This is a genomic window from Sphingopyxis sp. NFH-91 (genome assembly GCF_021401285.1).
Taxonomy (GTDB): Bacteria; Pseudomonadota; Alphaproteobacteria; order Sphingomonadales; family Sphingomonadaceae; genus Sphingopyxis; species Sphingopyxis terrae_A.
The window spans coordinates 1-55,662 of sequence record NZ_JACBGA010000004.1 but is presented as its reverse complement, the minus strand read 5'-3'; the positions used below and the strand labels follow the sequence as shown (position 1 = coordinate 55,662).

Here is a 55,662-nt window from a genome sequence, read left to right as displayed (position 1 = left end):
CGTGCCCGTCATATAGGTAACGCCGACCACAGTGCCGTCGCTGCCCTCGATCGCCGCATTGACCACGCCCATCGCAAAAGCGAGGCCGAGAATGGCGACCCAGCCGGTATCGGCGACACGCAGCAGCGCCGCGACGATCAGCAATAACGTCACGCACAGCAGCACCACCGGCGTACGCCGCCGTCCCGCGCGCGCGCCGATCAACGATCCGGCGACGACGCCGGTGACGAAAATCGCGATGATGCTGCCCGCAAGCAGGGCGGCGCGATGCCCCTCCGCCACCCCGACCGCGAGGCGGGTCGAATTGCCCGTCATGAACGACACGAAAAAGCCCGCCGATTCGACGAAGCCGATCGCATCGACGAAGCCCGCCAGAATCGCGATCCCGACGGCGAGCGTGCGATAAGCCTGATCGAAGCGGATCATCGGCGGATCAGAGCAAGGCTTCGATCGCTTCCGCCAGGCGCGCGTCGCGCTCGGACAGCCCGTCGGCGTCGTGCGTGGTCAACAGGATATCGACGCGATTATAGACGTTCGACCATTCGGGATGGTGATCCATCTTTTCGGCGATGATCGCGACGCTCGCCATGAAGCCGAAAGCCTGCGCGAAATCGTCGAACCGGAACCGGCGCGTAATCGCGTCGCGCTGCGGCTCGTGCGTCCATTCGGGAAAGCGCGCGAGCAGCGCCGCACGCGCCGCATCGTCGAGTTTCTGAACCATCCGCTTTCTCCCGCTGGTAAAGACCGTGTCCCCGCCATAAGGAAGGGCGCGATGAGCGACAAGGCCGCCCTTTCCCGATTGCCCGACGGCTGGACCGGCGGCGCCCCCGATGCCGATGCCTTTCACGCGATGGCCGACGCGGCGCTGGCCGCGCTGCCCGATATTTTCAAGCCGCACATCCGCGGCGTGGTCGTCGCGATCGAGGAATTTGCCGACGACGAAACGCTCGCGTCGCTCGGTATCGAACATCCCTATGATCTGACCGGCCTCTACGAAGGCCGGCCGCTGACCGAGCGCAGCATCGACATGAGCGGCGGCATGCCCGACCGGGTGACGCTCTATCGCATCCCGATCCTGGTCGAATGGATCGAAGGCGGCGAACGGCTCGACTGGCTGGTGCGCCACGTCCTGATCCACGAAATCGGACATCATTTCGGCTTTTCGGACGACGATATGCACGCGCTGGAAAACATGGCGTGACGCTGTTGCTTAAGCTCGACCGCATTGCCTGCATCCGCGGCGACCGGCTGCTCTTCGAAGGCCTGTCGCTGGCGCTTGCGCGCGGCGAGGCGCTGTGGCTGCGTGGCCCCAACGGTGCCGGAAAATCGAGCCTGATCCGCGTTGCCGCGGGCCTGCTCCGCGCCGCCGCGGGCACGGTGACGCGGCACGAACGCTGCGCGCTGATCGACGAAGCCGCGGCGCTCGATGCCGAACTGCCGCTGCGCCGCGCGCTCGACTTATGGGCGCGCATCGACGGCATCGACGGCCCCATGACGCAGCGCGCGATGGAGGCGATGGCGCTCGGCGCCCTTGCCGAAGTACCGGTTTCGATGCTATCGACGGGCCAGCGCAAGCGCGCCGCGATGGCACGCGTCATCGGCAGCGCGGCGCCGATCTGGATGCTCGACGAACCTGCCAATGGCATGGACGACGCCGCCCGGACGCGGCTCGTCGCAGCGATCGCGGCGCATCGCGCGAACGGCGGCGCGGTATTGCTCGCCTCGCACTTCGCGCTCGACATCCCGAATCTCGCCGAGCTGGACATGGGGGCGCGCGCATGACCGCATTGCTCGCGCTCTTCTGGCGCGACCTGCGCCGCGCCTGGGGCAGCGGCGCGCTTTGGCTGCCCGTCGTTTTCTTCCTGCTCGTCGCGACCGCCTTTCCCTTCGCGGTGGGCCCCGACGCGCCGCTGCTCGCGCGCACGGGGGGCGGCATGCTGTGGGTCGCGGCGCTGCTCGCGGCGCTACTGCCGATCGACCGGCTGATCCGCCCCGATAAGGATGCGGGCGTGCTCGATCAGCTTGCGGTGCGCGGCGTCGCTGACGAGGTCGTCGCGGCGGTCAAAATCGCCGCCCATGCGATCGGCTTCGGGTTGCCGTTGCTGATTGCACTGTTACCCGCCGCGGCGCTGCTCGCGCAGGACGCGGCGCGCGTCGCGACGATCGCCACCGGCCTCGCCATCGCCATCCCCGCCCTCGCCTCGCTCGCGGTACTCAGCGCCGCGCTCACGGCGAACCTCAAGGGCGGCAATGCGATCGGCGGGCTGCTCGTCCTGCCGCTCGCGGTGCCGCTGCTGATCTTCGGCGCCGGAATGCTCGATCCATCGGGCCGCGGCGCGACGAAACTGCTCGCTGCTGCCAGCCTGCTGCTGACGGTGATCGGCCCCTTCGCGGCGGGGGCGGCATTGCGAGGCTTGCGGGAATAGCGGGTTTCGAGCGGAAGGGCGCATCTGAACAGATAGTAGTCCAGCGTCGATATTGCGTTCCCTGGCGAAGGCCGGGGTCCGGAGTGTCGAACGCTGATGTTGGTGCTGTAAAGCCCTGGACCCCGGCCTTCGCGGGGGAACATCAAGCGGTTAACGGCAACGTCTGCTTCCCACCGCCCAAAAGAAAAGGGCCGGAGTTTCCCCCGGCCCTTTCCTTGAATTGCTTTGCCTGAAAATCAGGCGCCGGCGACGTCCGCGGTGTCGATCTTGACGCCCGGGCCCATCGACGACGACAGCGCGATCTTGCGGACATATTTGCCCTTCGCACCGGCCGGCTTGGCCTTGACGATCGCGTCGACGAACGCGTCGAAATTCTGGCGGAGCTTTTCTTCGCCGAACGACAGCTTGCCGAGGCCCGCGTGGATGATCCCGGCCTTTTCGACGCGGAATTCGATCTGGCCGCCCTTGGCTGCCTTGACCGCTTCGGCGACGTTCGGGGTGACGGTGCCCAGCTTCGGGTTCGGCATCAGGCCCTTCGGACCCAGCGTCTTGCCGAGGCGGCCGACGATGCCCATCATGTCCGGCGTCGCGATGACGCGGCCATAGTCGAGGTTACCCGCGAGCATGTCTTCCATCAGGTCTTCGGCACCGACCTTGTCGGCACCGGCGGCCAGCGCCTTTTCGGCATTGTCGCCGCGCGCGAAGACCGCGACCTTGACGTCCTTGCCGGTACCGGCGGGCAGCGTGACGACGCCGCGGACCATCTGGTCGGCGTGACGCGGATCGACGCCCAGGTTCATCGCGATTTCGAGCGTTTCGTCGAACTTCGCCGAAGCGAGTTCACGGACGGTCTTCAGCGCGTCTTCGATGCTGTGCAGCTTCGTCGCGTCGACCTTGCCCTCGAGGGCCTTCTGCTTCTTGGTCAGCTTTGCCATCGGTTCAGCCCTCCGTCACTTCGAGGCCCATCGAGCGGGCGCTGCCTTCGATGATCTTGGTCGCCTGTTCGATGTCGTTGGCGTTCAGATCCTTCATCTTGATCTCGGCGATCTCGGCGAGCTTCGAGCGCGCGATCTTGCCGCCGCTGATCTTGCCGGGCTCCTTCGAACCCGACTTCAGGTTCGCGGCCTTCTTGATGAGGTAGGTCGCCGGGGGCGTCTTGGTGACGAACGAGAAGCTCTTGTCCGCAAAGACGGTGATGATGGTCGGGGTCGGGGTGCCCTTGTCCATGCCGTCGGTCGCGGCGTTGAACGCCTTGCAGAATTCCATGATGTTGACGCCGCGCTGACCCAGCGCCGGCCCGAGCGGCGGCGAGGGGTTGGCGGTGCCGGCGGGCACCTGCAGCTTGATATAGCCGCTGATCTTCTTGGCCATGATGGCCTCCTTTCTTTCTGTCGCCCCGGACAGATCCGGGGCTCAAAATAAGCGGTCAAGCAGAGGGTTATCAGCCCTCCTCCCGCGCGGAATCACGCCGCCGTTCCAAAGGAGGGCGATCGCGAAGCGCGGCCGTTAGCGGGCTTTCGCCCGAAATGCAAGGAAAGACGCGCCGCGCGGCGCGATCAGACGGCGGCGGCCGCCTGCTGGCCGCGCCGGCTCTTCCAGCGATCGCGGATCATCCGCTGGCCAGGACGTTCGATGTAGCGATGGGTGAATTCGGACAGCAGCATGACGATCGCGACGAAGAGGATATGCGCCGAAAGCAGGCCGTAGTCCCAATCACGGAACTTGCCAGCGACGCGCAACAGCACGTCCGCGACGGGAATATTGACGAGATAGATCGAATAGCTGCGGTCGCCGAGCCACACGAGCGGCGCTGTTCCCATGAAGCGGGTCCGCAGCGCCAAGATTAACGCCGCCGGCCAGGTCAGCGCGGTGAGCGGCAGCACCGGATTGGCTGTCCCGGTCGGGATCAGGAGTCCCGCCACGGCGATCGCCACGAGCACCAGCGCCGGAACGCGCGCAAAACGGTCGCGGTAGCGCCACAGCAGCACACCGATGAAAAAGCCGAAGCCGCCACGCGCGATGCTGTTGGCGGAGGTGAGCGGCTGGCCCGCGTGCCCGTCGAAAAGAAGCACTATACCGCTCGCCAGAATCGCGGTGCAAGCGACCGTAAGGACCGCCCGTCGCCCCGCGAAAGCCGCCGCCGCGAAAAGAATATAGCAAAAAACCTCGACCGAGATCGACCAGGATGGACCATCGAAGGTGCGCGCGACCGGCTCCGTAAACACCTGCAGCATGAACAGATGCGCAATGAAGGTACCGACGTTGTTATACGGCATCCACCAGAAGGTTGCAGCGCAGCAGACGAGCATGAACAGGTGAAGCGGGTAGAGGCGCGCGATACGCGCCACGGTGAAATCGGCAAGTGCGCGCGTCGACTGCAGCGACTCGCCGAAGCGGTAAACATGCGCGAAGACGAAACCCGATAGCAGGAAGAACAGGTCTACTGCGGTCCAGCCATTGTCACGCAGCCACGCTGCTACCGGACCGCCCCAGCCGTCTTCGAAAACAGCGCGTTCGAACAATATCTTGGAATGATATCCGAAGGCGACGGCGCAGGCGGCAAGCCCGCGCACACCGTCAAGCTGCTTCAATCGTCCGATGGCCGTGCCGTCTGTTCCCATCCGAAAAGCAGCCCCCTCTGCGGTCCGCGCAATCGCTATCGCGCGGCATCCGGGCGATAGCGTACCAGGCCTTCCTGCACCACGGTTGCGATCAGCGTGCCGTCCTGGCGATAGATCGATCCGCGGCACAGCCCGCGGTCACCGCCCGTCCACGGGCTGTCCATCACGAACACGAACCAGTCGTCGACGCGAATATCGTCGTGGAACCACATCGCATGATCGAGGCTGGTCGACACCATGCCCGGCGTCCAGAAGTTGACGCCGTGCGGCAGCATCGCCGACGACAAAAGCCCCATGTCGGATGCGAAAGCGAGGAAACCGCGATGGAGCAGCGGATCGTCGCCGATCGGCGCGGCGACGCGGAACCACTGGTAATGCTGCGTCGCCTTGGCCGAAGCCGGCGGGCGATAGCTGCGCACCTCGAACGGCCGCCGCCGCGCCATATGGGCAAGATGGCGGTCCGAAATATTGGGATCGGCAGCGATGAAATCGGTGAAGTCCCAGCACTGCTCGGGCGGCAGCAGGTCGGGCATCGGCACCTGATGCGACAGCCCTTTCGCCGGAATCTGGAACGATGCGGTCAGGTTGAAGATCACCTTGCCGTCCTGGCGCACGACGACACGGCGGTTCGAAAAGCTGCGCCCGTCGAAATCGCGGTGGATACGGAAATGCAGCGGTTTGGTTTCGTCGCCGCCACGCAGGAAATATGCGTGGAGCGAATGCACCTGCTTTCCGGTCTCGACCGTGCGCGACGCCGCGAACATCGCCTGCGCGATGACCTGCCCGCCGAAAATCCGGTCGCGCGCGGTGGTCGCAAGGGCGGGATAGGTAAATTCATCCTCGACGCCGGGCACGGGGTCGAGATCGAACAGCCGCGCGACCGCCGCGACGACCTTCTCGGCCGCAACACCCGCGTTGATTTCGCGGGCGCGCGCAACACGGGCCTGAATCTCGTCCTGACTCAGACTCATGCAATTATTCCGTGCTGCGAAAAGCGACGGCCCACGGCCATCACTTCATCCGTTCGACCTGCTCGAAATCGAGCTCGACCGGCGTCGCACGGCCGAAGATCGATACGCTGACCTTGACGCGCGCCTTGTCGAAATCGAGTTCTTCGACCACGCCGTTGAAGCTCGCGAACGGGCCTTCGAGTACCTTGACCTGATCGCCGATTTCGTAATCGACGCGAATCTCGGTCTTCGGGCGCGCAGCGGCTTCTTCCTTGCTGTTCAGGATACGCGCGGCTTCGGCTTCGCTGATCGGCTGGGGCTTCCCCGACGACCCCAGGAAGCCCGTAACCTTCGGCGTATTCTTGACGAGGTGATAGACATCGTCGGTCATCGTCAGCTTGGCGAGCACATAGCCGGGGAAGAATTTGCGTTCGGACTGAACCTTCTTGCCGCGCTTGACCTCGGTCACCGTTTCGACGGGCACTTCGACCGCCTCGACGAAATCGCTGAGGCCAAGGCGCTCGGCTTCGGTGACGACCGAATCGCGAACCTTGTTCTCGAAACCCGAATAGGCGTGAATGATGTACCAGCGCGCCATCTGTGCGTGTCCTGTCCTGAAATTGGGTGTGAAGCGCGGATCAGCCCGCGAGCGACGTCAGCCAGCCGACGATCAGCTTGAATACCGTGTCAACGCCGAAGAAGAACAGCGACAGCAGGATCGTCATGATCAGAACCATGATCGTCGTCTGCATCGTCTCGCGGCCCGTCGGCCACACGATCTTGCCGGCTTCCGCCTTTACCTGGTTGACGAATTCGCCAATTTTGGGCCTCGCCATATCGATCGTCCCGTCCTTCATGCGTCTCAGTTCACGGCCAGATGGGTTGCCGCCCCCGCCGCGTCAAGCACGGCTTCAGGCAATAGTCCGCCCACCCTCCCCGAGCATGTCGGCGAAAGGCGGAAGGAAAACGGCGCATCTGTCCGAATGGGCGGCCTTTAGCCGCGCGCCAGAGCCTTGGCAAGCGATTGCCGCATGGCACCCCCGCCCCGGCCCGGGATATCGCGCCATGCACGCGCCCACAGAAAGCTGGCCGGGAATTTTCGGATCGGAACCGAGCGGCATGACGCGCCACGCCGCGCCGACGAGCCACGCGAGCCATCGCAGGAATATTATCTCGGTTTCAAGATGTTCCGGATCGGTCGCCAAGGGACCGTGGTGCCCGGGGGCGGGATCGAACCACCGACACTGCGATTTTCAGTCGCATGCTCTACCAACTGAGCTACCCGGGCACGGGCTCCACAAGGCCGTGCGGCCTGTTCGGGAGCGGCGGCTATAGGCAGGGGTTTCGATCCTGTCCAGAGCCTTTGTTGCGCAAATTTCTTCCTGTCATTCATCCTCGAAACGGTCGCCGTCGAGGCCCCCGTCGGGCGCCTGATCGACCGGTACGCGATAGCCTTCGTCGAACCAGCGATTGAGGTCGCGGTCGCGGCAGCCGCGGCTGCAAAAGGGCTTGTAAGCCTCGTCGCGCGGCTTGCCGCACAAGGGGCAGCGGCGCGATCTGGCGGCGGCATTACTGGGCATGGCCCGTTCCTTTCACTTGCGCATCGGCGGCAATCGCAACCGCGCGCCCGGTGCGCCGTTCGAGCAGCGCGCTCCAGTGCGGGTGCGCGCCGATCCATTGGGCAACGGCCGGTCGCGCCGTGAGTTGCAGCGGTCCGGCACCAACCGCGCGCTCTGCCTGGCGCAACAGCAGCGCTGCGTCGGTCGCCACGGGATCGAAGCGGACCTGTTCGATCAGCGACGGGCGCTCGCGGCGCCGGATGATCTGCAGAAAGCCGAACCCGTTGGTCCCGGTGCGCTCGAACGGCTGCGGGAAATACGCATCGACCCAGCCATCGACCGCCCGCCGCTCGGCGCGGCCCGGCAGCGAGGGAAAATCGATGCCGATCGAACCGCCGATATCGCAGCAGCGTACAACATGCGCCGCAGCTGCCGCGCCGGCCTGCGCCAGCGCCAGCGGATCGCCGTCGCCGTCGATGTCGATGAGCAGCATCGCCGGCGTGGCATCGACCCACAGCGCGCCGCCGGCGAAAGGCCAATGGCCGGTGCGAACATGATCGATCAGATCGGACCAGCCCGCTTCCTCAAGCCGGTCGGGACCGGTCGGCGCCAGGTCGGTCACCGGCAGGCCGCTCGCGGCGATGCGCGCGCGCAGGTCGGGACCGTCATCCGGCTCGGCGTCGCTAAGCCGACCGCGCGCGGGCTTGTCGCGGCCGCGCTCGCGCAGCGCCATGCGCGTGATCTCGACCGCCAGCCGCGTGCCGAGCGGAACGCCCCTTGCCGCCACGGTCGCGACGGGGTCGCCCGGCAGGTCGAGCCGCACCACCCCCGGTTCGATCAACCGCCCGGTGATAATAGCACCGACGCGCGGCCGCTCGCCCTCGCGTTCGATCCGCGCTTCGATAATATGACCGTCTTCGATTAGCGCGGCCCGCGCCTCGCCGATGCCGGCTTCGTATAGCCACTCAGCCAAGTGGCACTCCGGCACTCGTCAGCAGCGCGCGCGTCTCGAAGATCGGCAGGCCGACGACGTTGGAATGGCTGCCCGAAAGGAAGCGCACGAACATCTCGGCCTTGCCCTGGATGGCATAGCCGCCGGCCTTGCCCATCCCCTCGCCGCTCGCGACATACCAGTCGATCTCGGCGGGCGTCAGCCGTTTGAAGGCGACGACGGTATCGGCGACGCGAACGCGCGGGCGGCCATCCGCCGCGACGACGCAAACCCCCGAATAGACATGATGGCGCCGTCCCGACAACAGGCCGAGCATCCGGCGCAGATCGGCCTCGTCGGCTGGCTTTTCGAGGATGCGGCGCCCGACCGCGACGGTCGTGTCGCCCGCCAGCACCACCTCGTCCGCCGCGCGGTCGACGGCGCGGGCCTTGCTCTCGGCGAGGCGCGCGACATAGGCGCGCGGCAGTTCGCCCTTCAGCGGGGTTTCATCGATGTCGGGAGCCGCAATGCGCGCCGGCTCGAGACCGATGCGCGCCAGCAGTTCGAGCCGACGCGGCGACGTCGATGCGAGCACGAGCGACGGTGCGGGCAAGATCGCCGCCCCGCTCACTTGAAGCGATAGGTGATCCGACCCTTGGTCAGGTCATAGGGGGTGAGTTCGACGAGCACTTCGTCGCCCACCAGAACGCGGATGCGGTTCTTGCGCATCTTGCCGGCCGTATGGCCCAGAATTTCATGGTCGTTTTCCAGCCGGACGCGGAACATCGCGTTGGGCAGAAGTTCGACCACCTGGCCGCGCATTTCGAGAAGTTCTTCTTTCGCCATCTATCCTCTATGGGCTCGAAATTTAAGGATGCGCGCCCATAGCTCCAAATGCGCGCAATTGAAAGCCATCTGTCGCCGCGGCGTCAGGACACGAGTTTCAGCTTGCGCGCGACACGCCAGCCGACGGTCTTTGCCCGGGCATAGCTCGGCCAGCGTGGCGGCATTGCGGGGTTCAATCCCATCCGGCGCAGCGCGGCGTTGGCGGCATGGGCTTCGGATTCGCGGTAGCTCCATTCGCTGCGCCAGGTGATCGAGAGCGAGATCGAGGGCGCGTCGCCGTTGCGGACATAATGCGGCGCCATCACCGGCATCAGCACCGCATCGCCCGGCGCGAGCGGGACCGCCTGTTCGGCGCCTTCAAAGCCATCATCCCACGGCAGGTTGCGGTGACCGCCGGTGTGGTAGCGCTCGTGCTCGATCCGGTGGGCAAAGCGTTCGTCGCCCGCAGGCCAGACGTGCATCACCTTGCTGCCGCGAAGCTGGAGCAGGATGTTGTGCTCGGGATCGAAGTGATAGGGCGTGATCGATCCCGGCGACGAGATGAAGACGAACCCCTGCGGCGTCAGCATCGCGCCGGTGCGCGGCGAAACAATGGGTTCCAGCTCGCCGAGCAGGTCCATCAACAGCGCCCGATAGGCATCGACCGTTTCGATATTCTTGAGTACCGCCCAACTGCGGTTGCTGTCGATGGTGCGGATCGTTTCGGCAATCGACAGCCCGTTCGATGGCACATCCTCGGGCCGGATACCGACAGGCAGATCGCCCGGATTATATTCGACCTGCGACCCCGGCAAAGTGTCGGCGAGCGCCGCCAGCGCATCGAGCGAGAGCAACGGATGGTCGGGCAGGCGGTGGTGCAGCAGCCCCGCCTGCGCCGGATAGAGCGCGGTCATACGCTCCAGCGTTTCGGGCGGAAAGACACGAACTTGGTCGGCGGATTGCGCGGTCATGACGGATCCTGTTCGATCGGCGGTTTGGGGGCGGCGCGCTTCAGACGGCGCCAGATTTTCTCGGCACGCGCCAGCGCGCGAAAGCGCCAGCGATCCGAGGCGCCCGACAGGGGCGCGTTGATCCACACCAGCCGGCGCCGTTCGCGCCAGACGCTGTCGATCATCGGATGATCGGGCGCCGCGCAGCTGTCGACCCATGCGACGCGCACGTCGCCGAGAATGTCGAGATTCGCCTGCTGAAGCAGCACGCCGGGCGAGAAGCGGGCATATTCCTCGTCGAAGGCGGTCTTGAAGGAAAAGGCGCCTGGTGGCGTCACGAAATTGATCAGCAGCGCGATCGGCCGCTCGCCAAGATCGAGCGCGCGCATGTCGAGCCGGCCCGCCTGGGCCGCTGCGGCAAGGATCGCGCGGAACCAGGCCTCGGTTTCGCTCTGGCTCGCAAGCGCCGACCCCGCGCGCCCCTTCCAGCCGCGCGCTTCGAGGTCGAGGAAAGCATCGATCCAGCCCTCGATCGCGTCGCCGCTGCGCCACTGGCGGAACGCCAGCGGCCCCAGTTCGGCAAGGCGGTTGGCCTGGCGCCGCAATTCCTTGCGCTTCTTGCCGCGCATGGCGGCTTCCCAATAGGCGGCCGGCGACAGGTCGCTTTCGAGCAGCGCGCGCTCCTCGCGGTGGACCGCTTCGGCCTCGTCGCCGCGACCGCGCACGACTTCGGCCAGCGCGCGATGCAGCGGGCCGTCTTCGGTCAATCGCGACACCTGAACCAGCGTTTGCGCCCACGGCGCAGCATCGCACCAGCCAAGCAGGATCGACCAGAAAAGCGTCTCGTAGCCCGCGCGCACCAGCGGGGCGCCGTGAAAATGATTGGGATGCGCCCAGCCGACAACATGGCGGAGCGGCAGCGGGCCGTAGCGCGCGGCGGGCGCCAGCGGCATCACGCCGATCAGCGGCCCGTCGCTGCCCGTCATCACCATCACCAGCCGCGCCTGCCGCTCGGGATCGAGCAGGTGCAGCGCCGATTGCAGGCACCAGCGTTCGACGAAGGGATTGGGCTCGCTCGCCGCCGCGGCCAAGCCGTCCCAGGCCGCGGCAAGATCGTCCGACAACGCGAGCGGCTCGACAACACGAACGGTCAGCGGCGCGGCTTCGGCGGCATGGGTCGGAAAGGCGGGATGCACCGTCATCGGCGGCGAGCCTAGCAGCGAGTTGTTAAGAAGCGGTGGCGATTCAGCGGCTTCGCACCACGCGCGCCGCCGAGAAACTAGATACCAAAAAGCTTCGCCAGCGACTTTTCCAGCATGAAAAATTGCCAGATCAGCCGCCCATGATCGCGGCGGCCCGACTGGTGCGCGACGACAACGCGTTCGATCTCCGCCATGTCGAACCATCCCGTCCGCGCAAGTGTTCCCGAATGGGCAAGCGCGCGCGCCTGTTCGGTCAGCGCGCCGCGGAACCAGTGCGACACCGGCGTCACGAACCCCATCTTGGGCCGGTACAAAATGTCGTGCGGCAGATAGCGCTCCATCGCCTGTTTCAGGATCGCTTTCCCCGTCCCGCCCTTCACCCGCATCGCGGCGGGGAGCGAGGCTGCGAATTCGACGAGCCGGTAATCGAGCAGCGGCTCGCGGGCTTCCAGGCTGACCGCCATGCTCATCCGGTCGGTCTTGGTCAAAATGTCGCCGGGCAGCCAGATCTTGAGATCGGCATATTGCGCGCGGTCGAGCCGTTCGCGCGCCGGCGCCTCGGCCATCGCCTGCCAATAGCGCGTTTCCGCGACATGATCGCCGAGCGCGCGGATCGCGGCATCGTTGAACAATCGCGCGCGCTGGTCCGGGCCGGTGACGCCAACCGCTTCGGCGTAGCCTTCGGCGCCACTCTTCGACAGGCTGGCTAGTGTCGCACGGGCGCGCAGCGGGCGCGGCGCCCAGTCCATCTGCGGCCAGATGCGGGCGAGCGGCCCCAGAAGATTGCGCCGCAGCACGGCGGGGATCAGCGACCGCAACCGTTCCTCCTGATGATGGAAGACCAGCCGGCGATAGCCCGCAAACGCCTCATCGGCGCCGTCTCCCGACAGCGCGACCGTCACCTCTTCGCGCGCCAGTTCGCAGACGCGATAGGTCGGCAGCGCGCTCGCGTCGGCGAAGGGTTCGTCGAACATGTCGGCGATGCGGTCGACCAGCGCGAAATCGGCGGCCGCGACGGTGCGGGTGCGGTGGTCGGTTGCGAAGCGGTCCGCGATCGTCGCCGCATAGGCCGTTTCGTCGAGCGCTGCCTGATCGAAACCGATGGTGCAGGTCTTGACCGCTTTCGCGCTCGCCTCGGCCATCAGCGCCACCACCGCGCTCGAATCGACGCCGCCCGACAGAAACGCGCCGAGCGGCACGTCGGCGACCATGCGGTCGGTGACCGCGGCGCGCATCAGATGGACGAGATGCTCGGCCGCCTCGCCTTCGCTGGCGCGGATGCGGTTCGAAAAATCGGGCGACCACCAGCAGGTCGGGGCCGGAAACGGCTTGCCGCGTTCGAGCAGCAGATAATGGCCCGCGCCCAATTTGCTGACGCCTGCCATCATGCAATTGTCGTCGGGCACATAGCCGAGCGCCAGAAAGTCCTCGACCGCCGACAGATTGGCCTCGCGCCGCAGCAGCGGATGCCGCAGCAGGCCCTTGAGTTCGGACGCAAAGGCGATCGATCCGTCCGACAGCCGCGCGAAATGCAGCGGCTTCACGCCCAGCCGGTCGCGCGCCAGGAACAGGCAACCCCGCTGATGGTCGTGAATTGCAAAGGCGAACATGCCGTTGAGCCGCGACAGGCAATCCGGACCCCACTGCCGCCACGCCGCCAGAATCACCTCGGTATCGCCGCTGGTGCGAAAGCGGTGGCCACGGTCTTCGAGTTCGGCGCGCAACTGCCGGAAATTATAGATCTCGCCGTTGAAGCTGATCGTCACCGCCTCGTCGTCGCTCGCCATCGGCTGCGGGCTGCCTTCGATATCGATGATCGACAGCCGCAGATGCCCCAGCCCGACGCCCGGTGCGGTCCATTCGCCCGATCCGTCGGGACCGCGATGACTCATGGGATGCAGCATCGCGCGCAGCCGCGCGGGATCGACGGGCTTGGCCGTCTCCAGATGATAAATGCCCGCGATCCCACACATATGGGAAGCAGCCCTAGCGCAGTTTCAGCGCGCGGTCAGCCATCGCCTGCGCTCCGCCCGACGCGGAAAGGAAATCGGCGATCGCATCGCGGCCGCCCGCGCGCTCCTCCGCCGTCAGAATCAGCGCCAGCGCGCGCGGATCGCCGCCGAGCAGCCGCGCCCTGAGTTCGGCCAGTTTCGCGGCGCGCGCGCTGCCCGTCGCGCGGCCGTCGACGACATACCAGGTCGCAGCGTCGCGCAGCACCGGGCCGGGATGAAGCAGCCGCTCGGTCTTGGCGCCGTCGACCGCGGGCAGCGCCGCGCTCCACGCCCATTTGCTGTCGGGGTCGATCGCGCCCTGACCGAAACCGACGACCTCGCGGCCTTCGGCCTGCCGTTCATAGCCTCCGATCGCGACCGTGACGCGGCGTCCTGCGGCATCGACGAAATGCCGGACCAACCGGCGGTCGGCACCGTCGAAGCGCGGATGCCAGGCGGCGCCCTCGCTCGCTGCGTCGTGCCAGCCCGGCGGCGGCGCCACCGCCATCGTCGCGGGCAGCGGCGCTGCGCGGCCCCCAATCAGCGCGGCCCACCCCAAAAAGGCGAGCGGCAGCGCGAAGGCGAGCGCCAGAACCGCCGGCGTCGGACCGACAAAGCGCGGCGGCGCATTCAGCCCGGTGATGTCGACCGCCACGTCGTTCGCGGGCCGGTCGAACCAGCGCCGCGCGACCAGCATCACGATCAGGATCACGATCCCGAAGAATATCCAGCCATAGAAGACATGGTCGATGCCCCCCGCGGCCTCGATCCCCCAGATTTCGGCGGCGACCATCGTACCATAGGCGCGCAGCGCATTGGCGGCGACGGTCGTCGCGAGCGCCGCTGCAACGAAGACGATCCGACGCGTCCAGCTTTTGAAACAGAGATGCGCAGCGAACACCGAATAGGCGAGCATCGCGATCAGGAAATTGACCCCCGAACAGGCCTCCGCCACCTCGAAGAAGCCGGCGCGCGTGGTGATGAACACGCCCTCGATCGCCGCGTCGAGCCCCGACAGATGAAGCAGGACGACGCTGATCCGCGCCGTCAGCGTCTGGAGCAGCGGTACCAGTTCCTCGCCGAAGGGTACGAGCAGCAGCGCATAACCAAGCGGGAAGAGAAGCGCGCGCACGAGCTTTTCACCGAGCACCGCACCGACCGCACCCTGCAGCATCAGGACAAGCCCCAACTGCCGGAACAGGCCGACGCCCGCCGCCTCGCCCACCAGCCAGACGAAACCGCCGCCCGCCAGCCAGATCGTGCCCGGCCACCACCAGGCCGGAGCGAGCGTGCGCAGTTGTGGCCAGCGCTGCTGCACCAGCCAGCCGATCATCGGCACCATCAACAGGCAATGGGTGAATGTCGAACTATGCCACCAGATGCCCGCCATGTCGGCGGCATCGCGCGCGAACAACAGCAGGATTGCCGCCGCGAGCGCGCCAAGCGCGGCGAGATGCCGCTGCCACAGGGACCAGCCGCGCGCCGATGCGATCGGCCGGGCGGTCATTCCGGAAGCCTCAGCAAATCGCCGAGCGGTTCCAGCCGCGCGTCCCACCCGTAGCGCGCGATCATCCGATCGCGGGCGCGGGCGCCCATCTGCGCCGCGGAACCCGGATCGGCGAACAGGCGCGCGATTGCGTCCGCCATCGCAGCGGCTCCGTCGGCGACGAGCAGATGGTCACCCTCGACCGCGTCGATCCCGGTCGCGGCGGCGGCGCTCGCGACGACCGGCCGCGCCATCGCCATCGCTTCGAGCAGCTTGTTCTGCACCCCCCGCGCGAGCAGCAGCGGCGCAACGACGACATCGGCGGCGGCGAGCCACGGGCGCACGTCGGGGACTTCGCCGGTGACGGCAACGCCGGGCAGCCGGGCGAGCAGCCGCACCTCTTCGGTCGGCGCACGGCCAACGATCGCAAAGCGCGCCCGCGGTTCGCGCTGGCGCAGCAGCGGCAGCACCGCCGCCGCAAACCAGCTCACCGCGTCGATATTGGGGCGATAGTCCATCTGCCCGGTGAACACCGCCAGCGGCCCATCGCCTTCATCCACCGCCGCGAAATCCTGCGCCGGGTCGAAACGGTCGGTGTCGATGCCATTTTCGACCGCGACGGCGATGTCGCCGCCAAGGCCGCTGCGCGTCCGGAACAGCGCCGCCTCCGCCTCGCTGACGAACAGGCTGGTATCGACCGAACGTGCGACTTTCGCTTCATAGGCGCCGAGCTTTGCCGCTTCGCGCCGGTGAACCCAGTTCATCGGCTGGCGCCTGTCCTGTTCGGCATAGGTCGCGAATTTGGCCGAATCGACGTCGACAAAATCCATGATGACCGGTCCGTCGAAGCGCGCCGGAAGATATTGCGCCATCTGGCCGGAGAAGGCGACGATATGGGTAATGCGCCCGGTTGCCAGCAAGGCATCGACGTAGGAGGCGACCACGCCGCTGCGGAACAGCCGGTTCGACACCGGCTCGCCGCGCAGCACCGCCTGCGCGAGCGCGATGGGCCGCGAGGCGCGGCGCGCGTCGATGCACAGGCTTTTACAAAGCGGCGCCATTTTCGCCCGCGCCGTTTCGGCCTCGTTCGCATCGTCGGCGAGCGCCGCGACATGGACGGGCGCCAGCTTGCGCAGCGCCTCGAACATGTGCCAGCTGCGTATCCGGTCGCCGCGGTCGGGTGGCCAGGGCGCGCGGTGAACCAGGAACAGGATTTCGGCCATCGCGCCGGTCACCCCAATCCGCGCGCGATCAGCGGCCCGATGCGGTTGGCCGCCCACAGTGGCAGCTTCTTCCACAGGTCGACCTGCAACCGGTATTTGGCGCTGTTCGGGTTGGTGTCGCGCGGCGCCCGGCCTGGCGCGAGCCAGCGCGCATAGGCCAGCGGGCGGGGTTCGAACCCCCAATTCTTCTTGTAGGCGAAGGGCCCGGTGCCAAGCTTCGAACGGCCGAAATCGAAACGGGTGCAGCCGCGCGCGCGGGCATGCCCCATCAGCGCGTAATACATCAGCTCGTTGGCGCGCAGCCCGCGCGCTTCCGCCGTCCCGCCGCCCCAATAGGGCATCACCGTGCCGCGCCAATAGAGGCTGAGCACGCTCGCCACCGGTCGGCCGTCGACGCTCACGGTCAATATGTCGGCATCCTCGCCAAAGGCGTCGAGCACCGCATCGAACAGCGCCTTCGGAAAGACCGGCGTGCCGAGGTTGCGAACGCTCGTCGCGTAGATGCGGTAATGGTCGCGCCGCTCGGTGGCATCGCGCCCCGTGCTCACCGACAGATCGCCCGCCAGCGCCTTGCGCACCTCGGCGCGCTGCTTGCGCGGGACGGCGAGCAATTCGGCTTCGTCATCGGCGGCGAGGTCACGCGTGAAGCCGGCGTAGACATCGTCTTCGCAGCGCCACCCCTTGCCTTCGGGCAGCGGACCGCCGCGCAGTTCGACCGACGGAACGCCGAGCGCGCGGGCCAGGTCGGCGGCGCCCTTGGCCAGGGTGGCGGCAACCGCTGCATCGTCCGCCAGCAGCCCGCCGTCGACGGCGAAGCCGCTGCCGACCAGCGCCTGTCCGAACAGCGGCGAGCGGACATGGTGCAGCGGGACGAGCCCCGTCAGCGCGCCGTGCGCATCGCGCGCCGTGACGAGATGGCAGCGGTGCCCCGTGGCCTTCGTGATCGCTTCGCACCAGGCGCGCGTATGAAAGGGGGTCGCATCGGGGTGCGCGGCGACATAGGCGTCCCACGCCGCCGCGTCCGCAAGTGGCGCACCGGCAAAGGCGTCGCTCATCGTTTTGACGGGTGCGTTCACGCCGCGGCGCGCCACGGCCGGGCGCGCTCCTGCTGCGCCGCAAGCAACGCATCGGCGCGCGTCCATTCGAAATCGTCGAGCAGCTTCTTCAGCTTGCCCGCCATCGCGGAGAGGCCAGTATAATGCCGGACCTTCGACCGCAGCGGCGCATCGGCAACGCGCGGCTGACCGGGGTCGATCTCCCACGGGTGGAAATACAGGATCGCGGGATGCCCTTCGCGATTCATCCGCTCGATCGCCCAGCGCGTGAAACCATAAGGAAGCAGTCGCATGAAACCGCCCCCGCCCGCGGCAAGCGTCCGGCCCGCGAAGCGCGCGGTCGTCACCGGCCATTCGATCAGCGCGCTGTCGGGAAGCGGCTGCCAAGCATGGCGCGGGCTTTGCGCCCAGCCATAATGATCGTGCACCACCGGCGCGACGCTGCTCGAATAGGCATAGCCCTGTTCGGCAAGGACGGCATGCGCCCAGGGCGTGCGCGCATCGACCGAAAAGCTGGGTGCGCGATAGCCGCGCACAGGCTGGCCGCCGAGATTTTCGAGGATGGTGCGCGTCTTTTCAAGGTCGGCGGCGAATTCGCCGGCCGTCATCTGGAACACGCGCTTGTGATCATAGCCGTGGCTCGCAAGCTCGTGCCCCGCGTCGACGATCCGCCGGATCAGCGCGGGATAGCGTTCGGCGACCCAGCCGAGCGTGAAGAATGTGCCCCGAACCCCGGCCTCGGCGAACAGGTGCAAAACCGCATCGCAATTCGCCTCGACCCGGCATTCGAGCGCCGGCCAGTCGGCGCGATCGATCGTGCGCTCAAAGGCGCCAACCTGGAACCAGTCCTCGACATCGACCGACAGGCCGTTCTGCATCGTCCATCACCTCTGCCGGTCGCATAGCCGAAATCGGCGCTGCCGTCAGGCCGCCCAAACCTGCGATTTTGCGGGGTTGGGGGCGTTTTCGGGATCGCGCTCGACCCATTCGATCAGCAGATCGAGAACCCGCCGCAGCGCTTCGTCCTGTTCGGCAATCCGCGTCTCTAGCGCCGAAATCTGCGCGTGCAGCGCATCGAACTGCGCCGTATCCCGCGGAACCGCGACTGCCGGCGCAGCGGCGTCTGTCGCGGGCGCCGCGAAGGGCGCGCGCTCTGCGCTTGCCACCGGCCATTCGTGCGGCACGGCGGCGTGCGGCGCGCTCGCCGTTGCGGCTTGCGCCACCACCTCCTCGACCGGCAGCGGCGCAAGGCTCGCCTCGTCGATGCCGCGGTCCGATTCGATCTCGGCAATCACATTGCGGACATGTTGGGCGTTGATGCGGTTGAGTTCCTCGACCGCGCCGAACAGCAGCAGGCGACTGACGAGGACGTTGAGCTTGCGCGGCACACCTTCGCTATAATCATACATCAGCTCGAAACTGTCGGGGCTGAAGCTCGGGTTGCCCGTCCAGCCCACCTTGCCGAGGCGGTGGAGGATATAGGGTTCGACTTCTTCAGGCTCCATCGGGTCGAGATGGTGCGTCGCGATCACGCGCTGGCGCAATTGTTCCAGCGTCGGCGAATGAAACAGCGTCTGGCGGAACTCGGGCTGGCCGAGCAGGAAGATCTGCAAAAGCGAATGGCCGCCAAGCTGGAAGTTCGACAGCATCCGCAGCTCTTCGAGCGCCGAGATCGCGAGATTCTGCCCCTCGTCGACGATCAACAGCGTGCGGCGGCCGGCGCGCGCCTGTTCGCGCAGATATTGCTCCATCGCGCGCAGCAGTTCGGCCTTGCTCTGCCCTTCCCATTCGATGCCGAATTGTTCGGCAACAAGGCGCAGCAGATCGTCGCCCTCGACCTGTGTCGACACCAGCTTGACCGCGGTCAGCCGGTTCGGATCGATCGTGTTCATCAAATGGCCGACCAGCGTCGTCTTACCCGCGCCGACATCGCCGGTGATGACGATGAAGCCTTCGCCCTGCGCCAGCCCATAGCCAAGGTAGGACATCGCCTTGCGGTGCGTTCCGCTCTCGAAATAGAAAGCGGGATCGGGCGTCAGCTGGAACGGGCGTCCGGTGAAGCCGTAGAATTGATCGTACATCGCAATAATCCCGTTGTGCTGGATCAGAAGTTGTAACGCAGGCCGACGAGCGCCGATCCGATAAGCTGGCTGTTGAAGCCATCTTGGTCGAAGGCGTTGAGTCCCGCCGCCGCCGTTCCGGTCAGGCCGCGCCAGAAGCGCCGCGAATAGGCCGCCGAGATACCGGCCGACTGGACGTCGGACGCGCCAGGCGAACCATTGTCGAAATAGTTGAGGTAGCCCGAAATGCTGAGGTCCGACGAGGAATCGAGCTGGCGCCCGGCGGAGACGAAAAGATAATAGGCCTCGTCCACCGTGCCGTTGATCGCGCCGAGTACCGATCCGGTCGGCACCAGCAGCTTGCGGCGGTCGTATCCCGCACCGACACCATAGCTCCAGCGGCCATAGCGCGACGACAGGATCGCCTGCACGCCGCTGCTGCGGAACTGCGCGGTTGTCGTATTGGCAAGCTGCGGGGCAAGGCATCCGCCACTCTGCTGCCCGAAGACGCAGGCGTTCACATCGCCGCTGATCGGGTTGCGCGTCGGGTCGAACTGCGTCGGCAGCGCCGACAGCCCTGTGGTCAGCCCGCGCCCGAAGCTCGAAAGTCCGTCATACACGCCAAGCTGGAACAGCGTCCTGTCGTCGGGACGATAGGCGAAGCTGCCGGTATAGACCGTGTCGCCATAGCGGCGGCCGACGCGTGCGGTCAGTGAGGTGCGCGGGCTCGGGCGCCACATCACGCCTGCATCCCAGATCAGCCCGTCGGTGTCGAACGAGAGCTGTCGGGGCTGCGACGTGTCGGTGACAAAACGGCCGTTCGAATCGCGCACCGGCACCCCATTGGTGTCGAGCAGCGGATCGCGCTGGCTAATCTGGACCTTTTCATAGCCCACGCCGCCCAGCAAGGCGACGCTGGGGCTGATCGGCACCGTAACGTCCGCGCGGGCATATTTGCCCTCGAACCGCTGGTCGAGCTGATTGCTATCCTCGCGCTCATAGCCGCCCGAAACCTGCCAGCCGAAGGGCAGATCGCCCGGACGCTGGCCGAGGCTGGCCCAAGCGACATGGTTGGTCGAGCTGTCATAGGCATCGCCGACCGGAACGCCCGGTGCGAGCACCGCGGGCGTATCGATGTCGACCTTCGTATAACCGAAACGATAGCCGGCTCCGAAGTCGAGGTTGCCGATGCGCTTGGTCAGCGTCGGACCGGCATAGATGGAATAGAGATTGGCGACATTGTTCGCGCCGCCGATGAACAGGCCGCTATCGGCGCCCCGACCGTCGGCGCGCGCACGGGTCGCAAGCGCGCCGCCTTCGATATTGAAGCCCTGCATCAGTTCGAGGCGCGCCCGCGCGAGACCGCTGAGCACGTCGGCATCTCCAAGACCGCCCGATTCCCCAAAGCGATGTTCGTAGCGAATCGTGGCTGCCGCCTCGGCGCGGCGCGTCGCGATCACCGCATCGACCCCGGCCGCTACGGTCGTGTAGGTGAGCACGTCGCCGCCATTCTTGAGCTCGGCAGTGAGTACCTGGCCGATCTCGAGATAGGGGCTGACCTCGACCTGGCGGCGCTTCTTCTGCTTCTCGGCGCGCTTGCCGCCCTTGCGGTCGCTTTCGCCGGACGCCGCACCCGAAGCCGGGGCAGCATTGCTTGCGCCCGAGCCCGAGCCCGAGCCCGAACCGGAACCGCTGTCCTGCGACCATTGGGCCTGCGCGCCCGTCGCCGTGCCGGCGAGCAACAACGCCGCGATTGCGGCCACGCCGCGCAAATAAGTCCGGTCGCGCATCATGACGCGCCTCCCTGTCCGTAATAGGTGCCGAAGCGGCGGCCGCCCGGCGAGAATTTCACCCCGTTGAGGAGCAGCTGGATATGCGGGCAACCGCCCATCAGCCCGACCGCATCTCGCAGCGAGGATTCGAGCGTCTGATCGGCGCGCACCACGATGATGAGCTGGCCGACATGCCCCGCGAGCACCGCGGCCGGCGATGCGGCGAGAACCGGCGGTGAATCGAGGATGATGATCCGCCCCGGCGCACCCTGTTCGAGCTGCGCGAGCAGCGTCTCGGTTCGGGCCGATGCCAGCAGTTCGGTGTCGTGCATATGCTGCGTTCCAGCAGGCATGACCTTCAGTCCCGGAATATCGGTCTGGATCAGGCAGTCGCCGAGCGGCAAGTGCGGATCGGCGAGCGCGTCCATCAGGCCCGGCCCATCGGGCAGCCCCAGCGTTTCGAGGACGCTGGGTTTGGCAATGTCGGCATCGATGAGCAGCACGTCATGATCGGCCTCGACCGCAAGGCTGAGCGCCAGATTGACCGCGGTAAAGGTCTTACCCTCGCCCGGATTGGCCGATGCGATCAGTACGCGGTGACCGCGCGGCACGACGGGACGGTTGGCGGTGCCCGCGAAGTTGCGAATGATCTCGCGCTTCACGATACGATATTCTTCGGCGATGCCGGTGACAGGCGCGCCAGGTACCACCATCCCGCGCGCCGCGAGCCGCTCGCGATCGATCTTGCCCTGCCGGTTGGCGGCGATCGCCGGGGCGGCGCGCGCCACCTCCTTGCGCGGCGATGCCTTTGCCGCGGGCGCGGACGTGGTCTCGACCGCCGGTACCGGCGCTTCGGGCGGCAGGATTTCGGGCTGCGGCGCTTCGGCGGCAGGCTTTGCCCTCTTCCCCTTGCGCTCGGGTTCGGGCGGAAGCTGCGACACGTCGATCGTCGGGGCATGCTTCGCGGGATCGAGGCCGAACATGTCGGCCGCGCGTTCGAGCAGCGAGGGCTGGCGCTTGACGGGGCGTTGGTCGTTCATGTCCTTTTCCTCGCTCACGCGACCATGCCACGCTGGACGAATTCGGCGACCAGCAGCAGCGCATAGAGGCCGACGAGCGCCGCGCCCCCGCTGGCAAGCCAGACAAGCCGCTTGCGCCGCTCGACGTGCCGGTCGGGCGTCACGACCTCGGTGATCGATCCGATGACGGGAAGTCCGCTCGCGCGCTCGAGCTTCGCGGCGGTAGCATAGCTTGTGCGCACCTGCGCCAGGCCGAAAGCCGCGCCGATGCCGCCGCCAATCCCGGCGAGCAGGACGAGCGTCAGGAACAGCGGGCGATTGGGCGCCGCAGGGCTGGTCGGCTTCGACGGCGGATCGAGCAACTCGATCCGGATCGCGTCGGTTTCGGTCTGCACGTCGCCGCGCAGCCGCACCTGTTCGCGCTGCGCGAGCAGCTTGTCATACTGTGCCTTCTGCGCCGTATATTCGCCGTTGATCCGGTCATATTCCGCGGCAATGCCCGGGTTCTGGATCTGCTGCGAGGTGATGCGCGCGATGTCGCCAGTGAGCTGCGCCTTGCGCGCCGACAGCGCGCTGACGGTGGCCTGACGCTCGGCGCGCATCGCGGCCAGCGACGAATAGGCGGGGTTCTGCATCCCGCCGCCACCGCCATTGCCTTCGCGGTCGGCCTGCGCCTTGAGCGAGGCGATCTGGCTCTTGAGCGCGATCACATCGGGGTGCGCGTCGGTCAGCCCGCGTGCGCGCATCGATGCAAGCTCGTTCTGCGCGCCCGCAAGCTGCTGCCGCGCGACGCCGCCGCCGACACCGCCTGCGCCCGGCACCGTCGCGGGGGTCGAGGCGAGCTGGCCGTTCGCGGCCGCCAGCGCCGCCTGCGCCGCAACCAGTTGTGTTTCGATCTGGCTGAGTTCGGCGCGCGCCGCATCGACGCGCTGGGCGGGCGATCCGGCGCCGCCCGGAATCAGGCCGATATTCTGCGCCTCGAACGCGGCGCGCCGCCCCTCGATCTCGCGCAGCGATTTTTCGCGGTCAGCGATCTGCGAATCGAGGAATTTCAGCCCCTCGCGTGCATCGACGCGGCCCCCGCGCAACTGATCGTCGCGAAAGACGGTGATCAGGCTGTCAAGCACACCGCTCGCCAGCTTGGCATTGTCGGCGTCCGACAGGCTGCCGATGCCGACGCTCGACGTGATTTCGAAGATATTGTCCTGCTGCGGCACGATCTTGATATTCTTTTGCAGCATCGCGACCGCGCCCGCTTTCTCGCGCTCGCCCGCACCCGCCGGGATCAGGCCGGTGGTCGTCGCGACCTTCTCCAGATTGCGCGCGCTGGTCAGCGTTTCGCGAATCTGGTCGATCTGCTGGCGCCCGCCGAACGATCCGCCCTGCGCATCGTCGGGCAGGATCTGGTTCACATCGACGAGCAGGCGCGCGCGGCTGTCATAGCGGTTCGGGATCGACGCGATCGCCAGCCAGCCCAGGATGCAAATGCCCCAGGCGACCGCGAGCACGAGCCAGCGCCGCGTCCAGACGCTGTGCACCGCAACCCGGAATTCGTCGTAAAGGCCGTTCATCGCTTGTCGTCAGTCCTTGCTGGGCAGTGGCGGTCGGGGGCGCGCAAACGCCGTCAGAACATGCTTTCGGGGATGATGATGACGTCGCCCGGCTGAAGCTTGACGTTCGCCTTGATGTCGCCGCGCTTGATCAGGTCGTTGAGGCGAAGCCCATATTCATGCTGCTTGCCGCTGCCCTTGTCGAAGCGGACGAGTCGCGCCTTGTTGCCAGCGGCATAGTCGCCGAGACCGCCGACCGCGATCATCGCGTCGAGCACGGTCATGTTCGCGCGATACGGAATCGACGCCGGCTTTTCGGTGGCGCCGACGACGCGCACCTGCTGCGAGAAGGTGCTGTTGAAGCTGGTGACGATCACGCTGACGATGGGGTCGGTGATATATTGGCTGAGCGCGAGCTTGATGTCCTGCTGGAGCATCGTCGGCGTCTTGCCGACCGCGGGCATGTCGGTGATCAGCGGCGTGGTGATCCGGCCATCGGGACGCACCTGCACCTTGCCGCCGAGTTCGGGGTTGCGCCACACGAAGATCTGCAGCTCGTCGAGCGGCCCGATGATATATTCCTCGCCGGGCCCTTCCTGGTTCGCGACGAAATTGGCGCTGGGAAGCTGCGGCGCGGTGGTGCCGGCCCCCATGCACCCGGTCAGCGCGGTCGCGGCGATGCCGGAAATCAGCGCGGCGCGGGCGGCGCGAAGCGAGGGGAAGGACGTCATGTTCAATTCACCTTTCGAGCGGACGGGTGCCGCCGCGGCGCCAATCCCCGCAGCAACAGCCAATGCGTCAGGGTCAGCCATGCTGGAAAAGGGTGAACATACCGTTAGTATTGGGATAAGTTGTGTCCGCGCTTGTCGCACATTGTGCCGCTTCGGCACAAAATTTAACCGCGTTCGGTAAGGTTCAGACGAGCATCTCGAGCGCCGGCCCCTGTCCGAGGAATGCAGCGGGGCTCGCCGAGGCGCCATAGGCGCCCGCCTGGAACAGCGCGATCAGATCGCCGACATCGGCGCGCGGCAAGCCAACCTGATCGCCCAGCCGGTCGAGCGGGGTGCACAGACAGCCGACGACTGACACGGTTTCGACGGCCTCGCGGCCGAACCGGCCGGCAACCGCGATCGGATAGTTGCGCCGGATCACCGTCCCGAAATTGCCGCTCGCGGCGAGCTGGTGATGCAGTCCTCCGTCGGTGACGAGGAAAGTTTCGCCGTGGCTGACTTTCCGGTCGACGACGCGCATGAGATAGACCCCGGCCTCGGCGACGAGCCAGCGGCCGAGTTCCATCGCAAAGCCGCTCTCTGCCAGCGCGGCGCCTCGCGCGCCGAGCGTTTCGGCGAGCCGCGCCCCGACCGTCGCAGCGTCGACCGCGCGGTCGCCGGGGAAATAGGGAACCCCCATGCCGCCGCCCAGGTTGACGAGCGGCGGCGTGGCGCCGACCGCCTCTGCAAGCCGCGCCGCGAGCGCGACCGTCTGCGCCTGCGTATCGGCGATCGCATCGGCATCAAGTGCCTGCGATCCTGCGAAAATATGAAAGCCGCGCCAATCGGCGCCGGCATCGATCAGCGTGCGGACCAGCGCCGGCACCGCGTCGGCATCGACCCCGAACGGCTTGGCGCCGCCGCCCATTTTCATGCCCGATCCCTTGAGGTCGAAATCGGGATTGACGCGCACTGCGAGCCGGGGCCGCGTCCCGATACGGTCGGCAATGGCCAGCGCCCGTGCCCCCTCCCCCGCCGATTCGAGATTGAGCGTCGCGCCCGCTACAATCGCCGCTTCCAGTTCGCGGTCGCGCTTGCCGGGGCCAGCGAAGCTGATGTGTTCGGCCGCCATGCCGCTCGCCAGCGCCAACGCCAATTCCCCGCCGGATGCCACGTCGAACCCGTCGACGATGGTCGCCATATGCGCGAGTAGCGGCGCGAAGGGATTGGCCTTCATCGCATAATGGAGCTGCACCTCACGGGGCATTGCGGCGCGCCATTCGGCGGCGCGCGCGGTCAGCATCGCGCGGTCATAGACAAAGAGCGGCGTGTCGCCCGCCGCCTCGGCGAGGGCATCGGCACGCCGGCCCCCTATGCGCAGCATGCCGTCGGCGTCGGCAGCAAAGCCGGGCGGGATCGGGCCGTGCGGCTTCATGCCGCCACCCCTGCACCCCATTCGGCCGCGATCGCGACGCGGTCGAGCTTGCCATTGGGATTGCGCGGCAACGCCTCGCGCCACTCGACTGCCTTGGGCTGCATGAAGTTGGGGAGCGTCCGGCGCAGTTCGGCGGCGAACGCCTCGCGGTCCGCATCGGCCTTGCCGCGCACGATCAACTGGATCGCAGCGCCCAGCCGCGCGTCGGGCACGCCGAAGGCGACGGCTTCATAGACCATGCCGGTGGCAACGGCGGCATCCTCGACCTCGGTCGGGCTGACGCGGTTGCCCGCGGTCTTGATCATCGCATCGTCGCGGCCGACGAAATAGAGCAGGCCGTCACCATCGCGGCGCACCGTGTCGCCCGACCACACGGCGATGCCGCCCCACGCCGATGCGGCAGGCGCCGCGCGGAAACGCTCGGCGGTGCGTTCGGCGTCGCGCCAATAGCCCTGCGCGACAAGCGGCCCGCAATGGACGAGCTCGCCCGCTTCGCCATCGGCGGTGATGCTGCCATCGGGTCGGCAGACGAGGATTTCGGCGTGCGGAATCGCACGGCCCATCGAGGTTGGATGCGCGGCGACGAGCGCCGGGTCGAGCCAGGTCGACCGGAACGCTTCGGTCAGGCCGTACATCGGATAAATGTCGGCCTCGACAAAAGTCGCGCGCATCGCGTCGATCAGCGACGGCGTCAGTGCGCCGCCGCTGTTGGTCAGGCGGCGCAGCGATGCGGCGACATCCACCGGCCAATCGACCTCGACCAGTTGCACCCATAAGGGAGGCACCCCGGCAAGCGTCGTCGCGCCGTGCCGCGCCACCGCCTTCACCACATCGCGCGGCGCCAGATAATCGAGCGGCGCCACCGCCGCACCTGCATACCAGGCCGAAAGAAGCTGGTTCTGGCCATAATCGAAGCTGAAAGGCAGCACCGCCAGCACGCGATCATCGGCGCCAAGCGCCAGATAGGTCGCGACACTCTCGGCACCAAGCCACAGATTGGCGTGGCTGAGCATCACGCCCTTGGGCCGCCCGGTCGATCCGCTGGTATAGAGAATGGCGACCAGATCGCCGGGATCGCCCGCCGAAGGGGGCAAGCGCTCCGGATGGCCGTCGATCGCCGCCTCGACCGCAGTCAGATCGCGCAGCGCACAGCCGCCGGGAAGGCCGTCGCCCAGCATGTCGGCCCGCGCGCGATTGGTAAGCAACAGCGCTGCGCCGCTGTCGGCCAGAATATGCGCGACCTGCGGCGCCTTCAGCAGCGGATTGACCGGCACATGGATCAGCCCGGCGCGCGCCGCGGCGAGCGGCATCAGGCAGGCGGCGCGCGTCTTCGCGCTCCAGCTCGCCACCCGGTCGCCGGGCCGGGCGCCCGCGGCGCGCAGCCATGCCGCCAGCCGGCCGACACCCGCATCGAGATCGGCAAACGACATCGGCGCGTCGCCGATGAGCAGCGCAGGCGCATCGGCCGCGCCGCGCAGCGCGAGATGGTCGAGGGGGTATGAGGGCGGGTTTTCGGCTTTGGTCATCGGCTGTTAGGACAGTGGTGATAGAGCGCCGCACCATGGATGGGAACGGTGAACATCACGCTAATGATGCCAAGCTGCCCGCCGCAGCACGCGGCATGGGCCATGCTTCGCCGTTCGACCGTCCCCAATGGTTCGACCTGCTCGCCGCGCACGGATTTGCCGGAGAAGGCCGAATCGATGCGGTGGGCTCCGCAGGCGAAACCGCGGCGTGGCTACCGCTTCGGCGTGAAAAATCGGGCGCGGTTTCCGGGCTTGCCAACTGGTACAGCTTTGCGATCCGCCCGCTTTATACCGGCCAGGGCGACCATATGGCGGCGCTGCGCGACCTGTTCGCACGCGCCCGCGCCGAGGCCGCACGCCTGACGCTCTATCCCGTGCCCGATGCCGAAAAGGACAGCATCGCAACCGCGATGCGCGCCGCCGGCTGGTGGGTGCGCGCGGTGCCGGCGGGCGATCGCCACTGGCTCGACCTGACGGGGCTCGATCATGACGGCTGGTGGGCCACCCGCCCCGGCGCGCTGCGCAGCACGGTCCAGCGCAAGGCGAAAAAGAATATTGTCGCGATCGAGATTCTGACCGCATTCGACGCCGATGCCTGGGCGGCCTATGAGCATATCTACGCCGCGAGCTGGAAGCCCGAAGAGGGCAACCCCGCTCTGCTCCGCGCCTTTGCCGAAGAAGAAAGCGCGCGCGGCACCTTTCGCATGGGGCTGGCGCGGATCGACGGCGAAGCGGTGGCGGCGCAATATTGGACGGTGGAGGACGGCACCGCCTTCATCCACAAGCTCGCGCATGTCGAGGACAGTCTGAAGGCATCGCCCGGCACCCTGCTTTCGGCGGCTCTGTTTCGCCATGTCATCGCGGTCGATGGCGTGCGCCGTATCGATTTCGGGACGGGCAACGACGCCTACAAGCGCGACTGGATGAACCGGCACGAGCCCTTGTGGCGATTGGAGGCTTTCAATCGCGGGCGCATCGCGGCATGGGGACCGGCATTGAAGGCCTTTGCCCGTTCGCTGCTCAGGAAAGACCCATGACCGAAGTCCATAAAGTCGACGCCACCCTTCGCGCCCTGCTCGCCGACGTCCTCGGCCTTGGCGCCGAACGCGCGGCAGCGCTGACCGAAGACAGCGGCCTGTTCGGCGAACTGCCCGAATTCGATTCCATGGCCGTCGCAACCGTGCTGACCGAGATGGAGGACCGTCTCGGCATCCTGATCGACGATGACGACGTCGACGGCGAAATCTTCGAAACCTATGGCAATCTGCTGCGCTTCGCCGAACGCAAGGTTCAGGGCTGACCGACATGCGAGGGGCGAATGGAAGAGCATAGGCTTCGCATCGCGCCCGTCGGCACGCCCCGCGCGACGATCCTGGTCGCGGCCCCCTTGTTCGAGGAAGCGAACCGCAGCCGCCGCACTATCGTGCGCGCGATGCGCGCCTTGGCGGCGCAAGGTTTCGCCGCCGTGCTTCCCGACCTGCCGGGCCAGAATGAAAGCCCCGTCGCGCTCGCCGATGTCGATTTGAACCGGTGGCAGAGCGCCTTTGCCGAGACGGCCGGTGAAATAGAGGGGCCGATCATTATCGCCGCGCTGCGCGGCGGCGCGCTGATCGACCATCAGGCCGCGGCCGCCGCATGGTGGCGGCTGGCGCCCGTCGGCGGCAGCTCGCTGCTCCGCACCCTGCTGCGTGCGCGCGTCAGCGCCGATCGCGAGGCGGGCGTGACATCTTCGCTCGACAGCCTTCAGGAACAGGCGAAAAGCGAGCCCTTGCTGCTCGCCGGCAATTGCTTGTCGCCGGCGATGGTCGCGTCCCTCGCGACAAGCGAGCCGCAGGCGGTCACGCCGCTGCGCACTGTGGCGCTGGGCAGCGGCGACGAAGCGATTGCCGGCACGCCGCTGTGGCTGCGCGCCGAACCGGGCGAAGACGCCGCCATGGCTGACGCGATGGCGGCCGACATCGCCGCATGGAGCCGGACATGCGGCATCAGCTGACCTTCCTCTGCGAAGGCGCGGCGCTGGCCGCAAGCTTCGACGATGCGCCGGGCACGACCGGGCTGCTGATCGTGTCGGGCGGCAACGAGATTCGCAGCGGCGCGCATCGCGGCATGGCGATGCTGGCACAGCGGATCGCGGCGGCGGGTCACCCGGCCTTTCGCTTCGATCGCCGCGGGATCGGCGACAGCGAAGGCGAGAATGGCGGCTATATGCACAGCGGCCCCGACATCGCCGCCGCGATCGCCGCGTTTCGCACGGCCGCGCCGCACGTCACCCGCATCATTGCCTTCGGCAATTGCGATGCCGCGAGCGCGCTGCTGCTGCACCAGCCGCTCCCACTCGACGGTCTGATCCTCGCCAATCCGTGGACTTATGATGATGCGGAATCGGATGCAGGCGAACAGCCGGCGCTGCCGCCAGCCTCGGCGATCCGCGCACGCTATCTGGCGCGGATCAAGGATCCGAAAAGCCTGCTGCGCCTGCTGAAGGGCGAGATCGATATCGGCAAACTGGTCCGCGGCCTGTCGGCGATGAAACGGACGCCGCAAGCCGCCGCACCCGACAGCCTCGCCGCGCGCCTCGACGCGGCGATGACCGCGCTGGCTTGCCCCGCGACGATCCTGCTCGCGACCGGCGACCGCACCGCGCAGGCATTCATCGCGCATTGCCGGCCCGCAAACATCCCGGTCAAGCGTCTCGACAGCGCGTCGCACAGCTTCGCGGGCGGCGACGCGGACTGGCTGTTTGCAAGGATATTGGAACGGCTGCGCTGACGGCGGCTTTGGGATCGAATGCGGACATTGCCACTTCCCCACCCGCTCACCCTGAGCTTGTAGAAGGGTGAACGGAGTGTGGTAGGCGAGCCTATTCGCCTTTCGTCATCCCGGACTTGATCCGGGATCCATTGTTCCGACGCTGCGTGAATGGATCCCAGATCAAGTCCGAGATGACGGTGAAGAAAGTCGTTCGGCGCGACCCGCGAAAGGTAGGCCCTGCAAGCTCGCAATCGATCACGGATAGCCCGGCGTCTTGGGCGCGTCGGGCAGCGGGATGAATTCTTCGCTGTCGCCCGCGACCAGCGGGAAATTGCCGTCCTTCCAGTCGTGCTTCGCCTGATTGATCCGGTCGCGCGAAGAGCTGACGAAATTCCACCACAGGTGCCGCGGGGTGCGGAAGGCTTCGCCGCCGAGCAGCATCACGCGCGCGTCGGTGGCGGCGCGCAGCGTCATCGCCTGCCCCGGCTTCAATATATAGAGGCTGTAACGGTCGAGCGCTTCGCCATCGAGGGTCGCGTCGCCCATCGCGACCAGCACCGCCCGCTCATCGGCCTCCGCCTCAATCGGCAGGCTGGCTCCCGCCGCCATCAATATGTCAGCATAGATGGTCGCGGCGTGCTGGGTGATCGGCGATGTCGCGCCCCATAGCGTCCCCATGATCACGCGTGCCGACACCTTGCCGTCCTCAATCAGCGGCAGATCTTCCTTGGCGACATGTTCGAACGCCGGGTCGATCTCTTCTTTGCCGTCGGGCAGCGCCAGCCACGTCTGCATGCCCGAGATCGGCGATCCGGTCGCGCGTTCGGCCGCGGGCGTGCGCTCCGAATGGACGATGCCGCGCCCGGCGGTCATCAGGTTGCACGCGCCCGGCCGGATCGTCGCCCACGTACCAAGACTGTCGCGATGGTCGATCGCGCCTTCGAACAAATAGGTGACGGTGGCGAGGTTGATGTGCGGATGCGGGCGCACGTCCATCCCCTGCCCGATGTCGAAATGCGCCGGTCCGAACTGATCGACGAAGATGAAGGGGCCGACCATCGTCCGCTCCTTGTTCGGCAGCGTGCGCCGCACATCGAAAGCCCCGATGTCATGGGTCGAGGGGGTAATGACGGTGAACATCAGCCGATCCTTTCCAGCCTGTGGCGCGTCTTGTCGGTTTCGACCGTGCCGGTGTTGCGCGTCGATCCCGGTTCGAGCAGCAGCACATGGCACTCGCCGTCCAGCGCCTCGGGACAATGTTCGGTTCCGTGCGGCACGATGATGAATTCGCCCGGCCCGACGATCACGTCGCCGCTACGCAGGCCCATCTTCATCCGGCCCTGCACCACCAGAAACAATTCATCTTCCGTTTCATGGTGATGCCAGTCGAACTTGCCTTCGAATTTGACCAGCCTGACCTGAAAATCATTGATGTCGCCGGCGACACGCGGGTTCCAGTGATCGTGGAAGGTCGCAAAGGCTGCGGCGAGGTTGACCTTGCCGATCGTCATGGCGCGGGCGCCCGCAATATCTTGTCCATCGCCTTGCCCTTCGCCAGTTCGTCGATCAGCTTGTCGAGATAGCGTATCTCGCGCATCAGCGGATCGTCGATTTCTTCGATACGCACGCCGCAGATGACGCCGCGAATCTGCGTGCGTGCCGCATTCATCGCCGGCGCGCCCGCGATAAAGCCGGCGTAATCGGTGCCGGCCGCGAGCAAAGCCTCGAGCTCCTGCTGGCTGTAGCCGGTGAGCCAACCGATAACCTGATCCACCTCGGCCTTCGTTCGTCCCTTGCGTTCGGCCTTGGTGACCAGCAGCGGGTAAACCTTCGCGAAGCTCATCCGATAGATGCGATGCTCGGTCATCCGCGCCTCATTCGCCCGGCGCGAGCGCCCGGATCGCCAGCGCGTGAACGCGGTTGCCCGGCATGTCGCCGAGCGCCTTGTTTACTGCCCGCTGGCGCGCGACGCGGGTCTGGCCCGCGAAGCCCGCCCATCGGATCGTCAGGCTGAAATGCGATTCGCCGCTGCCGTCATCGCCGGCGTGGCCGTGATGCGCCGCGCTGTCGTTATTCAGGGTGAAATCGGCGTCGGGGAAAGCCGCGGCGAGCAGCGTTTCCATTTCGCGTTGGGCTGGACCTTTTTGCGTCATGCCTCCATGTTGGGAGCAGATACCCAGCATGACAAGCCCCCGCTCCCCCCGATTCCACGGCCGCGTTCCGCGTGAGGCCCCTTGCGCGGTTCCCGGCTGCCAAGAGCCCGGCGAATTTCGCGCCCCCGCTTCGCCGCACCGCTCGCCCGACGGACCGCCACCCTATCGCTGGCTGTGCCTCGACCATGTTCGCGAATTCAACGCGGGCTATAATTATTTCGAGGGCATGAACGCCGACCAGATCATGGCCGCGCAGTCGCCGACCGCGGGTTGGGAGACCGAAAGCCGCACCTTTCGCGCTGCCGGCAGCGCCGACCTGCCGCCGCGCTGGGCCGATTTCAAGGATCCGATGGATGCTCTCGGCGCGCGCTTTCGCCAGCGCATGGACGAGGCGCGGCGCGAAGCCGCCGACCCGCGCTTCACCCGCGAGGAGCATCGCGCGCTGCAGCTGATGGGGCTCGCCACCGATGCCGACCGCGCGGCGCTGCGCCGCCGCTACAGCGAGCTGGTGCGCAAATATCACCCCGACCGCAACGGCGGCGACCGCAGCCATGAGGTGCGGCTGGGCGAAGTCGTCGCGGCCTATCAATTGCTGCGCAAGGCCAGGCCATTTGCATAGGAGAGGCACGGATGAGCGAACTCGACGCGGCGCGGATCGAAACGGTGAAACGCCATATGGCGCTGGAGATCACCCACGACTGGGACGGAGTGATCGCGACATTCGATCATCCACGTTACGAACTGCTCGGCCCCGGCACCGTCTTTGACGGCGAGGCCGCAGTGCGATCCTATTTCGCCGCGTCGCGCGAACCCTTTCCCGATCAGGCGAACGAGATCATCGCGATCGCCGCCGACGCAGCGACCGACACGGTGCTCGTCGAATTCTGGCTGACCGGCACGCACCTCGGCCCGCTGAAGCTGGGGCTACGAACCGTCGAGCCGACGGGCAAGGCGTTTCGCATTCGCATGGCGGCGAGTTTCGAATTCGCCCCCGGCAGCGACCGGATCGTCTGCGAGCGCCCCTATTACGACCAGTCGGCGGTGATGAAGGCGCTTGATCTGTTCTGAATAAGGCGTTGCAAGGGGCAACCCATCGCGATACCGCGCTCCCAAGGTCGGCGGCACCCCGCCGACTCCTCTTCCCCGTCACCCTGAACTTGGTTCAGGGTCCATTCGGCGCTCCATTTCAGACGGTGCGCCGAATGGATGCTGAAACAAGTTCAGCATGACGAGCATGAAACTGATGGACGCGATCATGACCGATATTCCGAACAGCCTTCCCGACCATCATGGTTCGACGCTGCTGGCAGCGCCCGATACCGAGGTCGATGCGCGCGAGCTGTTCGGGGTCGACATCGACATGAAGGTGCCGGCGTTCAGCGAATCCGACGAGCGGGTTCCCGACCTCGACCCCTCCTATGTCTTCGACGGCGACACCACGCTCGCGATCCTCGCGGGCTTCAAATATAACCGCCGCGTCATGGTGCAGGGCTATCACGGCACCGGCAAATCGACGCATATCGAACAGGTGGCGGCGCGGCTGAAATGGCCGTGCATCCGTATCAACCTCGACGCGCATATCAGCCGCCTCGACCTTGTCGGGCGCGATGCGATCGTGCTGCGCGACGGCAAGCAGGTGACCGAATTCCGCGAAGGCCTGCTCCCTTGGGCGTTGCAGACGCCGACCGCGCTCGTCTTCGACGAATATGACGCGGGGCGGCCCGACGTAATGTTCGTGATCCAGCGCGTGCTGGAAGCCGAAGGCAAGCTGACGCTGCTCGATCAGAACCGCGTCATCCGCCCGAACCCGCACTTCCGCCTGTTCGCCACCGCGAACACCGTCGGGCTGGGCGACACGAGCGGGCTCTATCACGGCACGCAGCAGATCAACCAGGGCCAGATGGACCGCTGGAACATCGTTGTGACGCTGAACTATCTGCCCGCGGCGACCGAGAGCGAGATCATCCTGAAGAAGGTGCCGGGTACCGACGATGCCACCGTCGCCAATATGGTGAAGGTTGCGGATCTGACGCGTCAGGGCTTCGTCAACGGCGATATCTCGACTGTCATGTCGCCGCGCACCGTCATCAGCTGGGCCCAGAATGCGGCGATCTTCCACAGCCTGGGCTTCGCCTTCCGTCTGTCGTTCCTCAACAAGTGCGACGAGGCCGAACGGATGATCGTCGCCGAATATTATCAGCGCGTGTTCGGCGAAGACCTGCCCGAAGGCGTCGTCGGCAAATAAGGCGAGAGAGCGCGCGCCTTTCCCCTCCCGTTCAGCGCAGCACCGCCTCGGCATCGACGAGCCGGATGTCGTGCATCATGTGCAGATAGGCTTCGAAATAGCCCTTGTGCGACGCGCCGACGATGACGAGCGCACGCGCACCGGGCTGCGCCGCCATCGCGGCGCGGATATTGGCGACCATGCGCAGGTTCCGCGTTTCCCACCAGCCGGTGTAGTAGCGGCCGTAATGCTGCGGCGACGGCTCGGCGAGCGCGGCACCGAAATCGCTGTCGAACGCCATCCGCGTCGCCTCCGGGCTGTTGTAGGCGCGATAGAGGGCGAGCACGCCGTCACCGTCGAGCCGCTTTCTGAGGTCGGCGTCGATAGCGCTGCGCTTCGCGGTCACCGGATTGTCCCAAGCGCGCTGGATCGCTTCGCCATAACCCGCTTCACCCGAGACGCGATTGGTCGCCGCATCGGCGCTGTGATCGTCGACCGAATAGACACGCTCGAGCCCCAGCCGCGCGGCGAGCGCCGCGCCGATCAGGAAATTTTCGTTGCGACGCGTCGTCAGCATCGTCAGCCGTTCGGCCAGCACCGCATCGAGCCCGTCGCCCGCGCGGCGTTCGGTCGCGGGCAAGCGCAGCCATTGGACCAGCGCCGATGCCTGCTCGCCGCCGGCCAGGAAAACCGCGGCGAGATGCCGGCGCTGCGCCGCGGTGGGCTCGGCGGGCCAGTCGGCGAGGAGCCGCTCCGCCTCGACCGTCGCTGCCGGAACGTCGAGCCCCGTCGCCGCGCGCGCAGGTTCGGGGCTCCAGCAATAATCGTCATACACGCCGGGATAGATCGGCTTGTAGCGCAGCAGCATCTCGCAATCGGGGCCCGAGAGCCCTTCGATGGTGACGATCTGCGGCTGCCACGCGGCGAGCCTGGCCAGCAGCGGGTCGAGGGCTTTGGCATCGAAATCCTTGGGAAAGCCAGACAGGTGCGGCGATCCGAGCACGAGCGCCTGCCCCGGCTCGCCCGCGACAGTCTGCTTGAGCCGGCTCGGGTCGAAGCTCGGCTCATAGGCGGGAGCCGCGGGCGCGGCGGTTGCAGCGAGCATCAGCGCGGCAAGTGCGAACATGATTTTCCTTCCCTGTCGCTGCACGGCCAACCGCGCGCAGCGGAGCCACTATAACAACGTGTATTAATTCATCAATACAGCCTGAAGCCGCACTTCGCGCTTCCAAAGCCCGCTGCGCTCTGCCAGCGTCGCCGCCATGATCCGGCGATTCCCGCGCATGCCCCGCCTCCCCAAGCGCCTGTTCGCTTTCGCTCTCGCCTTCCCGCTTGCAGGATGCGCGACCGCGGTCGATTATGGCAAGGTTCCGCATTCGGCCTATGTCGCCGACGCACGCTGCACCGCGCAGGCCGGGGCGGAGGTCGATACCGCGGCGTTGCCGCTCTTCTTCGTCACGAGCCGCCTTCCCGATTGCCGGACGCCCGACATCCGGCTGACCAACCATCGCGGCGACTGCATCCGCTATGGCCGCTTCGCCGCGCCGCACGACAGAAAGGTCGACGGCAAGACGCGCTTTCTGACCCCGCTTGCGTTTCAGGAGGCGGGCGACTGGTGGGCGGGTCTGCAGGCCGAAACCGATCGCCGCCAAGGCCGCGTCCTCCTTTATGTCCATGGTTATCGCGAGACGTTCGAAACGACGTCGAAGGATGCGGCGCAGATCGCGCGGATGACGGGATTCGACGGGCCGATCGTCGAATATAGCTGGCCGTCGCAGGGCAAGCTGCTGAGCTATGCCGTCGACGAAACCAACATGTATCATGACGTGCGCAATTTCCGCCTGTTCCTGAAGGCGCTGGCCGAGCGTCCGTGGGTAAAGGAAATCGTCGTCGTTTCGCACTCGCTCGGCGCGCGGTTGGTGATACCCGCAATCGCCTATGTCGACCGGACGGCGCCGAGCGCGGACAGCAGCAACATTTCCAACATCATCCTCGCCTCGCCCGATTTCGACCGCGAGACGTTCGAGCGCGACATTGCGAACGACGTACTCGCCACCGCGCGGGTCGCGCGCGACCGACGCATCACCGCCTATGTTTCGCGCAGCGACAAGGCGCTGGCCGCATCGCGCGCGCTGCACGGCTATCCGCGGCTCGGCTCTCCCTATTGCTTCGATCCGTTCGAGGCGGCCGATCTGCGCGCAAAGGGCCTGCCCGAACGCTGCTACGCCGCCGCCATTCCGGGCCTGACGATCGTCGACACCACCGACATTTCGCGCGGATCGACGGGGCACAGCGATTTCCTGCGCAGCGCGCTCGCCTGTATGGATTTTGTCGACATGATCCGCGACAAGCGCAGCCGGCCCGAACGCACGCCCACGCATCTCGCCCATGTCTTTCGCCTCGCCCCCGATCCACAGGTGCCGAGCCGGCTCGACGAGACGAATTGCAACCGTCTCCCCGATGGCGACACGGATTAGAGCCGATGCTCTTCCTTCGTGGGTGAAAGCCCGTTAGAGCCGATTCGATGTCCGGCCAGTCTCCCCTCGACGATTTCAAGACCGCGCTGTCGAGTGTAGCGCGCGCCGTGACGCGCGATGCCGAGGTCGAGGTGGGTTTCACCGCTGACGCGCCGGTACAGATCGGCAAGCAGATCAAGGTGCCGACCCCGTCGCGCACCCTTCCGCCCGATCAGGTGGCCGAGGCGCGCGGCTTTGCCGACAGCTATGCGCTGCGCATGAAGCATCATAGCGACACGGTGCATGCCGCAGCGCGACCGGTCGAACCGCTCGCCGCCGCGGCCTTCGATGCGATGGAGCGCGCGCGGGTCGAGGCGCTGGGCGCCCGCAGCATGGCGGGTATGCGCGCCAATCTGCGCGCCAGCCTGGCCATGCGGATGCGCAGCGACCCGATCAGCCGCGCGCAGGATCGCGGCGAAGTCCCGATATCGAGCGCGCTCGAACTGATGCTGCGCGAGGCGCTGACCGGCGAACAGGCGCCGCAGGGCACCGAAACCGGGCTGTCGCTGGTGCGCGAGTGGATCAGCCAGGACGCCGGCGCCGACCTGACCGCGCTCGCGATGTTGATCGACGATCAAGCCGCCTTTGCCGAAACCGCGCGGCTGGCGCTGCGCCACCTCGACCTGATGCAGGCCGACGACCCGCTGGAGGAAGGCGCCGAGGACGGCGGCGAGGACGATCAGACCGAAGCCGAAGAGAGCCAGGAAGAACAGGAAAGCGAGGACGGCGGCACCGGCGAGAGTCAGGTCGACGCGCGCGCCGAAATGTCGGGCGATCAGGCCGACGATGGCGAAAGCGATCCCGACGCGCAGGAAATGGAAGCCGACGGCGAGCCGGAGATGGGCGGCGAAGGCGACGAGGGCATGTTGCCCGTGCGGCCCAACCGCCTGCCCACCGACGTTCCCGATTTCAACTATGTCCGCTTCACCGAGAAGCATGACGAGATCGTCGCCGCCACCGAATTATGCGACGAAGAGGAATTGACGCGGCTGCGCGCCTATCTCGACCAGCAGATGACGCATCTGCAGGGCGCGGTGACGAAGCTCGCCAACCGGTTGCAGCGCCGCCTGATGGCGCAGCAGAACCGTGCCTGGGATTTCGATCAGGAGGAAGGCCAGCTCGACGCCTCGCGTCTTGCCCGCGTCGTCGTGTCGCCGGGCCATTCGCTGTCATACAAGATCGAGCGCGATACCGATTTTCGCGATACCGTCGTCACGCTGCTCCTCGACAATAGCGGGTCGATGCGCGGGCGGCCGATCAGCATTGCGGCGATCAGCGCCGATATTCTGGCCCGCACGCTCGAACGCTGCGGCGTGAAGACCGAGATTCTGGGCTTCACGACGCGGACGTGGAAGGGCGGGCAGAGCCGCGAGGACTGGCTCGCCGCGGGACGCCCACCGCACCCCGGCCGCCTCAACGACCTGCGGCACATTATCTACAAGCCCGCCGACGAACCCTATCGCCGCGCGCGCAAGTCGCTCGGCCTGATGATGCGCGAGGGGTTGCTGAAAGAGAATATCGACGGCGAAGCGCTGATGTGGGCGCACGCCCGCATCGTCAATCGGCCCGAAGAACGCCGCATTCTGATGGTGATCAGCGACGGCGCGCCGGTCGACGACAGCACGCTGTCGGTCAATCATGGCGCCTATCTCGACCAGCATCTGCGCCAGGTGATCGATTGGATCGAAAAGAAATCGCCGGTCGAGCTGTGCGCGATCGGCATCGGCCACGACGTAACGCGCTATTACAGCCGCGCGGTCACGATCATGGATGCCGAGCAATTGGGCGGCACGATGGTCGAACAATTGGCGGGGTTGTTCGACATAGAATGAGCGTAGCGGAGGGGGGCGCTAGCCTGAGCAGTCCGGAGAGCTCGCTCGCCCCGCTGCCCACCGCTTGAACGATACGTCTATTGCCTCAAGCATAACGGTTGGATCATCGCGCAAATCTCGCCCTTTGATTTTGGCTTCGCCTTCCCACGACTTTTCGCACAACGACCCCGATGCGGAACTCCATTCTACCTGGATTCTAAGTTGGGATTTTGGCGCCTTCCCAATGCCCATGTACGCCGTGCACACGCTTGCCTCGATACTGACAATGCTAGGGAGGGCGTCATCCGTGCCAACACGCTCAGCCACATTGCGTCGAGACGGAAGCGCGATGTCGCGCGCCTTAAGGGCTCCCGCCGGAACGCAAACCAAGCCTTTTTTTACGCCCCCTACCTTGCGTTCACCCTCGATCGCCAAATCTACTGGTAACTGGTCTCCGGTTCCCGCGAGCATCAAAAAAATAGGGAAAAGCAACATCATTTAACCGTGAAATCAAACACACGAGCTGTCATTGCACCACCGACCGCAGCACCAGGCATCGCTTGGATGAACCCATATTCTCCGGGAGAAAGGTCGACTGTCGGCGTAACTTTATAGACGCCCGGACGAACCAGATCATAATCGAAAGACAGACGATCCTTGTCCATTACCCCCATTTTGCTGCCACCGATATTCATGCTTCCGACCCTTGCCTCACGTCGCCCCTTCTTTGGCATCAGCCCGATCAGAGAAAATTCGTTAGGCGACGCCGCAGCGGCCACCGTGGCGCCCGCCCACGGACTGACATTACTGGCTGTGGCCGGATTGGACTCGTCAAAAAAGAAGTAGAAGATGGCCCGTTTCGAAGGGGTGATGGTCCGCGCGCTTTCGTTAGCGATCGCAACCTTTATGCTCATGGACGCGATGCCCCCGGTAAGCGCATACCCAAAAATGCCACCTGTCTTCGCTTGATTTGAGACCGTGTAGTCGATCCTGTGCATCCGGGGCGCGGCATCACTTTGAAGAATATACAACCCAGCAGGGTGAGGTATCATCGGATCAGGCGAGTCGAGCGACAGTGACGAAGGTGGCGGCGCCTTCGCGGCATTCCGTTCAATCATCGCCGCGATTACCGATCCGGTAATGCCCTTGCCACTAAGTTGGATCAACGCATCGGTGGATGTATCAAATTCCGCATCCTCATTCGCGATCTTTGCGATGATCGCCTCGTCGCTGATGCCGGCATTGTGGAGCAATACGATGGTGTCGTTCGACAGCGTCTCCGCTTGGGCGGGATAGGGGGCAAGAATGACCAACCCAGTAACCGCAAGATAATTTGCAAAACGCCCCACAATATCCCCCTTAAAAACTTACAGGCGCCGATTGCCACGAAGGGATGTGACCAACAAGAGCAATTCAATCACTTTTGGATGTGCTTGAGCGCTGGTGACAACCCCTTCGCTGCCGGTTACACATTGCCGCCGGCGCCGCAGGGACTCGCAGCCCCACGACGGGACTCGCTACGCCGATTGACGGGCCGATGGTCGCTGGCACGGGCTTGGGCCGCACCGATTTGGGGTGCGCTGCTGAAGGGGGCGAGTGACCGTGAAAAAAGCATCTGACCTGTTCATCGAATGTCTGGAAGAAGAAGGCGTCGAATATATCTTCGGCGTTCCGGGCGAGGAAAATCTCGACTTTCTCGACAGCCTGTCGCGTTCGAAAAAAATCAAGCTGATCCTGACCCGCCATGAGCAGGGGGCGGGCTTCATGGCCGCGACCTATGGCCGTCACACCGGCAAGACCGGCGTGTGCCTTGCGACACTGGGGCCCGGCGCGACCAATTTCGTCACCGCTGCCGCCTATGCCCAGCTTGGCGGCATGCCGATGATGATGATCACCGGGCAGAAGCCGATCAAGAAATCGAAGCAGGGCCGGTTCCAGATCCTCGACGTCGTCGCGATGATGGGGCCGATCACCAAATATACGCACCAGATGGCCTCGTCGGACAATATCCCGAGCCGCGTGCGCGAGGCTTTCCGCCTCGCGGAGGAAGAAAAACCCGGCGCGGTGCATATCGAACTGCCCGAGGATATCGCCGACGAACATACCGAAAGCCTGCCGCTGAAGCGCAGCCATTCCCGCCGCCCCACCGCCGACGTCAAATCGATCCGCGAGGCGGTGAAGGCGCTCGAAAGTGCGAAGGCGCCGGTACTGGTAATCGGCGCGGGCGCGAACCGCACGATGACCAGCCGGATGCTGCTGCAGTTCATCGAAAAGACCGGCATCCCCTTTCTGACCACCCAGCTCGGCAAGGGCGTGATCGACGAGCGGCATCCGAAATTCCTCGGGTGCGCGGCGCTGTCATCCGGAGATTTCGTGCACCGCGCGGTCGAGGCGTCGGACTGCATTGTCAACATCGGTCACGATGTGATTGAAAAGCCGCCCTTCTTCATGCAGCGCGGCGGGCCCACCGTTATCCATGTGTCCACCAAGACCGCCGAGGTCGATCCGGTCTATTTCCCCGGCATCGAGGTCATTGGCGATATTGCCAATGCGATCTGGCAGATGAAGGAGGATATCGTGCCGAACGGCGGATGGTCGTTCGACCATATGCTCGCTTATCGCAAAGCCGAGGTCGAGCATACCGCCCCGCTCGCCGCCGACACGCGCTTCCCGATCTTTCCGCCGCATCTGGTGCAGCAGGTCCGCGACGCGATGCCCGACGACGGCATCATCTGCCTCGACAATGGCGTCTACAAGATCTGGTTCGCGCGCGGCTACACCGCCTACCGCCCGAACACCGTGCTGCTCGACAATGCGCTCGCGACGATGGGCGCAGGCCTGCCCAGCGCGATGATGTCGGCGATGGTCTACCCCGACCGCAAGGTCATGGCGATCTGCGGCGACGGCGGTTTCATGATGAACAGTCAGGAGATGGAGACCGCGGTCCGCTTGGGGCTCAACCTGACCGTGCTGATCCTCAACGATTCAAGCTATGGCATGATCCGCTGGAAACAGGCGAATATGGGGTTCAAGGATTGGGGGCTGACCTATGGCAACCCCGATTTCGTGAAATATGCCGAAAGCTATGGCGCGCACGGCCACCGCGTCGAAAGCGCGGCGCACCTCAAGGAACTTCTTGCGCATACGCGCGATACTCCCGGTGTGCACCTGATCGATTGCCCGGTAGATTATTCGGAGAATGACCAGATTTTGAACATCGACATCAAGAAGCTGTCGAAGGAACTCTGACGGTCGCGAAACCCGTTCGCCCTGAGCTTGTCGAAGGGCCGTTTTTGTCTTCAAGGAAGGACAGGGCTTCGACAGGCTCAGCCCGAACGGAGTAAGAAATGCAGCTCAAGGACGTCTACCCGCTCTATCTCAACAACAAGGCGGTGCAGCCGAACACCGACCTCAAGGTGATCGACAAATTCACCGGCGAAATCGCTTTCCGTACCGCACTGGCGACCCCCGATGTCATCGATGAAGCCATCGCCGGCGCGGTGCGCGCCGCCGAGCCGATGGCGCGGCTCGCGAGTTACGAGAAGCAGGATGTCCTCAATCATTGTGTCGCGCGCTTCAAGGAACGCTTTGACGAGCTTGCCTATGCGCTGTGCGTGGAAGCGGGAAAGCCGATCGCCGACAGCGAGGGTGAGGTCGGGCGCCTGATCGACACCTTCCGCATCGCCGCCGAAGAGGCGACGCGCAACTATGGCGAGATCCAGCCGCTCGACATATCGGCGCGCGCCAAGGGTTATATGGGGATGTGGAAGCGGGTGCCGATCGGCCCGTGCAGCTTTATCTCGCCGTTCAATTTTCCGCTCAACCTTGCGGCGCACAAGATCGCGCCCGCGATCGCGATGGGCTGCCCCTTCGTGATGAAGCCCGCCTCGATGACGCCGCTGGGCGCGATCATCATGGGCGAAGTTCTGGCGGAATGTGACATATTGCCCGAAGGCGCGTTCAGCATCCTGCCCGCGAGCCGCGACGGCGCCGATCTGTTCACCACCGATGACCGGCTGAAATTGCTGAGCTTCACCGGCTCGCCCGGCGTCGGCTGGGACCTCAAGGCCAAGGCCGGCAAGAAAAAGGTCGTGCTCGAACTCGGCGGCAATGCTGCCGTGATCGTCGACAAGGACGCCGAGCTCGATCATGCGCTCGCGCGGATCATCTTCGGTGGCTATTACCAGTCGGGGCAAAGCTGCATCCATGTGCAGCGCGTCATCATCCACGCCGACATCTACGACCGTTTCCGCGATATGCTTGCCGCCAAGGTGAAGACGCTCAAATCGGGCGATCCCAAAAAGCGCGACACCTTCATCGGCCCGATGATTTCGGCAAAGGAAGCAGAGCGGCTCAAGGGCTGGATCGACGACGCGGTCGCGGCCGGGGCGACGTTGCTCGCCGGTGGCGGCTGCGGGGGCAATATGCTCGAGGCGACACTGCTCGAAAATGTGCCCGAGGGGGCGGACGTGGTGCGCGAGGAAGCCTTCGGCCCGGTGGTCGTCCTGTCGCGCTTCACCGACTGGAACGCTGCACTGGCGGAGGTCAACGACAGCAAATTCGGCTTGCAGGCCGGGATCTTTACCCGCGACATTCACAAGATATTGGAAGCGTGGGACGACCTCGACGTCGGCGGCATCGTCGTCAATGACGTCTCCTCCTACCGCGTCGACAATATGCCCTATGGCGGGGTCAAGGATTCGGGCCTCGGGCGCGAGGGCATCCGTTTCGCGATGGAGGATATGAGCGAAATCCGCAACCTGGTGATCCGGCGCGTCTGATCCTCGATAAACTGCGTCTGGAAACGGCCAATAGTCACCGAACCGCCGCAAAACATTCTTCAAACTGTCGCGGCTTTGATTCGCCGCATGTAACAAAACTCGTGTCTAGGCCGTGGGCAGCCAAGGCTGCCTACGGAGTGAGACATGGCCTCGATCTCGACCCTGCCGATCCCGAACCGCTTTCCCGATCCCTTCACCACCGAACCGCATGTGCCCGAGCGGGTTATCGGCGAACGGCGCAATTACCGCACCGTGTGGGTCAGCGACATCCACCTCGGCACGCGCGGCTGCAACGCCGGGCTGCTGATCGACTTTTTCGACCATGTCGATTGCGAGACGCTTTATCTCGTCGGCGACATCATCGACGGCTGGCGGCTGAAGAAGCGGCACTTCTGGCCGCCCGAGCATAATGACGTCGTCTGGCGCGTGCTGAAGCGCGCGAAGCGCGGCACGCGCGTCGTCTATGTCCCCGGCAATCACGACGAGATGGTCAAGCCGTTCGACGGCTTCGATTTCGGCGGCGTCGAAATCCGGCGGGAGGCGGTTCACGAGACCGCCGATGGCCGAAAGCTGCTGATCGTCCACGGTGACGAATTCGACGCGGTAATGCTCGCGCACCGCTGGCTCGCCTTTGTCGGCGACGCGGCCTACACCGCGCTGATGAAGTGCAATGTGGTCGTCAACGCGGTCCGCAGCCGCCTCGGCCTGCCCTATTGGTCGCTGTCGATGGTCGCCAAGCACAAGGTCAAGAACGCCGTCCAGTTCATCGGTCACTATGAAGAGGTGGTCGCCCATGCGGCGCGCTCGCGCGGGGTCGACGGGGTAGTGTGCGGCCATATCCACAGCGCCGAAATGCGCGCGATCGACGGCGTCGATTATTACAACGACGGCGACTGGGTCGAAGGTTGCACCGCGCTGGTAGAACATCATGACGGCCGGATGGAAATCCTGCACTGGGCCGAAGAATTCGCCGCACGCGAATCGCCGGCCCCGCTCGGCCTACCCGCTGCCGCCAAGGCCGCGTGAGCGCCGCATGCGGATATTGATCGTCACCGACGCCTGGGAGCCACAGGTAAACGGTGTCGTGCGCACGCTGCAGGCGACGATCGCCGAGTTGCGCGCGCAGGGGCATGTCGTCGGGGTGATCTCGCCCGATCTGTTCCGGTCAATCCCCTGCCCGACCTATGGCGAGATCCGCCTGGCCTTTGCGGGCAAGCGCGCCGTCGCACGGCGCATACGCGCCTTCGCGCCCGAGGCGATTCATATCTCGACCGAGGGGCCGCTCGGCCTTGCGGCGCGGCGCTGGTGCATCGATACCGGCTTTCCCTTCACCACCGCCTATCACACGCGCTTTCCGGAATATGTCGCGGCGCGCATCCCGGTGTCGCCGCAGTTCGTGTGGCGCTTTATCCGCTGGTTCCATCGCCCCGCGCAGCACATCATGGTCGCAACGCGCTCGCTGAAACGCGAGCTTGCGGAGCAGGGTCTTGGGCAGACGATGATGTGGGAACGCGGCGTCGATCACGCCCTCTTTCATCCCGATCGCACGCCCCATCCCGATTTCGCGGGCCTCGCCCGCCCGATCCAGCTCTATGTCGGCCGCGTCGCGGTGGAAAAAAACATCGAGGCCTTCCTCGAAGCCCGACATCCGGGAACGAAGGTGATCGTAGGGGACGGTCCGGCGCTCGATGATCTGCGCGCCCGCTTTCCGGATGTCCGCTTCCTCGGCAAGCTCGGCGGCGAGCGTCTTGCCGGCGCCTATGCCGGTGCCGACGTCTTCGTCTTCCCCAGCCGTACCGACACCTTCGGCCTTGTCGTCATCGAAGCGCTGTCGTGCGGCACGCCGGTCGCGGCCTATCCCGTTGCCGGCCCGGCCGACATCGTCACCGACGATGCTGGCGCTCTCGATACCAATCTCGATCATGCGATCGCGCTGGCACTGACACGCGATCCGGCCCGCGCCGCGGCCTTGGGCCAACGCTACAGCTGGCCGAACTGCACCCGGCAGTTTCTGCGCGCACTGACCTTCGTGCCCGCCGAATCCGCATCGGCGCCGGCCACGGTTTCGGCCCGCCTGGTTTAGAGTGAGTCAGGACTCTAGAAGGCCTTGCGCCACTCCAGCTCGATATAGCGGCCGAGCGGGTCGATATAGCCCGGCGCGTAGGTGAGCGGCACGACGCCGCTGGCGTCGGTGACCTTGCGCTGCGCATCGAACAGATTATCGATCGACAGGCGCAGGCGCGATCCCTTCAGGATCGGCAGCGCCTTGGTCAGTTCGGGCTTCTGATTGAAATCGACGAAGAAGCGCAAGTTGAAGGTCGCAAGATCGTGGAAGGTCAGGTCGCCGTTGGCGCCGCCGACGACGCGGCTGCCGCTGTCATATTTGGCGCTGACCCGGGCGCCGACGCCCTTGTAAAAGACGCCGCCGTCGAGTTCGACCAGATTGCGGTTGCTGCCGCCACCATTGCCGGTCGCCGATCCGTTCAGCAGATCGAGTTCAGGGACGCCGGGCCGTATCAGCACGCGGTCGGTCAGCTTGATCGTGTGATAGAGCGACAATTGCCAGCGCCCGCCCTGCGGTCCGCCGAACATGCCGCCAGGACCGCCGCGCCCCCCGCGTCCCCCGCGAAAGCCGCCGCCGGGGCCACGCGGACGCGCAGGCGCTGCGGCGGGCGCATCGCCCGATCCAGCAGGCTTTGCCGCCTGCCCGTCGGGCGGCGGCGGGGCGTCACCCTGCGCCGGCTGCGGACGCCGCTCGGCGCCGCCAGCCGGACGACCGCCACCGAAGCGGCCCGCGCCCGGGCCCGCTTGCGACTGGCCGAAACTGCGGCCGAAATTGATCCCCCAGCGGATTTGCGAATTGGTTGCGCGGTCGAAATTCACCGGGCGCTGGTCGAGCGCGACGAGCACGCCGCCGACGCGCGTTGCGCGATCCGGGAAAGCCGCCTCGATCTCTGGCGTCAGCAGCGGAAAGCCGTTGCTGGTGTCGTCGCTACGGTTGCTGTTGTAGTTGATCGAAAGGCTCAGCCCCTCGACCATCGGCGGCGACCAGTTGAGCCCGAGCTTCACATCGCGGCGCTGTTCGGCGAGGAGGAAAGGATTGCCGCCGGTCGTCGTCTGGATCTGCACCGTCTGGCCGGTGCGGAAGTCGTAGTAAGTCACATTGTCGGTAACCAGCGGCGCCGCGCCAAGCTGTGTCACCGAAGGCGCCGCCTCGTCGCGATTGAAGCTTGCGAGCAACGACAGATTGTCGGTCAGCCCCCAATTAAGCGTCGCGCCCCAGCTTTTTAGCGCGGCGAAATCGCTGGGGTTTTCGACCTGGCCGTTCAGCGTCAGCGAAATGCGACCGATCTTGCCGACATCATAGTCGGGATCGAGGATCGGCACGGTCAGCGATCCGAAAACGCTCGGCGTGTCGCGCGCGAGGTCGCTCGTCGTGATGACGCCGCTGCGGTCGGCGCGGCTATCATAACGCAGGCCGGTATAAGCGCCGGTGATCGATGCGCGGATCGGGCCGGCCCATCCCTCGACCACGCTCCCCGAGATATTGGCATTGCCGCCGAAGCTCTGCTGGCTGCTGTCGAAACGGTCGCGCCCGCCACTCAGGCGTTCGGTAAAGATGCGCTGATCGCTGTCGGCATAATTGCCCGTAACCGACCAGCGCCACGCGCCGAGCATGCCGTTGGCGCTTGCCGAACCCGTCCAGTTCTGCGTCCGGCTGTCGCGGCGCAGCGGATCGCTGACACCGCCCGCGCCGGGGCCGAGAAGGCTGAGGCTGTCGGTCTGGTCGAACCGCAGGCTTGCCGACAGGTCGGTGACCTTGTCGAGATTGCGGACGATCGTGCCGTCGATGATATAGGTGTCGCTGGCGGGCAGCAGGCTGCGCCCCGTGTCGCCAAGGTCGCGCTCGCGCTCGAGCAGCATCGCCTGATGCTCCCACCCCCCGTTGAGGTTGAAGCGGCCATTCTGTCCGATCGCGACGACCGCGGGTTCCAGCTCGCTCTTGAACTGCCCGCCCTGCGTCGGCACGCCTGCCTCGCCCTCCACCGACACCTGTTTAAAATCGGGCTTGAGCACGAAATTCACGACGCGGTCGGTTGCGGCATAGCCATATTGCAGCGCGACTTCCTCGGGGAAAATCTCGACCTTGGCGATCGCTTCGGGCGGAAGGTTGCGCACCGCGCCGAAGCCGCCGATTCGGCGCCCATTGACCAGGATCACGGGCCGCCCGCTACCGCGCCCGCGTCCCGACCGCGTGATCGGTTCGAGCGCCGTCAACAATTCCTCGATCGACGAGGCGCCATAGCTGGCGATCGCGGCTTCATCGAGTTCGGCCTCGGCCGCGATATCGGTATCGAGTTGCCCCGCGATCCGCGGCGCGGTCACGACGATCTCGTCGGCATAGTCGATATCGTCGTCGGTCGGGGTCCCCGAGCTCGAAACGACGGGGACGGTCGCCTGATCCTGCGCCATCGCGGCCGGGGCGGCGGCAATCGCGGCGCCGGTCAGCAACAGGGCGCGCATGGGAAGGAGCGGTCGAAGATACATGGTGGGGAGAACCTTTATCTTGTCTTTTGGTCATCATGCCGGACCCGATTGAACCGGCGATGAAGCGAATTTCGGTCTTGCCGGGCAGCTATTCGCCAATTGTCGCAACACTATGGCATCGCGAGGGCGCTTCCACCAACGCCTGTCCCGGACCGACGAAGCGCCCGAGCGCCCGGCTTGACCCTAGACAGTCGGCGCCGGCATCCGTATCGGCCAGCCATGCCGACTCCAGCCTCTTCCGCCGCCCCCGAATCGATCCTGATCGTCGATTTCGGCAGCCAGGTCACCCAGCTCATCGCCCGCCGTGTCCGCGAAGCCGGCGTCTACAGCGAGATTGTTCCGTTCAACGCCGCCGAGGCCGCGCTCGAACGGATGAAGCCCAAGGGCGTGATCCTCTCGGGCTCACCGGCATCGGTCCCTGCGGCGGGCAGCCCGCGCGCCCCGCAATCGGTATTCGAAAGCGGCCTTCCCATCCTCGGTATCTGCTACGGCCAGCAGGTGATGAGCCAGCAGCTCGGCGGGCAGGTCGAACCGGGCGGCGCCGATGGCGAGCGCGACGGCGAATTCGGCCGCGCCTTCCTGACCGTCACCGAACCCTGCGTGCTCTTCGACGGGCTGTGGGAGGTCGGTGAACGGCATCAGGTGTGGATGAGCCACGGCGACCGCGTTACCCGCTTCGCTCCCGGCTTCCGCATCGTCGCGGTCAGCGACGGCGCCCCCTTCGCGCTGATCGCCGACGACGAACGCCGTTATTATGGCACGCAATTCCACCCCGAGGTCGTCCACACGCCCGACGGCGCCAAGCTGATCGCCAATTTCGTGCGCCATGTCTGCGGTTGCAGCGGCGACTGGACGATGGCCGAGTTCCGCGCGACGAAAATCGCCGAGATCCGGGCGCAGGTCGGTGACCAGCGCGTCCTCTGCGGCCTGTCGGGCGGCGTCGACAGCGCGGTCGCCGCGGTGCTGATCCATGAAGCGATCGGCGAGCAACTCACCTGTGTCTTCGTCGACCATGGCCTGCTGCGCATGAACGAGCGCGAGCAGGTCGAACGCCTGTTCCGCGACCATTACAACATCCCGCTTGTCGTCGTCGATGCGGAGGAACGCTTCATGGCCGGCCTCGCAGGGGTCACCGACCCCGAAAAGAAGCGCAAATTCATCGGCGCCGAATTCATCAACGTCTTCGAGGAGGAAGCGAAGAAGATCGGCGGCGCCGATTTCCTCGCGCAAGGCACGCTCTATCCCGACGTCATCGAGAGCGTCAGCTTCACCGGCGGGCCGAGCGTCACGATCAAGAGCCACCACAATGTCGGCGGCCTTCCCGAGCGGATGAACATGAAGCTCGTCGAACCGCTGCGTGAACTGTTCAAGGACGAGGTCCGCCTGCTCGGCAAGGAACTCGGTCTCCCCGACATCTTCGTCGGCCGCCACCCCTTCCCCGGCCCCGGGCTCGCAATCCGCATCCCCGGTGAGGTGTCGAAGGAGCGCTGTGACATCCTCCGCAAGGCCGATGCCGTCTATCTGGAAGAGATCCGCAATGCCGGCCTCTACGATGCGATCTGGCAGGCTTTCGCGGTGCTGCTGCCTGTCAAGACCGTCGGCGTGATGGGTGACGGGCGCACCTACGACCATGTCTGCGCGCTGCGCGCCGTGACCTCGACCGACGGCATGACCGCCGACATCTACCCCTTCGACGCGAGCTTTCTCAGCCGCTGCGCGACGCGCATCATCAACGAGGTGCAGGGCATCAACCGCGTGGTGTACGATTATACCTCGAAGCCGCCGGGAACTATCGAGTGGGAGTGACGGGCACTGGCTGGCAATGTCTAGCAACGGCAGGCATTTCGGCTGAGGGTAAAAGAACTTTCCGCTAAGCGATAGACTGTATGTAAACACAGTATTGCAAGGACGCGGAACATGCCTCATGTGGCGGCCAGGACGGCCAGCCGGGATCGGGATACTGGTCGTTACCAGAGCCACCGACCCGAGCAAACCCTTCTCTATCAGATCGTTGACGAGTATTACCCGGCATTCGCTGCGCTTATGGCAGAGCAGGGAAAGGAATTGCCGGGCTATGTGCAACGGGAATTTGAAGAATTTCTCCAATGCGGGCGGCTGGAGCATGGCTTTCTACGGGTTCGCTGCGAGTCTTGCCACGCCGAGCACCTGGTCGCTTTCAGCTGTAAGCGTCGCGGTTTCTGCCCGAGCTGTGGGGCGCGGCGGATGGCCGAAAGTGCCGCCTTGCTGGTTGATGAAGTACTGCCTGAACAACCCATGCGTCAGTGGGTGTTGAGCTTCCCGTTTCAGCTGCGTTTCCTGTTTGCCAGCCGGCCCGAGATCATGGGGTGGGTGCTGGGCATCGTTTACCGCGTCATTGCCACGCACCTGGTCAAGAAAGCGGGCCATACCCACCAAGTGGCCAAGACGGGCGCGGTCACCCTGATCCAGCGTTTTGGATCGGCGCTCAATCTGAATGTTCACTTCCACATGCTGTTTCTCGACGGTGTGTATGTCGAGCAATCCCACGGCTCAGCGCGTTTCCGCTGGGTCAAGGCGCCGACCAGCCCAGAGCTCACCCAGCTGACGCACACCATCGCCCACCGGGTGGGTCGCTATCTGGAACGGCAAGGCCTGCTGGAACGGGATGTCGAAAACAGCTATCTGGCCTCGGATGCGGTGGATGACGACCCGATGACACCCCTGCTGGGGCACTCGATCACTTACCGTATCGCTGTCGGTTCACAGGCGGGGCGAAAGGTGTTCACTTTGCAAACTCTGCCGACCAGTGGTGATCCGTTCGGTGACGGGATTGGCAAGGTAGCCGGGTCCAGCCTGCACGCCGGCGTGGCGGCCAGGGCCGATGAACGCAAGAAGCTCGAACGGCTGTGCCGGTACATCAGCCGCCCGGCGGTATCCGAGAAGCGGCTGTCGTTAACACGAGGCGGCAACGTGCGCTACCAGCTCAAGACGCCGTACCGGGACGGCACCACGCACGTCATTTTCGAACCATTGGATTTCATTGCAAGGCTGGCCGCCCTGGTACCGAAGCCCAGAGTCAACCTAACCCGCTTCCACGGGGTGTTCGCACCCAACAGTCGGCACCGGGCGTTGGTCACGCCGGCAAAACGGGGCAGGGGCAACAAGGTCAGGGTGGCTGATGAACCGGCAACACCAGCACAACGGCGAGCGTCGATGACATGGGCGCAACGGCTCAAGCGTGTTTTCAATATCGACATCGAGACCTGCAGCGGCTGCGGCGGCGCCATGAAAGTCATCGCCTGCATTGAAGACCCTATAGTGATCAAGCAGATCCTTGATCACCTGAAGCACAAAGCCGAAACCAGCGGGACCAGGGCGTTACCCGAAAGCCGGGCGCCACCGGCTGAGCTGCTCCTGGGTCTGTTTGACTGACGAGCCTGAAGGCCAACGATACCAATCAAAATGCTGCGTTCACAGCGCCGCGGCAGGGATCCGCCGTGCTGGTTGTCGGAAAAGGAGCCGCTAGTGGGAAAGAGGAGGGTAAATTTTCAGCGTTGCTGGCTCCCCGTCAGCCGGATTGGGTTGCATCGCAGGGGTGTCGAAAGAGTCAACTGCGGTCCAAAGCTGTTGGACTTGGGTGAAAAGGGCGTTTATTCTTCCTATACGTTGTCGGCAGCGGGCCAAAAAGGAATACGTCCATGCCCATCGAGGTGAAACCGGCTGTGAGCGCGGGTTCAAGCATATAGCCCGACAGGCGCGTATCCTTGCCGATCACGACACGATGGCGGTGGTCACCGCGACGAAAGACACGGCCAGCCGCCATGCCGACGCGCAAGGCGGTTTCCGCCGTCATCGCGCCTTCGTTGGCTTTGCCACGAATACCGTCTGTGCCGAAATATTTGCGCACCATAAGGTCGATTATCCTGTCGTCGGGTCGCCCTCAAAGGGGACATGCCTGCTGAACCGCGAATATAGAGAAATATCCCGAATGTGCAGTTAACGAATTCTTGCGGTTTCTTTCAGCGCCGCCAATACCGCCAGCCCGTCGCGCAAGGGGCGCGGCTCGTGTGTGCGGATGAAGTCAGCTCCACCTGCGGCGGCGGCAAGCTCTGCAGCGAGTGTCGCGGCCCCGACATCCCCCGGACCACGGCCTGTGAGCGCGCGCAGAAAGGATTTGCGCGAAACAGACAGAAGCACCGGCAAATCGAAGCGCAGCCGCAATTCATCGAACCGCGCCAGCACCGAGAGCGAGGTTTCGGGAGCAGCCCCCAGAAAAAACCCCATGCCGGGATCAAGGACAAGGCGGTTGCGTTTGATACCGGCACCCGTCAGCGCCGCGATGCGCGCGTCAAAGAACGCCGCAATGTGATCCATGATGTCGCCAGCGGGTGCCTCGCGCCGATCTGCCTGCCCGTCTTGCACCGAATGCATAACGACGAGTTTGGCAGATGATTTCGCCAATTGCGGATAGAACGCAGCGTCTGGAAAACCGCGAATATCATTGAGATAGGCCACACCACGCGACAAGGCATAGGCTTGCGTCGCGGGTTGATAACTGTCGAGCGAGACGGGAATGCCATCTGCCTTGAGCGCGTCCAGCACCGGCGCGATACGCGCGATTTCTGTGTCGGACGAAACAGGCGCGGCGTCGGGATTGCTGGATGCCGGACCGAGGTCGATCACATCTGCCCCCTCGGCCATCAGCTTACGCGCCTGCGCAATGGCTGCGTCTGGCGCCAGATACCGGCCTCCATCGGAGAAACTGTCCGAGGTTATGTTGACGATGCCGAAAATGATGAGCGATTTATTCATGGGGGCTTCTATAATAATAATAATCGAGCATGAGTCTCATACGGATGCTCGGGTCGAAAGGGAATCCCCAGGCGAGTAACCTGTTTGCGGTGATCCATTAGCTGCAGGAGCAGAAGAGCATACATCTGGAAGCAAAGCCAGGAAAGCGGCCTATGGAGCTGTGCGGCAGCGCTCAGTAGGCAATTTTTCAAAATATTGTTAAGCCTTTTCTGAGCATGGTATTTTTCATGGTATTACCAATTAGCAGGAAAATAAGCCATTGAATATAAAAGATAAAAATGTCTTGTTTACAATAGAGTGGGAGTGACGCATCATGGGCAGCCACGAACGACTTGAGGTCGATGCGTCCGGCGGCTGCCAGTGCGGTGCGGTGCGCTATCGCGTCAGCGCGGTGCTCGACACGTCGCACATCTGCCACTGCCGCATGTGCCAGAAGGCCGCTGGCAACTTCTTCATCGCGCTGATCGGCGTTCCGCGCGATGCCATCGCTTGGACGCGCGGGATGCCCGCGACCTTCAACAGTTCGGACAAGGCGGCGCGCGGCTTCTGCGCCGATTGCGGCACGCCGCTGCTCTACGATTATTTCGAGAGCAAGCATATCAATCTGACCACGGGGTCGTTCGACGACCCCAGCCGTTTCGCGCCGCGTTTCCAGTTCGGGCTGGAGGCCCGCCTGCCCGTCTTTGCCGATCTGCCGATCCAGGCCGAAGGCACGACCGAGGAAACCATGGCCGATCTTGTCGCGGCGATCGCGGCGACCAATCATCAACATCCCGACCACGATACCGAAAGCTGGCCTGAATGACCCCCACTGCAAAGATTCTCCTGCTCGGTTCCGGTGAGCTTGGCCGCGAGTTCGTCATTTCGGCAAAACGGCTCGGCTGCCATGTTATCGCCTGCGACAGTTACGCCGGCGCGCCCGCGATGCAGGTCGCGGACGAGGCCGAGGTTTTCTCGATGCTCGATGGCGACGCGCTGGGTGCCGCGATCGAAAAGCACCGCCCCGACCATGTCGTGCCCGAGATCGAAGCGATCCGGACCGAAGTGCTGGCCGAACTCGAGGCCGAAGGGTTTCACATCGTCCCCTCGGCACGCGCGGCCCAGCTCACGATGAACCGCGATGCGATCCGCGACCTTGCCGCAAGCGAGCTGAGCCTGACGACCTCGACCTTCGAATATGCCACCAGCCGCGAAGAACTCGCCGCCGCCGCGGCGCGGATCGGCTTTCCGCTCGTCGTGAAGCCGGTGATGTCCTCCTCGGGCAAGGGGCAGAGCACTGTGAAGGACGCCGCCGGGATCGACGCCGCATGGGATTATGCGGCCGCCGGGATGCGCGGCGACCGGCTGCGCGTGATCGCAGAGGCCTTCATCGATTTCGATTATGAGATCACGCTGCTGACGGTGCGCCACAAGGACGGCGTCGCCTTCTGCCCGCCGATCGGACATCGGCAGGAACGCGGCGACTATCGCGAAAGCTGGCAACCCGCAGCCATGTCGGCGGCGGCGCTGCAGGCCGCGCAGGCGATGGCGACGAAGGTCGTCGATGCGCTCGGCGGCCATGGCATTTTCGGGGTCGAATTTTTCGTGAAGGGCGACGATGTCATCTTCTCCGAACTTTCCCCGCGCCCGCACGACACCGGCATGGTGACGCTGATCTCGCAGCAGTATTCGGAATTCGACCTTCACGCGCGCGCGATACTGGGATTGCCGATTCCGCCGGTCGACGTGCCGCACCCCAGCGCCAGCGCCGTGCTGCTCGCCGACCGCGACGCAAGTGATTTCGCGATCACCGGCCTCGCCGAAGCCCTGACGCCGCCGAACGCCGAAACCTCGGTTGACGCGCGCCTCTTCGGCAAACCCGTCACGCGGCCCTATCGCCGCATGGGAGTGGCACTGGCCAAGGTCGCGGGCGGCACCACCGAAGACGCGCGGGCAGCCGCCGTCGCGGCCGCGGACAGGCTTGCGATCCGATATCCGGGGTGATTGGGCGGCGGGTTGGCGGATTGCGACCGATTGCGGACGTTCTGGCCTATCCTGACCCGTTCGCATCGAGCCCTTCGACTGCCTTGGCAGGCGCTCAGGATAAACTTCGGCCTTTGGCCGAAGTCGAGATGCCCCTCGGGCCAGGCGTCGCGTTGACGGGTGTCTCGACTTCGCTCGACACGAACGGGAAAAGAGGTTCGTCGGCAAGCCGCCGGTTGCGGACGTTCAGTATACGATCCATCCGTCTGCCAAGTCGTCCGTGAACGAGATCAGACCACACTCCCAAGGGCCTTCCTCAGATTTCAGACGTAACTGCTGTCCACCTTCAAAGCCAAGAGTCAGGCACAAAGGCTGCACTTCAATCATTACAACCTTCTTCATGAGAAGCCTGTGTAGCAGGAGGGGCGGGCCCGCGAATGCCGCACAGTCGTAAGGGTGCACAATACGGTCTTCGCCCACATGTTCTAGATCGCCGGTGACGGTAATCTGTCCGCCCTGAGACCATCGAAATTGCACCGAGTTTGGATCAAGTGCTATTTGGGCCAGTTCTCTGCCAATTAGGAACTGCAGCTCAGGCGATTGGGGAAACTTATGCATTCCTCCTTCTCGCAATTTTGCCTTGGCGCCGCAACGTCCGCTTCCCATCTGTGGACGCCCCAAAAGACGCAAGCGATTTTTGGAGGTAGTGCACGTAGTCGGATGCGGCCATCTGTCCGGCCTTGCAATGCAGCATCGGAGGCTGCGGGCCCGTATGGGAGTTCGCGGACCGGAACCACATCACCCACAGCGTGCTCGCGGCACAGTGGAAAGCCC

55 protein-coding genes, 1 tRNA gene and 1 pseudogene (1 of these 57 only partly in view) are annotated in these 55,662 nt (G+C 65.4%); 20 read left to right on the top strand and 37 right to left on the bottom strand.

From position 1 onward, the window contains the following. Together L0963_RS10500 and L0963_RS10495 are read right to left on the bottom strand one after the other, a co-directional pair. On the bottom strand, positions 1 to 426 hold the 5' portion of the coding sequence (locus L0963_RS10500; protein ID WP_062901994.1) for a YoaK family protein. It extends 216 nt beyond the left edge of the window; the window shows 426 of its 642 coding nt (coding positions 1–426); its start codon is at positions 424 to 426; its stop codon lies beyond the left edge, outside the window. A 7-nt stretch (positions 427 to 433) separates the two neighbouring features. Continuing rightward, positions 434 to 721 (bottom strand): 4a-hydroxytetrahydrobiopterin dehydratase, encoded by a 288-nt coding sequence (locus L0963_RS10495; protein WP_062901993.1) that lies wholly within the window; start codon positions 719 to 721, stop codon positions 434 to 436. Between the two features lie 51 nt (positions 722 to 772). Between L0963_RS10495 and L0963_RS10490 the strand changes: the two genes are divergently transcribed. From L0963_RS10490 to L0963_RS10480, 3 genes are read left to right on the top strand one after another with little or no spacing between them, the layout of a single operon-like run. After that, positions 773 to 1,201 carry a metallopeptidase family protein gene (locus tag L0963_RS10490; RefSeq protein ID WP_062901992.1) on the top strand — a complete coding sequence of 143 codons (429 nt, stop codon included), beginning with the start codon at positions 773 to 775 and terminating at the stop codon, positions 1,199 to 1,201. Continuing rightward, on the top strand, positions 1,198 to 1,782 hold the full coding sequence (gene ccmA, locus L0963_RS10485; protein ID WP_062901991.1) for a heme ABC exporter ATP-binding protein CcmA: 585 nt from the start codon (positions 1,198 to 1,200) through the stop codon (positions 1,780 to 1,782). The genes L0963_RS10490 and ccmA overlap by 4 nt, the downstream gene beginning before the upstream one ends. Further along, positions 1,779 to 2,426, top strand: coding sequence for a heme exporter protein CcmB (locus L0963_RS10480; RefSeq protein ID WP_062901990.1), 648 nt, complete (start codon positions 1,779 to 1,781; stop codon positions 2,424 to 2,426). Before ccmA ends, L0963_RS10480 begins: the two co-directional genes overlap by 4 nt. Positions 2,427 to 2,662: 236 nt before the next feature. Here L0963_RS10480 and rplA read toward each other — a convergent pair whose 3' ends face one another. The 25 genes from rplA to L0963_RS10355 form a co-directional block, all read right to left on the bottom strand. Continuing rightward, positions 2,663 to 3,361, bottom strand: a complete 699-nt coding sequence (gene rplA, locus L0963_RS10475; RefSeq protein WP_003049148.1) for a 50S ribosomal protein L1 — start codon at positions 3,359 to 3,361, stop codon at positions 2,663 to 2,665. Between the two features lie 4 nt (positions 3,362 to 3,365). Further along, entirely contained in the window at positions 3,366 to 3,797 is a 432-nt protein-coding gene (rplK, locus tag L0963_RS10470) for a 50S ribosomal protein L11 (RefSeq protein WP_003049146.1), read from the bottom strand. A 185-nt stretch (positions 3,798 to 3,982) separates the two neighbouring features. After that, the gene (locus L0963_RS10465; RefSeq protein ID WP_234179416.1) at positions 3,983 to 5,017 is read right to left on the bottom strand and encodes an acyltransferase family protein; all 1,035 of its coding nucleotides are present in this window, start codon (positions 5,015 to 5,017) and stop codon (positions 3,983 to 3,985) included. A 65-nt stretch (positions 5,018 to 5,082) separates the two neighbouring features. Then, positions 5,083 to 6,018, bottom strand: coding sequence for an acyl-CoA thioesterase (locus L0963_RS10460; protein ID WP_062901988.1), 936 nt, complete (start codon positions 6,016 to 6,018; stop codon positions 5,083 to 5,085). A gap of 40 nt (positions 6,019 to 6,058) precedes the next feature. Then, entirely contained in the window at positions 6,059 to 6,595 is a 537-nt protein-coding gene (gene nusG / locus L0963_RS10455; protein ID WP_003049140.1) for a transcription termination/antitermination protein NusG, read from the bottom strand. A gap of 40 nt (positions 6,596 to 6,635) precedes the next feature. Then, positions 6,636 to 6,833, bottom strand: a complete 198-nt coding sequence (gene secE / locus L0963_RS10450; RefSeq protein WP_040590458.1) for a preprotein translocase subunit SecE — start codon at positions 6,831 to 6,833, stop codon at positions 6,636 to 6,638. A 376-nt stretch (positions 6,834 to 7,209) separates the two neighbouring features. Beyond that, positions 7,210 to 7,285, bottom strand: a tRNA-Phe gene (locus L0963_RS10445). Positions 7,286 to 7,382: 97 nt separating this feature from the next. Continuing rightward, on the bottom strand, positions 7,383 to 7,577 hold the full coding sequence (locus L0963_RS10440; RefSeq protein ID WP_062901987.1) for a DNA gyrase inhibitor YacG: 195 nt from the start codon (positions 7,575 to 7,577) through the stop codon (positions 7,383 to 7,385). Further along, the gene (locus L0963_RS10435) at positions 7,567 to 8,529 is read right to left on the bottom strand and encodes a hypothetical protein (protein WP_062901986.1); all 963 of its coding nucleotides are present in this window, start codon (positions 8,527 to 8,529) and stop codon (positions 7,567 to 7,569) included. Before L0963_RS10435 ends, L0963_RS10440 begins: the two co-directional genes overlap by 11 nt. Beyond that, a complete protein-coding gene (locus L0963_RS10430; protein WP_082819915.1) occupies positions 8,522 to 9,118 on the bottom strand; it encodes a Maf family protein in 597 nt (198 codons plus the stop codon). The genes L0963_RS10435 and L0963_RS10430 overlap by 8 nt, the downstream gene beginning before the upstream one ends. After that, positions 9,115 to 9,333 (bottom strand): translation initiation factor IF-1, encoded by a 219-nt coding sequence (gene infA / locus L0963_RS10425; protein ID WP_003049127.1) that lies wholly within the window; start codon positions 9,331 to 9,333, stop codon positions 9,115 to 9,117. Before infA ends, L0963_RS10430 begins: the two co-directional genes overlap by 4 nt. Positions 9,334 to 9,416: 83 nt before the next feature. Continuing rightward, complete coding sequence (locus L0963_RS10420) at positions 9,417 to 10,283, bottom strand: cupin-like domain-containing protein (protein ID WP_062901985.1); 867 nt, start codon at positions 10,281 to 10,283, stop codon at positions 9,417 to 9,419. Continuing rightward, positions 10,280 to 11,464 (bottom strand): GNAT family N-acetyltransferase, encoded by a 1,185-nt coding sequence (locus tag L0963_RS10415; RefSeq protein ID WP_062901984.1) that lies wholly within the window; start codon positions 11,462 to 11,464, stop codon positions 10,280 to 10,282. The genes L0963_RS10420 and L0963_RS10415 overlap by 4 nt, the downstream gene beginning before the upstream one ends. 77 nt (positions 11,465 to 11,541) lie before the next feature. After that, positions 11,542 to 13,437 (bottom strand): XrtA/PEP-CTERM system amidotransferase, encoded by a 1,896-nt coding sequence (locus tag L0963_RS10410; RefSeq protein ID WP_062901983.1) that lies wholly within the window; start codon positions 13,435 to 13,437, stop codon positions 11,542 to 11,544. Between the two features lie 13 nt (positions 13,438 to 13,450). Then, complete coding sequence (gene xrtA / locus L0963_RS10405) at positions 13,451 to 14,962, bottom strand: exosortase A (protein ID WP_234179414.1); 1,512 nt, start codon at positions 14,960 to 14,962, stop codon at positions 13,451 to 13,453. Beyond that, a complete protein-coding gene (locus tag L0963_RS10400) occupies positions 14,959 to 16,164 on the bottom strand; it encodes a TIGR03087 family PEP-CTERM/XrtA system glycosyltransferase (protein ID WP_234179723.1) in 1,206 nt (401 codons plus the stop codon). The genes xrtA and L0963_RS10400 overlap by 4 nt, the downstream gene beginning before the upstream one ends. 8 nt (positions 16,165 to 16,172) lie before the next feature. Then, the gene (locus tag L0963_RS10395) at positions 16,173 to 17,219 is read right to left on the bottom strand and encodes a FemAB family XrtA/PEP-CTERM system-associated protein (RefSeq protein ID WP_062903141.1); all 1,047 of its coding nucleotides are present in this window, start codon (positions 17,217 to 17,219) and stop codon (positions 16,173 to 16,175) included. Between the two features lie 17 nt (positions 17,220 to 17,236). Beyond that, positions 17,237 to 18,097: an XrtA system polysaccharide deacetylase gene (locus tag L0963_RS10390; protein WP_234179413.1), complete on the bottom strand. Its 861-nt coding sequence runs from the start codon at positions 18,095 to 18,097 to the stop codon at positions 17,237 to 17,239. Between the two features lie 45 nt (positions 18,098 to 18,142). After that, entirely contained in the window at positions 18,143 to 19,300 is a 1,158-nt protein-coding gene (locus tag L0963_RS10385) for an XrtA/PEP-CTERM system-associated ATPase (protein ID WP_234179411.1), read from the bottom strand. Between the two features lie 23 nt (positions 19,301 to 19,323). Then, entirely contained in the window at positions 19,324 to 21,072 is a 1,749-nt protein-coding gene (locus L0963_RS10380; protein WP_062901979.1) for a hypothetical protein, read from the bottom strand. Further along, entirely contained in the window at positions 21,069 to 22,091 is a 1,023-nt protein-coding gene (locus L0963_RS10375; protein ID WP_062903139.1) for an AAA family ATPase, read from the bottom strand. The genes L0963_RS10380 and L0963_RS10375 overlap by 4 nt, the downstream gene beginning before the upstream one ends. A 14-nt stretch (positions 22,092 to 22,105) precedes the next feature. Continuing rightward, the gene (locus L0963_RS10370) at positions 22,106 to 23,641 is read right to left on the bottom strand and encodes an XrtA system polysaccharide chain length determinant (RefSeq protein WP_062901978.1); all 1,536 of its coding nucleotides are present in this window, start codon (positions 23,639 to 23,641) and stop codon (positions 22,106 to 22,108) included. A 53-nt stretch (positions 23,642 to 23,694) separates the two neighbouring features. After that, positions 23,695 to 24,351, bottom strand: a complete 657-nt coding sequence (locus tag L0963_RS10365) for an XrtA/PEP-CTERM system exopolysaccharide export protein (protein ID WP_058812850.1) — start codon at positions 24,349 to 24,351, stop codon at positions 23,695 to 23,697. A 184-nt stretch (positions 24,352 to 24,535) separates the two neighbouring features. Further along, positions 24,536 to 25,765, bottom strand: a complete 1,230-nt coding sequence (locus L0963_RS10360) for a pyridoxal-dependent decarboxylase, exosortase A system-associated (RefSeq protein ID WP_234179409.1) — start codon at positions 25,763 to 25,765, stop codon at positions 24,536 to 24,538. After that, on the bottom strand, positions 25,762 to 27,291 hold the full coding sequence (locus L0963_RS10355; RefSeq protein WP_234179407.1) for an acyl-CoA ligase (AMP-forming), exosortase A system-associated: 1,530 nt from the start codon (positions 27,289 to 27,291) through the stop codon (positions 25,762 to 25,764). The genes L0963_RS10360 and L0963_RS10355 overlap by 4 nt, the downstream gene beginning before the upstream one ends. A gap of 35 nt (positions 27,292 to 27,326) precedes the next feature. On the opposite strand from L0963_RS10355, the gene L0963_RS10350 reads away from it, so the two are divergent. Genes L0963_RS10350 through L0963_RS10335 form a run of 4 tightly spaced genes read left to right on the top strand, consistent with a single transcriptional unit; the run spans position 27,327 to position 30,060 of the window. Next, positions 27,327 to 28,328: a GNAT family N-acetyltransferase gene (locus tag L0963_RS10350; RefSeq protein ID WP_234179404.1), complete on the top strand. Its 1,002-nt coding sequence runs from the start codon at positions 27,327 to 27,329 to the stop codon at positions 28,326 to 28,328. After that, complete coding sequence (locus L0963_RS10345; protein WP_062901974.1) at positions 28,325 to 28,591, top strand: acyl carrier protein; 267 nt, start codon at positions 28,325 to 28,327, stop codon at positions 28,589 to 28,591. Before L0963_RS10350 ends, L0963_RS10345 begins: the two co-directional genes overlap by 4 nt. Before the next feature lie 18 nt (positions 28,592 to 28,609). Further along, complete coding sequence (locus tag L0963_RS10340; RefSeq protein ID WP_234179402.1) at positions 28,610 to 29,284, top strand: hypothetical protein; 675 nt, start codon at positions 28,610 to 28,612, stop codon at positions 29,282 to 29,284. Then, positions 29,269 to 30,060, top strand: coding sequence for a hydrolase 1, exosortase A system-associated (locus L0963_RS10335; RefSeq protein ID WP_062901972.1), 792 nt, complete (start codon positions 29,269 to 29,271; stop codon positions 30,058 to 30,060). The genes L0963_RS10340 and L0963_RS10335 overlap by 16 nt, the downstream gene beginning before the upstream one ends. 237 nt (positions 30,061 to 30,297) lie before the next feature. Here the strand turns inward: L0963_RS10335 and L0963_RS10330 are convergent, their stop codons facing one another. From L0963_RS10330 to L0963_RS10315, 4 genes are read right to left on the bottom strand one after another with little or no spacing between them, the layout of a single operon-like run. After that, positions 30,298 to 31,182: a pirin family protein gene (locus tag L0963_RS10330; RefSeq protein WP_058812839.1), complete on the bottom strand. Its 885-nt coding sequence runs from the start codon at positions 31,180 to 31,182 to the stop codon at positions 30,298 to 30,300. After that, complete coding sequence (locus L0963_RS10325; RefSeq protein ID WP_202988253.1) at positions 31,182 to 31,553, bottom strand: cupin domain-containing protein; 372 nt, start codon at positions 31,551 to 31,553, stop codon at positions 31,182 to 31,184. The genes L0963_RS10330 and L0963_RS10325 overlap by 1 nt, the downstream gene beginning before the upstream one ends. Then, positions 31,550 to 31,909, bottom strand: coding sequence for a DUF2200 domain-containing protein (locus L0963_RS10320; protein ID WP_234179401.1), 360 nt, complete (start codon positions 31,907 to 31,909; stop codon positions 31,550 to 31,552). The genes L0963_RS10325 and L0963_RS10320 overlap by 4 nt, the downstream gene beginning before the upstream one ends. 7 nt (positions 31,910 to 31,916) lie before the next feature. Further along, positions 31,917 to 32,195, bottom strand: a complete 279-nt coding sequence (locus L0963_RS10315) for a BolA family protein (protein WP_440512188.1) — start codon at positions 32,193 to 32,195, stop codon at positions 31,917 to 31,919. A 28-nt stretch (positions 32,196 to 32,223) separates the two neighbouring features. Between L0963_RS10315 and L0963_RS10310 the strand changes: the two genes are divergently transcribed. The 3 genes from L0963_RS10310 to cobS all read left to right on the top strand — a co-directional run bounded on the left by L0963_RS10310 (position 32,224) and on the right by cobS (position 34,440). After that, positions 32,224 to 32,814, top strand: a complete 591-nt coding sequence (locus L0963_RS10310; protein ID WP_003049017.1) for a DnaJ domain-containing protein — start codon at positions 32,224 to 32,226, stop codon at positions 32,812 to 32,814. A gap of 11 nt (positions 32,815 to 32,825) precedes the next feature. Continuing rightward, positions 32,826 to 33,263, top strand: a complete 438-nt coding sequence (locus L0963_RS10305) for a nuclear transport factor 2 family protein (RefSeq protein ID WP_003049016.1) — start codon at positions 32,826 to 32,828, stop codon at positions 33,261 to 33,263. Between the two features lie 187 nt (positions 33,264 to 33,450). Next, positions 33,451 to 34,440 (top strand): cobaltochelatase subunit CobS, encoded by a 990-nt coding sequence (cobS, locus tag L0963_RS10300; RefSeq protein WP_003049013.1) that lies wholly within the window; start codon positions 33,451 to 33,453, stop codon positions 34,438 to 34,440. A gap of 31 nt (positions 34,441 to 34,471) precedes the next feature. Here the strand turns inward: cobS and L0963_RS10295 are convergent, their stop codons facing one another. After that, positions 34,472 to 35,548: a DUF5694 domain-containing protein gene (locus L0963_RS10295; protein ID WP_234179720.1), complete on the bottom strand. Its 1,077-nt coding sequence runs from the start codon at positions 35,546 to 35,548 to the stop codon at positions 34,472 to 34,474. Between the two features lie 154 nt (positions 35,549 to 35,702). On the opposite strand from L0963_RS10295, the gene L0963_RS10290 reads away from it, so the two are divergent. Then, a complete protein-coding gene (locus L0963_RS10290; protein WP_234179399.1) occupies positions 35,703 to 36,896 on the top strand; it encodes an alpha/beta hydrolase in 1,194 nt (397 codons plus the stop codon). 47 nt (positions 36,897 to 36,943) lie between these two features. After that, complete coding sequence (gene cobT, locus L0963_RS10285; RefSeq protein WP_234179397.1) at positions 36,944 to 38,767, top strand: cobaltochelatase subunit CobT; 1,824 nt, start codon at positions 36,944 to 36,946, stop codon at positions 38,765 to 38,767. Positions 38,768 to 39,240: 473 nt separating this feature from the next. On the opposite strand, the gene L0963_RS10280 is transcribed toward cobT, so the two are convergent. Then, positions 39,241 to 40,095 (bottom strand): hypothetical protein, encoded by an 855-nt coding sequence (locus tag L0963_RS10280; protein ID WP_234179396.1) that lies wholly within the window; start codon positions 40,093 to 40,095, stop codon positions 39,241 to 39,243. A 253-nt stretch (positions 40,096 to 40,348) separates the two neighbouring features. Between L0963_RS10280 and L0963_RS10275 the strand changes: the two genes are divergently transcribed. The 4 genes from L0963_RS10275 to L0963_RS10260 all read left to right on the top strand — a co-directional run bounded on the left by L0963_RS10275 (position 40,349) and on the right by L0963_RS10260 (position 45,610). Further along, entirely contained in the window at positions 40,349 to 41,995 is a 1,647-nt protein-coding gene (locus L0963_RS10275; RefSeq protein WP_202988252.1) for an acetolactate synthase large subunit, read from the top strand. A gap of 98 nt (positions 41,996 to 42,093) precedes the next feature. Continuing rightward, positions 42,094 to 43,527, top strand: a complete 1,434-nt coding sequence (locus L0963_RS10270) for an aldehyde dehydrogenase family protein (protein ID WP_234179394.1) — start codon at positions 42,094 to 42,096, stop codon at positions 43,525 to 43,527. Positions 43,528 to 43,671: 144 nt separating this feature from the next. Beyond that, entirely contained in the window at positions 43,672 to 44,553 is an 882-nt protein-coding gene (locus L0963_RS10265) for a UDP-2,3-diacylglucosamine diphosphatase (protein WP_062901963.1), read from the top strand. Between the two features lie 7 nt (positions 44,554 to 44,560). Further along, positions 44,561 to 45,610 (top strand): glycosyltransferase family 4 protein, encoded by a 1,050-nt coding sequence (locus tag L0963_RS10260; protein WP_234179392.1) that lies wholly within the window; start codon positions 44,561 to 44,563, stop codon positions 45,608 to 45,610. A gap of 14 nt (positions 45,611 to 45,624) precedes the next feature. Here the strand turns inward: L0963_RS10260 and L0963_RS10255 are convergent, their stop codons facing one another. Further along, entirely contained in the window at positions 45,625 to 48,051 is a 2,427-nt protein-coding gene (locus tag L0963_RS10255; protein ID WP_234179391.1) for a TonB-dependent receptor plug domain-containing protein, read from the bottom strand. A gap of 243 nt (positions 48,052 to 48,294) precedes the next feature. On the opposite strand from L0963_RS10255, the gene guaA reads away from it, so the two are divergent. Further along, positions 48,295 to 49,881 (top strand): glutamine-hydrolyzing GMP synthase, encoded by a 1,587-nt coding sequence (gene guaA, locus L0963_RS10250; protein WP_186401747.1) that lies wholly within the window; start codon positions 48,295 to 48,297, stop codon positions 49,879 to 49,881. A gap of 111 nt (positions 49,882 to 49,992) precedes the next feature. Beyond that, positions 49,993 to 51,486 (top strand): IS91-like element ISCR2 family transposase, encoded by a 1,494-nt coding sequence (locus L0963_RS10245; RefSeq protein WP_001120888.1) that lies wholly within the window; start codon positions 49,993 to 49,995, stop codon positions 51,484 to 51,486. Between the two features lie 235 nt (positions 51,487 to 51,721). On the opposite strand, the pseudogene L0963_RS10240 reads toward L0963_RS10245, so the two are convergent. Both L0963_RS10240 and sul2 read right to left on the bottom strand, forming a co-directional pair. After that, positions 51,722 to 51,964: pseudogene (locus L0963_RS10240) on the bottom strand (phosphoglucosamine mutase); the annotation flags it as partial. A gap of 86 nt (positions 51,965 to 52,050) precedes the next feature. After that, the gene (sul2, locus tag L0963_RS10235; RefSeq protein ID WP_001043260.1) at positions 52,051 to 52,866 is read right to left on the bottom strand and encodes a sulfonamide-resistant dihydropteroate synthase Sul2; all 816 of its coding nucleotides are present in this window, start codon (positions 52,864 to 52,866) and stop codon (positions 52,051 to 52,053) included. Positions 52,867 to 53,179: 313 nt separating this feature from the next. Here sul2 and L0963_RS10230 point away from each other — a divergent pair, with 313 nt between their 5' ends. Continuing rightward, positions 53,180 to 53,671 carry a GFA family protein gene (locus L0963_RS10230; RefSeq protein WP_062768840.1) on the top strand — a complete coding sequence of 164 codons (492 nt, stop codon included), beginning with the start codon at positions 53,180 to 53,182 and terminating at the stop codon, positions 53,669 to 53,671. Beyond that, a complete protein-coding gene (purT, locus tag L0963_RS10225) occupies positions 53,668 to 54,849 on the top strand; it encodes a formate-dependent phosphoribosylglycinamide formyltransferase (protein ID WP_234179388.1) in 1,182 nt (393 codons plus the stop codon). The genes L0963_RS10230 and purT overlap by 4 nt, the downstream gene beginning before the upstream one ends. 225 nt (positions 54,850 to 55,074) lie before the next feature. On the opposite strand, the gene L0963_RS10220 is transcribed toward purT, so the two are convergent. Then, a complete protein-coding gene (locus tag L0963_RS10220) occupies positions 55,075 to 55,446 on the bottom strand; it encodes a hypothetical protein (RefSeq protein WP_058812812.1) in 372 nt (123 codons plus the stop codon). Positions 55,447 to 55,662 lie beyond the last annotated feature (216 nt).

What these genes read in the sequence shown, in the direction of transcription:
- L0963_RS10495 (WP_062901993.1), bottom strand. Translation starts at nt 721, where the DNA reads ATGGTTCAGAAACTCGACGATGCGGCGCGTGCGGCGCTGCTCGCGCGC.
- L0963_RS10490 (WP_062901992.1), top strand. Translation starts at nt 773, where the DNA reads ATGAGCGACAAGGCCGCCCTTTCCCGATTGCCCGACGGCTGGACCGGC.
- L0963_RS10480 (WP_062901990.1), top strand. Translation starts at nt 1,779, where the DNA reads ATGACCGCATTGCTCGCGCTCTTCTGGCGCGACCTGCGCCGCGCCTGG.
- rplA (WP_003049148.1), bottom strand. Translation starts at nt 3,361, where the DNA reads ATGGCAAAGCTGACCAAGAAGCAGAAGGCCCTCGAGGGCAAGGTCGAC.
- rplK (WP_003049146.1), bottom strand. Translation starts at nt 3,797, where the DNA reads ATGGCCAAGAAGATCAGCGGCTATATCAAGCTGCAGGTGCCCGCCGGC.
- L0963_RS10460 (WP_062901988.1), bottom strand. Translation starts at nt 6,018, where the DNA reads ATGAGTCTGAGTCAGGACGAGATTCAGGCCCGTGTTGCGCGCGCCCGC.
- nusG (WP_003049140.1), bottom strand. Translation starts at nt 6,595, where the DNA reads ATGGCGCGCTGGTACATCATTCACGCCTATTCGGGTTTCGAGAACAAG.
- secE (WP_040590458.1), bottom strand. Translation starts at nt 6,833, where the DNA reads ATGGCGAGGCCCAAAATTGGCGAATTCGTCAACCAGGTAAAGGCGGAA.
- L0963_RS10440 (WP_062901987.1), bottom strand. Translation starts at nt 7,577, where the DNA reads ATGCCCAGTAATGCCGCCGCCAGATCGCGCCGCTGCCCCTTGTGCGGC.
- infA (WP_003049127.1), bottom strand. Translation starts at nt 9,333, where the DNA reads ATGGCGAAAGAAGAACTTCTCGAAATGCGCGGCCAGGTGGTCGAACTT.
- L0963_RS10420 (WP_062901985.1), bottom strand. Translation starts at nt 10,283, where the DNA reads ATGACCGCGCAATCCGCCGACCAAGTTCGTGTCTTTCCGCCCGAAACG.
- L0963_RS10415 (WP_062901984.1), bottom strand. Translation starts at nt 11,464, where the DNA reads ATGACGGTGCATCCCGCCTTTCCGACCCATGCCGCCGAAGCCGCGCCG.
- L0963_RS10410 (WP_062901983.1), bottom strand. Translation starts at nt 13,437, where the DNA reads ATGTGTGGGATCGCGGGCATTTATCATCTGGAGACGGCCAAGCCCGTC.
- xrtA (WP_234179414.1), bottom strand. Translation starts at nt 14,962, where the DNA reads ATGACCGCCCGGCCGATCGCATCGGCGCGCGGCTGGTCCCTGTGGCAG.
- L0963_RS10400 (WP_234179723.1), bottom strand. Translation starts at nt 16,164, where the DNA reads ATGGCCGAAATCCTGTTCCTGGTTCACCGCGCGCCCTGGCCACCCGAC.
- L0963_RS10395 (WP_062903141.1), bottom strand. Translation starts at nt 17,219, where the DNA reads ATGAGCGACGCCTTTGCCGGTGCGCCACTTGCGGACGCGGCGGCGTGG.
- L0963_RS10390 (WP_234179413.1), bottom strand. Translation starts at nt 18,097, where the DNA reads ATGCAGAACGGCCTGTCGGTCGATGTCGAGGACTGGTTCCAGGTTGGC.
- L0963_RS10385 (WP_234179411.1), bottom strand. Translation starts at nt 19,300, where the DNA reads ATGTACGATCAATTCTACGGCTTCACCGGACGCCCGTTCCAGCTGACG.
- L0963_RS10380 (WP_062901979.1), bottom strand. Translation starts at nt 21,072, where the DNA reads ATGATGCGCGACCGGACTTATTTGCGCGGCGTGGCCGCAATCGCGGCG.
- L0963_RS10375 (WP_062903139.1), bottom strand. Translation starts at nt 22,091, where the DNA reads ATGAACGACCAACGCCCCGTCAAGCGCCAGCCCTCGCTGCTCGAACGC.
- L0963_RS10370 (WP_062901978.1), bottom strand. Translation starts at nt 23,641, where the DNA reads ATGAACGGCCTTTACGACGAATTCCGGGTTGCGGTGCACAGCGTCTGG.
- L0963_RS10365 (WP_058812850.1), bottom strand. Translation starts at nt 24,351, where the DNA reads ATGACGTCCTTCCCCTCGCTTCGCGCCGCCCGCGCCGCGCTGATTTCC.
- L0963_RS10360 (WP_234179409.1), bottom strand. Translation starts at nt 25,765, where the DNA reads ATGAAGCCGCACGGCCCGATCCCGCCCGGCTTTGCTGCCGACGCCGAC.
- L0963_RS10355 (WP_234179407.1), bottom strand. Translation starts at nt 27,291, where the DNA reads ATGACCAAAGCCGAAAACCCGCCCTCATACCCCCTCGACCATCTCGCG.
- L0963_RS10350 (WP_234179404.1), top strand. Translation starts at nt 27,327, where the DNA reads ATGGATGGGAACGGTGAACATCACGCTAATGATGCCAAGCTGCCCGCC.
- L0963_RS10345 (WP_062901974.1), top strand. Translation starts at nt 28,325, where the DNA reads ATGACCGAAGTCCATAAAGTCGACGCCACCCTTCGCGCCCTGCTCGCC.
- L0963_RS10340 (WP_234179402.1), top strand. Translation starts at nt 28,610, where the DNA reads ATGGAAGAGCATAGGCTTCGCATCGCGCCCGTCGGCACGCCCCGCGCG.
- L0963_RS10335 (WP_062901972.1), top strand. Translation starts at nt 29,269, where the DNA reads ATGCGGCATCAGCTGACCTTCCTCTGCGAAGGCGCGGCGCTGGCCGCA.
- L0963_RS10330 (WP_058812839.1), bottom strand. Translation starts at nt 31,182, where the DNA reads ATGTTCACCGTCATTACCCCCTCGACCCATGACATCGGGGCTTTCGAT.
- L0963_RS10325 (WP_202988253.1), bottom strand. Translation starts at nt 31,553, where the DNA reads ATGACGATCGGCAAGGTCAACCTCGCCGCAGCCTTTGCGACCTTCCAC.
- L0963_RS10320 (WP_234179401.1), bottom strand. Translation starts at nt 31,909, where the DNA reads ATGACCGAGCATCGCATCTATCGGATGAGCTTCGCGAAGGTTTACCCG.
- L0963_RS10315 (WP_440512188.1), bottom strand. Translation starts at nt 32,195, where the DNA reads ATGACGCAAAAAGGTCCAGCCCAACGCGAAATGGAAACGCTGCTCGCC.
- L0963_RS10310 (WP_003049017.1), top strand. Translation starts at nt 32,224, where the DNA reads ATGACAAGCCCCCGCTCCCCCCGATTCCACGGCCGCGTTCCGCGTGAG.
- L0963_RS10305 (WP_003049016.1), top strand. Translation starts at nt 32,826, where the DNA reads ATGAGCGAACTCGACGCGGCGCGGATCGAAACGGTGAAACGCCATATG.
- cobS (WP_003049013.1), top strand. Translation starts at nt 33,451, where the DNA reads ATGACCGATATTCCGAACAGCCTTCCCGACCATCATGGTTCGACGCTG.
- L0963_RS10290 (WP_234179399.1), top strand. Translation starts at nt 35,703, where the DNA reads ATGCCCCGCCTCCCCAAGCGCCTGTTCGCTTTCGCTCTCGCCTTCCCG.
- cobT (WP_234179397.1), top strand. Translation starts at nt 36,944, where the DNA reads ATGTCCGGCCAGTCTCCCCTCGACGATTTCAAGACCGCGCTGTCGAGT.
- L0963_RS10270 (WP_234179394.1), top strand. Translation starts at nt 42,094, where the DNA reads ATGCAGCTCAAGGACGTCTACCCGCTCTATCTCAACAACAAGGCGGTG.
- L0963_RS10265 (WP_062901963.1), top strand. Translation starts at nt 43,672, where the DNA reads ATGGCCTCGATCTCGACCCTGCCGATCCCGAACCGCTTTCCCGATCCC.
- L0963_RS10260 (WP_234179392.1), top strand. Translation starts at nt 44,561, where the DNA reads ATGCGGATATTGATCGTCACCGACGCCTGGGAGCCACAGGTAAACGGT.
- L0963_RS10255 (WP_234179391.1), bottom strand. Translation starts at nt 48,051, where the DNA reads ATGCGCGCCCTGTTGCTGACCGGCGCCGCGATTGCCGCCGCCCCGGCC.
- guaA (WP_186401747.1), top strand. Translation starts at nt 48,295, where the DNA reads ATGCCGACTCCAGCCTCTTCCGCCGCCCCCGAATCGATCCTGATCGTC.
- L0963_RS10245 (WP_001120888.1), top strand. Translation starts at nt 49,993, where the DNA reads ATGCCTCATGTGGCGGCCAGGACGGCCAGCCGGGATCGGGATACTGGT.
- sul2 (WP_001043260.1), bottom strand. Translation starts at nt 52,866, where the DNA reads ATGAATAAATCGCTCATCATTTTCGGCATCGTCAACATAACCTCGGAC.
- L0963_RS10230 (WP_062768840.1), top strand. Translation starts at nt 53,180, where the DNA reads ATGGGCAGCCACGAACGACTTGAGGTCGATGCGTCCGGCGGCTGCCAG.
- purT (WP_234179388.1), top strand. Translation starts at nt 53,668, where the DNA reads ATGACCCCCACTGCAAAGATTCTCCTGCTCGGTTCCGGTGAGCTTGGC.
- L0963_RS10220 (WP_058812812.1), bottom strand. Translation starts at nt 55,446, where the DNA reads ATGCATAAGTTTCCCCAATCGCCTGAGCTGCAGTTCCTAATTGGCAGA.